This window comes from Mesorhizobium sp. M2E.F.Ca.ET.209.01.1.1 (genome assembly GCF_004010375.2).
Taxonomy (GTDB): domain Bacteria; phylum Pseudomonadota; class Alphaproteobacteria; order Rhizobiales; family Rhizobiaceae; genus Mesorhizobium.
Genome location: NZ_SADP02000014.1, coordinates 115344 through 171848 on the forward strand (window position 1 = coordinate 115344; position 56505 = coordinate 171848).

Annotated in this window: 59 protein-coding genes (2 of these 59 running past the window's edge); 38 read left to right on the top strand and 21 right to left on the bottom strand. The window is 63.9% G+C overall.

What is annotated here, in order from left to right; translation table 11 throughout:
• From EN852_RS24060 to EN852_RS24175, 24 genes are all read left to right on the top strand, one after another.
• Positions 1-134: the end of an N-acetyltransferase gene (locus EN852_RS24060; protein ID WP_040985961.1), read on the top strand. The gene continues 361 nt to the left of window position 1, outside the view; 134 of the gene's 495 nt are visible here — the last part of the coding sequence; its start codon lies beyond the left edge, outside the window; the stop codon is at positions 132-134.
• Positions 135-161: 27 nt separating this feature from the next.
• Positions 162-962, top strand: a complete 801-nt coding sequence (locus EN852_RS24065; protein ID WP_127877572.1) for a lysophospholipid acyltransferase family protein — start codon at positions 162-164, stop codon at positions 960-962.
• Between the two features lie 73 nt (positions 963-1035).
• The gene (miaB, locus tag EN852_RS24070; protein WP_127877574.1) at positions 1036-2445 is read left to right on the top strand and encodes a tRNA (N6-isopentenyl adenosine(37)-C2)-methylthiotransferase MiaB; all 1410 of its coding nucleotides are present in this window, start codon (positions 1036-1038) and stop codon (positions 2443-2445) included.
• 84 nt (positions 2446-2529) lie between these two features.
• Positions 2530-3522 (top strand): PhoH family protein, encoded by a 993-nt coding sequence (locus EN852_RS24075; protein WP_245431563.1) that lies wholly within the window; start codon positions 2530-2532, stop codon positions 3520-3522.
• 12 nt (positions 3523-3534) lie between these two features.
• Positions 3535-4032 (top strand): rRNA maturation RNase YbeY, encoded by a 498-nt coding sequence (ybeY, locus tag EN852_RS24080; RefSeq protein ID WP_127877576.1) that lies wholly within the window; start codon positions 3535-3537, stop codon positions 4030-4032.
• Positions 4033-4059: 27 nt separating this feature from the next.
• Positions 4060-5136, top strand: coding sequence for a hemolysin family protein (locus tag EN852_RS24085; RefSeq protein WP_127877578.1), 1077 nt, complete (start codon positions 4060-4062; stop codon positions 5134-5136).
• A 12-nt stretch (positions 5137-5148) separates the two neighbouring features.
• Positions 5149-5619 carry a VOC family protein gene (locus EN852_RS24090; protein WP_127877580.1) on the top strand — a complete coding sequence of 157 codons (471 nt, stop codon included), beginning with the start codon at positions 5149-5151 and terminating at the stop codon, positions 5617-5619.
• Between the two features lie 97 nt (positions 5620-5716).
• Positions 5717-7303, top strand: coding sequence for an apolipoprotein N-acyltransferase (lnt, locus tag EN852_RS24095; protein ID WP_127877582.1), 1587 nt, complete (start codon positions 5717-5719; stop codon positions 7301-7303).
• Between the two features lie 140 nt (positions 7304-7443).
• Positions 7444-7866 (top strand): helix-turn-helix transcriptional regulator, encoded by a 423-nt coding sequence (locus EN852_RS24100; RefSeq protein WP_095819313.1) that lies wholly within the window; start codon positions 7444-7446, stop codon positions 7864-7866.
• A 166-nt stretch (positions 7867-8032) separates the two neighbouring features.
• Positions 8033-9298, top strand: a complete 1266-nt coding sequence (metK, locus tag EN852_RS24105; protein ID WP_127877584.1) for a methionine adenosyltransferase — start codon at positions 8033-8035, stop codon at positions 9296-9298.
• Positions 9295-10005 carry a tRNA (guanosine(46)-N(7))-methyltransferase TrmB gene (locus EN852_RS24110; protein WP_127877586.1) on the top strand — a complete coding sequence of 237 codons (711 nt, stop codon included), beginning with the start codon at positions 9295-9297 and terminating at the stop codon, positions 10003-10005. The genes metK and EN852_RS24110 overlap by 4 nt, the downstream gene beginning before the upstream one ends.
• Positions 10006-10069: 64 nt before the next feature.
• On the top strand, positions 10070-10369 hold the full coding sequence (locus EN852_RS24115; protein WP_127877588.1) for a DUF1778 domain-containing protein: 300 nt from the start codon (positions 10070-10072) through the stop codon (positions 10367-10369).
• Positions 10370-10503: 134 nt separating this feature from the next.
• Positions 10504-10752 (top strand): CopG family ribbon-helix-helix protein, encoded by a 249-nt coding sequence (locus EN852_RS24120; RefSeq protein ID WP_189546136.1) that lies wholly within the window; start codon positions 10504-10506, stop codon positions 10750-10752.
• Entirely contained in the window at positions 10749-11036 is a 288-nt protein-coding gene (locus EN852_RS24125; RefSeq protein WP_127877590.1) for a type II toxin-antitoxin system RelE/ParE family toxin, read from the top strand. Before EN852_RS24120 ends, EN852_RS24125 begins: the two co-directional genes overlap by 4 nt.
• 155 nt (positions 11037-11191) lie before the next feature.
• A complete protein-coding gene (gene rimP / locus EN852_RS24130; protein WP_127877360.1) occupies positions 11192-11818 on the top strand; it encodes a ribosome maturation factor RimP in 627 nt (208 codons plus the stop codon).
• Positions 11819-11863: 45 nt separating this feature from the next.
• Positions 11864-13459, top strand: a complete 1596-nt coding sequence (nusA, locus tag EN852_RS24135; RefSeq protein WP_127877592.1) for a transcription termination factor NusA — start codon at positions 11864-11866, stop codon at positions 13457-13459.
• A 32-nt stretch (positions 13460-13491) separates the two neighbouring features.
• The gene (locus tag EN852_RS24140) at positions 13492-14142 is read left to right on the top strand and encodes an RNA-binding protein (protein WP_127877594.1); all 651 of its coding nucleotides are present in this window, start codon (positions 13492-13494) and stop codon (positions 14140-14142) included.
• Positions 14139-16721: a translation initiation factor IF-2 gene (infB, locus tag EN852_RS24145; protein ID WP_127877364.1), complete on the top strand. Its 2583-nt coding sequence runs from the start codon at positions 14139-14141 to the stop codon at positions 16719-16721. The genes EN852_RS24140 and infB overlap by 4 nt, the downstream gene beginning before the upstream one ends.
• A 123-nt stretch (positions 16722-16844) precedes the next feature.
• Complete coding sequence (gene rbfA / locus EN852_RS24150) at positions 16845-17261, top strand: 30S ribosome-binding factor RbfA (RefSeq protein WP_112128469.1); 417 nt, start codon at positions 16845-16847, stop codon at positions 17259-17261.
• Positions 17261-18220 (top strand): tRNA pseudouridine(55) synthase TruB, encoded by a 960-nt coding sequence (gene truB, locus EN852_RS24155; protein WP_127867554.1) that lies wholly within the window; start codon positions 17261-17263, stop codon positions 18218-18220. Before rbfA ends, truB begins: the two co-directional genes overlap by 1 nt.
• A 121-nt stretch (positions 18221-18341) precedes the next feature.
• Positions 18342-19430, top strand: a complete 1089-nt coding sequence (gene corA / locus EN852_RS24160; protein ID WP_127877596.1) for a magnesium/cobalt transporter CorA — start codon at positions 18342-18344, stop codon at positions 19428-19430.
• 149 nt (positions 19431-19579) lie between these two features.
• Complete coding sequence (gene rpsO / locus EN852_RS24165; protein WP_278158561.1) at positions 19580-19891, top strand: 30S ribosomal protein S15; 312 nt, start codon at positions 19580-19582, stop codon at positions 19889-19891.
• A 361-nt stretch (positions 19892-20252) separates the two neighbouring features.
• On the top strand, positions 20253-22403 hold the full coding sequence (gene pnp / locus EN852_RS24170; protein WP_127867552.1) for a polyribonucleotide nucleotidyltransferase: 2151 nt from the start codon (positions 20253-20255) through the stop codon (positions 22401-22403).
• A gap of 70 nt (positions 22404-22473) precedes the next feature.
• Positions 22474-23481, top strand: coding sequence for a class I SAM-dependent methyltransferase (locus EN852_RS24175; protein ID WP_127877598.1), 1008 nt, complete (start codon positions 22474-22476; stop codon positions 23479-23481).
• Positions 23482-23505: 24 nt separating this feature from the next.
• Here the strand turns inward: EN852_RS24175 and EN852_RS24180 are convergent, their stop codons facing one another.
• The 4 genes from EN852_RS24180 to fabA form a co-directional block, all read right to left on the bottom strand.
• On the bottom strand, positions 23506-25059 hold the full coding sequence (locus tag EN852_RS24180) for a bifunctional diguanylate cyclase/phosphodiesterase (protein ID WP_127877600.1): 1554 nt from the start codon (positions 25057-25059) through the stop codon (positions 23506-23508).
• 102 nt (positions 25060-25161) lie between these two features.
• Positions 25162-25971: an enoyl-ACP reductase FabI gene (fabI, locus tag EN852_RS24185; RefSeq protein ID WP_127867549.1), complete on the bottom strand. Its 810-nt coding sequence runs from the start codon at positions 25969-25971 to the stop codon at positions 25162-25164.
• 13 nt (positions 25972-25984) lie between these two features.
• On the bottom strand, positions 25985-27205 hold the full coding sequence (gene fabB / locus EN852_RS24190; protein ID WP_127877602.1) for a beta-ketoacyl-ACP synthase I: 1221 nt from the start codon (positions 27203-27205) through the stop codon (positions 25985-25987).
• Positions 27206-27320: 115 nt separating this feature from the next.
• Positions 27321-27836, bottom strand: coding sequence for a 3-hydroxyacyl-[acyl-carrier-protein] dehydratase FabA (gene fabA, locus EN852_RS24195; protein WP_040985924.1), 516 nt, complete (start codon positions 27834-27836; stop codon positions 27321-27323).
• 247 nt (positions 27837-28083) lie between these two features.
• On the opposite strand from fabA, the gene irrA reads away from it, so the two are divergent.
• Both irrA and EN852_RS24205 read left to right on the top strand, forming a co-directional pair.
• Complete coding sequence (gene irrA / locus EN852_RS24200) at positions 28084-28515, top strand: iron response transcriptional regulator IrrA (RefSeq protein WP_127867547.1); 432 nt, start codon at positions 28084-28086, stop codon at positions 28513-28515.
• A 4-nt stretch (positions 28516-28519) separates the two neighbouring features.
• Positions 28520-28906: a DUF4260 domain-containing protein gene (locus tag EN852_RS24205; RefSeq protein ID WP_127877604.1), complete on the top strand. Its 387-nt coding sequence runs from the start codon at positions 28520-28522 to the stop codon at positions 28904-28906.
• A gap of 140 nt (positions 28907-29046) precedes the next feature.
• On the opposite strand, the gene EN852_RS24210 is transcribed toward EN852_RS24205, so the two are convergent.
• The gene (locus EN852_RS24210) at positions 29047-29604 is read right to left on the bottom strand and encodes an SH3 domain-containing protein (protein ID WP_095819378.1); all 558 of its coding nucleotides are present in this window, start codon (positions 29602-29604) and stop codon (positions 29047-29049) included.
• A 269-nt stretch (positions 29605-29873) separates the two neighbouring features.
• Between EN852_RS24210 and EN852_RS24215 the strand changes: the two genes are divergently transcribed.
• Positions 29874-30875 (top strand): D-glycerate dehydrogenase, encoded by a 1002-nt coding sequence (locus EN852_RS24215; protein WP_127867545.1) that lies wholly within the window; start codon positions 29874-29876, stop codon positions 30873-30875.
• Between the two features lie 24 nt (positions 30876-30899).
• Here EN852_RS24215 and EN852_RS24220 read toward each other — a convergent pair whose 3' ends face one another.
• The 12 genes from EN852_RS24220 to EN852_RS24275 form a co-directional block, all read right to left on the bottom strand.
• Positions 30900-31478 carry a GNAT family N-acetyltransferase gene (locus tag EN852_RS24220; protein WP_127877606.1) on the bottom strand — a complete coding sequence of 193 codons (579 nt, stop codon included), beginning with the start codon at positions 31476-31478 and terminating at the stop codon, positions 30900-30902.
• Complete coding sequence (locus EN852_RS24225) at positions 31475-31909, bottom strand: DUF126 domain-containing protein (protein WP_127877608.1); 435 nt, start codon at positions 31907-31909, stop codon at positions 31475-31477. The genes EN852_RS24220 and EN852_RS24225 overlap by 4 nt, the downstream gene beginning before the upstream one ends.
• Positions 31906-33159, bottom strand: a complete 1254-nt coding sequence (locus EN852_RS24230) for an aconitase X catalytic domain-containing protein (protein ID WP_127877610.1) — start codon at positions 33157-33159, stop codon at positions 31906-31908. Before EN852_RS24230 ends, EN852_RS24225 begins: the two co-directional genes overlap by 4 nt.
• Positions 33156-33644, bottom strand: coding sequence for a GNAT family N-acetyltransferase (locus EN852_RS24235; RefSeq protein WP_127877612.1), 489 nt, complete (start codon positions 33642-33644; stop codon positions 33156-33158). The genes EN852_RS24230 and EN852_RS24235 overlap by 4 nt, the downstream gene beginning before the upstream one ends.
• Before the next feature lie 4 nt (positions 33645-33648).
• Positions 33649-34404, bottom strand: coding sequence for a molybdopterin-synthase adenylyltransferase MoeB (locus tag EN852_RS24240; protein WP_127877614.1), 756 nt, complete (start codon positions 34402-34404; stop codon positions 33649-33651).
• Between the two features lie 135 nt (positions 34405-34539).
• A complete protein-coding gene (gene recF, locus EN852_RS24245; protein ID WP_127877616.1) occupies positions 34540-35700 on the bottom strand; it encodes a DNA replication/repair protein RecF in 1161 nt (386 codons plus the stop codon).
• Between the two features lie 79 nt (positions 35701-35779).
• On the bottom strand, positions 35780-36898 hold the full coding sequence (dnaN, locus tag EN852_RS24250) for a DNA polymerase III subunit beta (protein ID WP_095819339.1): 1119 nt from the start codon (positions 36896-36898) through the stop codon (positions 35780-35782).
• Positions 36899-37098: 200 nt separating this feature from the next.
• Complete coding sequence (gene dnaA / locus EN852_RS24255; RefSeq protein WP_127867538.1) at positions 37099-38646, bottom strand: chromosomal replication initiator protein DnaA; 1548 nt, start codon at positions 38644-38646, stop codon at positions 37099-37101.
• An 843-nt stretch (positions 38647-39489) separates the two neighbouring features.
• On the bottom strand, positions 39490-39756 hold the full coding sequence (gene rpsT / locus EN852_RS24260) for a 30S ribosomal protein S20 (RefSeq protein WP_095819340.1): 267 nt from the start codon (positions 39754-39756) through the stop codon (positions 39490-39492).
• 181 nt (positions 39757-39937) lie between these two features.
• Positions 39938-40711 carry an enoyl-CoA hydratase gene (locus EN852_RS24265; protein WP_127877618.1) on the bottom strand — a complete coding sequence of 258 codons (774 nt, stop codon included), beginning with the start codon at positions 40709-40711 and terminating at the stop codon, positions 39938-39940.
• A gap of 41 nt (positions 40712-40752) precedes the next feature.
• Positions 40753-41643 (bottom strand): bifunctional DNA-formamidopyrimidine glycosylase/DNA-(apurinic or apyrimidinic site) lyase, encoded by an 891-nt coding sequence (mutM, locus tag EN852_RS24270; RefSeq protein WP_127877620.1) that lies wholly within the window; start codon positions 41641-41643, stop codon positions 40753-40755.
• Positions 41636-42874: a phosphopentomutase gene (locus tag EN852_RS24275; protein WP_127877622.1), complete on the bottom strand. Its 1239-nt coding sequence runs from the start codon at positions 42872-42874 to the stop codon at positions 41636-41638. Before EN852_RS24275 ends, mutM begins: the two co-directional genes overlap by 8 nt.
• Positions 42875-43048: 174 nt before the next feature.
• Here EN852_RS24275 and EN852_RS24280 point away from each other — a divergent pair, with 174 nt between their 5' ends.
• Complete coding sequence (locus EN852_RS24280; protein WP_127877624.1) at positions 43049-43945, top strand: PhnD/SsuA/transferrin family substrate-binding protein; 897 nt, start codon at positions 43049-43051, stop codon at positions 43943-43945.
• Positions 43946-43948: 3 nt separating this feature from the next.
• Here the strand turns inward: EN852_RS24280 and EN852_RS24285 are convergent, their stop codons facing one another.
• From EN852_RS24285 to EN852_RS24295, 3 genes are all read right to left on the bottom strand, one after another.
• Positions 43949-44575 carry a TadE/TadG family type IV pilus assembly protein gene (locus EN852_RS24285; RefSeq protein ID WP_127867533.1) on the bottom strand — a complete coding sequence of 209 codons (627 nt, stop codon included), beginning with the start codon at positions 44573-44575 and terminating at the stop codon, positions 43949-43951.
• Positions 44576-44617: 42 nt separating this feature from the next.
• A complete protein-coding gene (locus EN852_RS24290) occupies positions 44618-45181 on the bottom strand; it encodes a TadE/TadG family type IV pilus assembly protein (RefSeq protein ID WP_245519752.1) in 564 nt (187 codons plus the stop codon).
• 167 nt (positions 45182-45348) lie between these two features.
• A complete protein-coding gene (locus EN852_RS24295) occupies positions 45349-45771 on the bottom strand; it encodes a pilus assembly protein N-terminal domain-containing protein (RefSeq protein ID WP_112127940.1) in 423 nt (140 codons plus the stop codon).
• Between the two features lie 358 nt (positions 45772-46129).
• Here EN852_RS24295 and EN852_RS24300 point away from each other — a divergent pair, with 358 nt between their 5' ends.
• The 9 genes from EN852_RS24300 to EN852_RS24340 all read left to right on the top strand — a co-directional run bounded on the left by EN852_RS24300 (position 46130) and on the right by EN852_RS24340 (position 55291).
• On the top strand, positions 46130-46309 hold the full coding sequence (locus EN852_RS24300; protein WP_095819348.1) for a Flp family type IVb pilin: 180 nt from the start codon (positions 46130-46132) through the stop codon (positions 46307-46309).
• 245 nt (positions 46310-46554) lie between these two features.
• The gene (locus EN852_RS24305) at positions 46555-47073 is read left to right on the top strand and encodes a prepilin peptidase (RefSeq protein WP_127877626.1); all 519 of its coding nucleotides are present in this window, start codon (positions 46555-46557) and stop codon (positions 47071-47073) included.
• Positions 47074-47270: 197 nt separating this feature from the next.
• On the top strand, positions 47271-48083 hold the full coding sequence (cpaB, locus tag EN852_RS24310; protein ID WP_095819350.1) for a Flp pilus assembly protein CpaB: 813 nt from the start codon (positions 47271-47273) through the stop codon (positions 48081-48083).
• Entirely contained in the window at positions 48080-49606 is a 1527-nt protein-coding gene (locus EN852_RS24315) for a type II and III secretion system protein family protein (protein WP_127867530.1), read from the top strand. The genes cpaB and EN852_RS24315 overlap by 4 nt, the downstream gene beginning before the upstream one ends.
• A gap of 14 nt (positions 49607-49620) precedes the next feature.
• On the top strand, positions 49621-50352 hold the full coding sequence (locus tag EN852_RS24320) for a CpaD family pilus assembly protein (RefSeq protein ID WP_127877628.1): 732 nt from the start codon (positions 49621-49623) through the stop codon (positions 50350-50352).
• A gap of 37 nt (positions 50353-50389) precedes the next feature.
• Entirely contained in the window at positions 50390-51679 is a 1290-nt protein-coding gene (locus EN852_RS24325; RefSeq protein ID WP_127877416.1) for a CpaE family protein, read from the top strand.
• A 30-nt stretch (positions 51680-51709) separates the two neighbouring features.
• On the top strand, positions 51710-53218 hold the full coding sequence (locus tag EN852_RS24330) for a CpaF family protein (RefSeq protein ID WP_127867527.1): 1509 nt from the start codon (positions 51710-51712) through the stop codon (positions 53216-53218).
• Positions 53219-53247: 29 nt separating this feature from the next.
• Positions 53248-54261: a type II secretion system F family protein gene (locus EN852_RS24335; protein WP_127877630.1), complete on the top strand. Its 1014-nt coding sequence runs from the start codon at positions 53248-53250 to the stop codon at positions 54259-54261.
• A 13-nt stretch (positions 54262-54274) separates the two neighbouring features.
• Positions 54275-55291, top strand: coding sequence for a type II secretion system F family protein (locus tag EN852_RS24340; protein WP_127867525.1), 1017 nt, complete (start codon positions 54275-54277; stop codon positions 55289-55291).
• A gap of 87 nt (positions 55292-55378) precedes the next feature.
• Here EN852_RS24340 and EN852_RS24345 read toward each other — a convergent pair whose 3' ends face one another.
• A complete protein-coding gene (locus EN852_RS24345; protein WP_127877632.1) occupies positions 55379-56206 on the bottom strand; it encodes a tetratricopeptide repeat protein in 828 nt (275 codons plus the stop codon).
• 123 nt (positions 56207-56329) lie between these two features.
• Here EN852_RS24345 and EN852_RS24350 point away from each other — a divergent pair, with 123 nt between their 5' ends.
• Positions 56330-56505, top strand: partial view of a leucyl aminopeptidase family protein gene (locus EN852_RS24350; RefSeq protein WP_127877634.1) — the 5' portion only. The gene runs 1192 nt beyond the window's last position; only the first 176 of its 1368 coding nucleotides appear in the window; it begins with the start codon at positions 56330-56332; its stop codon lies off the right edge, out of view.

Sequence of the window (56505 nt, forward strand, 5' to 3'; positions counted from 1 at the left end):
ACGAGACCAATGCGCCCGCGATCGGGCTTTACCGCAGGCTTGGCTTCATCCAGGTCGGTCATCGCCCGAACTATTACCGCTCGACCGAGCACGGCCCGACCGGCGCGCTTGTCATGCGCCGCGATCTTCGCTAGCCAATCCGCGCGGTAGGGCGGGAGCGAATGATCAAGAAATTACGGATTTTCCTGGCGCTCTTCTATGTCGTCGTCTGTTCACTGGTGCTGGTGCCGCTGCAGATCCTGTCGATGAAGACGGGGCTCTGGCCCGAAACGTTCATCCTGAAGATCTGGCACGGCATGATCCTGCGGGCGCTGGGCATGCGGGTGCATGTGAAGGGCGCGCTGGCCAATGACCGCCCTCTGCTGGTGGCTGCCAACCACATTTCCTGGACCGACATCATGGTGCTCGGCTCCTTCGTCGATGTGAAGTTCATCGCCAGGGCCGACATGGAGGGCTGGCCGCTGATCGGCATGCTGTCCAAGCTGCAGCGCACTGTCTTTATCGAGCGCGAGCGCAAGCGCACTTCCGGCGACCAGGCGAGCGAGATCGCCAAAAGGATGGCGAACGGCGACGCCATGGTGCTGTTCGCCGAAGGTTCGACCGGCGACGGCAATCTCGTGCTGCCGTTCAAGAGCACGCTGTTCGGCGCGGCCTCGATGGCGATCTCGGAGGTCGCCGCGGAGCAGGTCTTCATCCAGCCCGTGGCGATCGCCTATACGCGCCTGCACGGCATGCCGATGGGGCGACGCCACCGGCCGATGACCGCCTGGATCGGCGATCAGGACCTGACGCCGCATCTGAAAACCCTGCTTGCCGAAGGCGCGATCGATGCCGAGGTGCATTTCGGCCAGCCGGTGCCGTTCTCCAAGGGCTCGAACCGCAAGGAAACGGCAAGGCTGATGGAAGCCAAGGTGCGCGAGATGATGCAGGCCATCCTCGCCGACCCGGCCAAAAGCCGGTGAGTCCGGGGTTGCGCGGCGCGCTTCGGGCAGAATCGTCTGTTTTTTGTCACGGAAAGGCGGTAGAAGCCGCCCAATGGAACTGAACACGATTGAAAGCCACGGTATCGGCGCTGCCGCCGAGCGCTCGGATGGCACTGACCGCACGGCGAAAAAGGTCTTCGTCAAGACCTATGGCTGCCAGATGAACGTCTACGATTCCCAGCGCATGACCGATGCGCTGGCCGCCGACGGCTATGTCGCCACCGACGCCGTCGAGGACGCCGATCTGGTGCTGCTCAACACCTGCCATATCCGCGAGAAGGCGGCGGAAAAGGTCTATTCCGAGCTTGGCCGCATCCGCGACATGAAGGCCGAGCGCGCCGAGGCCGGCCGCGAATTGCTGATCGGTGTCGCCGGCTGCGTGGCGCAGGCCGAGGGCGCCGAGATCATCCGCCGCGCTCCGGCGGTCGACCTGGTCATCGGCCCGCAGACCTATCACCGGCTGCCCGACGTGCTGGCAAGGGTCCGTGGCGGCGAGAAGATCGTCGAGACCGAATATGCCATCGAGGACAAGTTCGAGCATCTGCCACAGCCGAAGCGCGCCGAGCTTGCCAGGCGCGGCGTCACCGCTTTCCTGACGGTGCAGGAAGGCTGCGACAAGTTCTGCACCTTCTGCGTGGTGCCCTATACCCGCGGCTCGGAGGTCTCGCGCCCTGTGGCGCAGATCGTCGCCGAGGCCGAGCGACTGGCTGAGGCCGGCGTGCGCGAGGTGACCCTGCTCGGCCAGAACGTCAATGCCTGGCATGGCGTGGGCGAAAACGGCGAGGAATGGGGGCTCGGCCGCCTGCTGTTCCGCCTTGCGGAAATCCCTGGACTGGCGCGGCTGCGCTACACCACCAGCCATCCGCGCGACATGGACGACGAATTGATCGCCGCGCATCGTGACCTGCCCGCCTTGATGCCCTATCTGCATTTGCCGGTGCAGTCGGGCTCCGACCGGATTTTGAAGGCGATGAATCGCAGGCACACGGCACGCGACTATCTGGCGCTCATCGAGCGCATCCGCGCCGCCCGTCCCGACATCGCCATGTCCGGCGATTTCATCGTCGGCTTCCCCGGCGAGACGGAAGAGGATTTCGAAGCGACGCTGAGACTGGTGCGGGAGGTGGGCTACGCCTCGGCCTTCAGCTTCAAATATTCCACACGTCCCGGCACGCCGGGCGCCGAGATGGACGGCCATCTTTCCGAAACTGTGAAGGACGAACGGCTGCAGCGCCTGCAGGCGCTGATCAACGAGCAGCAGCGGAATTTCATAGCCAGCGTGGTCGGCCGAACCGTCAGCACGCTGATCGAGAAGCCAGGTCGCCGCCCCGGTCAAATTCTTGGCCGATCGCCGTGGCTGAACCCGGTGATTGTTGACGACAAGGCCGGTGGAATCGGTGACATTATCGATGTGCGAATCACGAAGACAGGCCCCAACAGCCTGTTCGCCGAACTGGCCTGACGGGCCTCGGCAGATGAGGAGAGACGGTTGAGCGCTGCCGAACTGAAGAATCCGCCCCAGAACCAGGCGTCCGGGGCTTCCGACATGGCGCACATCGTACTGACCTTCGACAACAACAAGCTTGCCAGCGCCCTTTATGGTCAGTTCGACGAGAACCTGGCGCGGCTCGAGCAGAAGCTCGGCGTGGATATCCGCTCGCGCGGCAACCAGCTTGCGATCAAAGGCTCGGCCTCAGCCGCCGAACAGGCGCGCCGCGCGTTGGATACGCTCTACGGCATCCTGCAGAAGGGTGTCGACATCGGCCAGTCGGACGTCGATGGCGCCGTGCGCATGGCGATCGCCGCCGACGACCAGCTGACGCTGCCCACCATGGAGCGCAAGGGCAAGGTTTCGGCCGCCCAGATCTCAACGCGCAAGAAGACGATCTATGCCCGTTCGCTGACGCAGGACGCCTATATGCGGGCGCTGGAGCGCTCGGAGATGGTCTTCGGCATTGGTCCTGCCGGTACCGGCAAGACCTATCTGGCGGTGGCGCATGCGGCGATGCTGCTTGAGCGCGGCATGGTCGAGCGCATCGTGCTGTCGCGCCCGGCCGTCGAGGCCGGCGAGCGGCTTGGCTTCCTGCCTGGCGACATGAAGGAGAAGGTCGACCCGTATCTGCGGCCCCTCTACGACGCGCTTTACGACATGATGCCGGCCGACAAGGTCGAGCGGGCGATCGCGGCCGAGGTCATCGAGATCGCGCCGCTCGCTTTTATGCGTGGCCGCACGCTGGCGCATGCGGCGGTGATCCTCGACGAGGCGCAGAACACCACGCAGATGCAGATGAAGATGTTCTTGACCCGTCTCGGCGAGAACTCGCGCATGATCGTCACCGGCGATCCGACCCAGATCGACCTGCCGCCCAACACCAAGTCGGGCCTGGTCGAGGCGCTGCGCATCCTCGACGGCGTGCCCGGCATCGTCACCGTCCGCTTCAACGAAGGCGACGTGGTGCGCCACCCGCTGGTCGCCGAGATCGTCAAGGCCTATGACCGCGACGGCAAGCTGGCGCGGGGCCTGGGCGCCGAAAGCTGATCAAAAGGCTATATGGCTGACAATCCAGCATCCAGCGGCGAGACGCCGGTCGATATCGATATTTTCGTCGAGGCTGGCGATTGGCCTGCGGAAGCCGAGCTGACGCGGCTCGTCGATCGCGCCGTTGCTGCCGCCTTCGCCCAGACGGGCACGAGCGGCGCCTCCGAGCTCAGCGTCGTTTTTTCCGACGATGCCCATATCCAGACGCTCAACGCCGAATGGCGCGGCAAGGACAAGCCCACCAACGTCTTGTCTTTTCCGGCTTTTCCGTTTCCGAAAGGCGGCAAGCTGCCGCCGATGCTGGGCGACATCGTGCTAGCTTCCGAGACGGTGGCGAGCGAGGCCGCACTGGGAGACAAGCCGCTTGAGAACCATATCACCCATCTCGTTATCCATGGCCTGCTGCATCTTTTGGGCCATGATCACGAGACCGACGCCGAGGCAGAGGAGATGGAAGCGATCGAGCGCGCCGCGCTTGCGAGGCTTGCCATTCCCGATCCCTACGCGTAACAAAAAAGCTCAATTGACCTGATGGCGATGAACGATACACCAGAAACTGCCGCCCGCCCGGACGCCGGCAGTGCTGCCAAGCCTTCCGAAAAGACGGAAGAGGGCTCGAGTCCGAGTATTCCCACCGGCAGCGCGGCGGCGGAGCCGGCGCATACCGGTCCTTCGCTCTTCGACCGCGTGCTCGGCCTGTTCCGGCACCGCAACGGTACCAGCCTGCGCGAGGAGATCGCCGGCGCGCTCGCCGAAACGACGACCGATGCGGAATCCTTCTCGCCCGGCGAACGCGCCATGCTCAACAACATCCTGCGCCTGCGCGAAGTGCGGGTCGAGGACGTCATGGTGCCGCGCGCCGATATCGAGGCGGTCGAGATCAACACCACGCTTGGCGACCTGCTCGGCCTTTTCGAGCAGTCCGGCCATTCGCGCATGCCGGTCTATTCCGAGACGTTGGACGATCCGCGCGGCATGGTCCACATTCGCGATGTGCTCGCCCACATCACCAAGGTCGCCCGCGTCAAGAAGGGCCGCACCAGGGCGAAGGCGCCGGTGACGACGGCGCTCGACCTTGCGCAGGTCGATCTCGCGCGCACCATCGGCGATCTCAATCTGATCCGCCAGGTGCTGTTCGTGCCGCCCTCGATGCTGGCCTCCGACCTCATGGGCCGCATGCAGACGACGCGCACGCAGATGGCCTTAGTCATCGACGAATATGGCGGCACCGACGGCCTCGCCTCGCTGGAAGATATCGTCGAGATGGTGGTCGGCGACATCGAGGACGAGCATGACGACGACGAGCCGATGATCACCCAGACCGGCGAGGGCGTCTTCGTCGTCGACGGCAAGGCCGAGATCGACGAGGTCGCCAAGATGATCGGCGAGGATTTCGCAGCCGGCGAGCATGGCGAATATGTCGACACCATCGGCGGCATGATCTTCAACACGCTCGGCCGGGTCCCGGCCAGGGGCGAAGTCGTGCAAGCCATTCCCGGCTTCGAGTTCCACGTGCTCGACGCCGACCCGCGCCGCGTCAAGCGCGTGCGCATCGTGCAGAGCCCGAAGGGCGAGCGGCAGCGCCGCCGCGCCGCCCGCACCGAACAGGCCTGACGTCGTCTCGGCATGCCGACCGACGATCCGTTCAAGCATGCGGTCCTGGGCTCAGGCGTCTTCTACCGCGATCCGCGCGCGGCTTTGTCCTTTCTGCAGGCGGCCTTTGGTTTCGAGCCGAGCATGCTGGTGAGCGATCCCGACGGTCGGCTCGTGCATGCCGAAATGCGCTTCGGCGACGGCTATATCATCGTCGATTCCGAATGGGATGAGCGTATCGCCAGTCCCGTCTCCGTCGGCGGCAAGAACACGCAAGCCGTCTATGTCCGTCTGCAGCAGGATATCGACGCTCATTGCGAGAAAGCGCGCGCGGCAGGCGCGGAGATCGTCGAGGAGCCCGCGGATCATTTCTACGGCGAGCGCCAATATCGCGCCCGCGACCCCGAAGGCCATGTCTGGACATTCACCCGAACCGTACGCGTCGTGTCGAAGGACGAGGCCGAGCAACTGACCGGTCTGCGGATCGAGGGCTGGCACAGATAGCGCTACGGTGTATCAGGCGGCGCTTATCTGGGTTTGGATCGCGCGGCCCAGCCTGTTAAACCTCTAACTCCCTGATTCGCGCGACTTGGGAAGCTGGATGCAGCGCTTTGCCGGCCGGATAATTCTGCTGTGGGGGTGGCGGCGGGTGCTGCTGGCCTTTGCCGCCGGAGCGCTGGCGGTGCTTGCCCAGGCGCCTTACGATTTCTTCGCCGTCTGCTTCGTCTCGTTCCCGGTTCTGGTCTGGCTGCTCGACGGCGCCACCGGCGATGCTTCCGATGGCTGGTTCAGGCGCCTGCGGCCGGCTTTCGCCACCGGCTGGTGGTTCGGCTTCGGCTACTTCCTCGCCGGCCTGTGGTGGATCGGCCAGGCATTGCTGGTCGAGGCCGACAGCTTCGCCTGGGCCCTGCCCTTCGCCGTTGTCGGCATTCCCTTCGCGCTGGCCTTCTTCTATGGCTTTGCCACCGTGGTGGCGCGGCTGTTCTGGAGCAGCGACATCGGCCGCATCGCCGCCCTTGCCTTCGGCTTCGGCCTTGCCGAATGGCTGCGCGATTTCCTTTTCACCGGCTTTCCCTGGAACGCTATCGGCTACGCGGCGATGCCCGTGCCGCTCCTGATGCAGAGCGTGTCGGTGACCGGCATGATCGGCATGAACGCGCTCGCGGTCTTCGTGTTCTCGCTGCCAGCGCTGGTTGCGGCGCGCCGGCATCTGAGGCTCGGCCTTGCCCTGTTCGTCATCCTCGTCGCCGGCCATGTCGGCTTCGGCTATGTCAGGCTCGCGGCCCCGGTCAAGCCGGCCCGCTCGATCGATGTTCGCATCGTCCAGCCGTCGGTCGATCTCAGCGAAAAGTGGGACGCCTCGGTGCGCGACCGCATCTTCGCGACGTTGCTGGGGATATCGGGGAAAGCGCCGGAAGAAGGCCATGCCAAGCCGCAGCTCATCCTGTGGCCGGAAACGTCGGTGCCCTTCCTGTTCACCGAGCGTCCGGACGCGCTGACGGCCATGGGCGACATGCTGGCCGACGGCCAGATGCTGATTGCCGGCGTTGTGCGCGAGGAGGGCGGATCGGCGAATGCCGACAGCCGCTATTATAATTCCGTGGTGGCGATCAACGACAAGGGCGAGATCGTCGATGCTGTCGACAAGGTGCATCTGGTTCCCTTCGGCGAGTATCTGCCCTTCGCCGATCTTTTCCAACGCTTCGGCATTGGCCAACTCGTTGCCGGACCGATGAATTTCGCCGCCGGCAACGAGCGGCATCTGATCGGCTTGCCGGGCGGCCTGCGTGCCGCGCCATTCATCTGCTACGAGGTGATTTTTCCCGATCTCGTCGCAGCCGACTCTGCGTCATCTGACGTGATCGTGAACGTCACCAACGACGCCTGGTTTGGCGACACGCCAGGCCCGTATCAGCATTTCAGGCAGGCCCAGATTCGCGCGGTGGAGAACGGATTGCCGCTGTTGCGCGCGGCCAACAACGGCATCTCCGCGGTCGTCGATTCGCGCGGGCGCATCTTCGATGCGCTTGCAGTCAACGCGCGCGGCGCCATCGACGCGCATGTACCGGTCTCTGGGCGCGCCCTGCTGCCTCCCGAACAGCGGCGAATTAACGGATTGCTGATCATGTTGCTGTTTGCGCTGGCGGCCTTCACATTGAATGTAAGGCAGCGGCTACGGGTGAATTGACAGTCGGCACATTAGAAACTCATACTGTAACGCCTAAAATTTTCTCGAAGTCGGTTGGAGGGTTCTGTTGGGGCAGGTGGCTCCGGCTTCATATGGGCGGAACAAAATAGAAAAAGCCGGAAAAATTCGGCGAGGAAAAAATGACAGAAGAGAACAAGAAGAAGCCGAATCCGATCGACATTCATGTCGGGAGTCGCATTCGGCTGCGCCGCAATATGCTTGGAATGAGCCAGGAAAAGCTGGGTGAAAATCTCGGCATCACCTTTCAGCAGATCCAGAAGTATGAAAAGGGCACGAACAGGGTTGGCGCCAGCCGTCTGCAGGCGATCGCCTCCATCCTGAGCGTTCCTGTCGCCTTCTTTTTCGAGGACGCCCCGGGCGAGGAGACCGGCGGCGGCAACCGGGGATTTGCCGAAGACTCCTCGATGGCCTTCGCCATCGAATTCTGTGGCAGTCCCGAAGGGCTTCAGCTCAACCGGGCTTTCGTCAAGATCGGCGACGTGAAGGTGCGCCGCCGGATCATCGATCTAGTGAAGGCGCTCTCCGCCGAAGACGCCGATTGATTTTTACCTATGCCGCCGGCAGCGCCCTGCCGCCGGTGGCATAGCCGGCCTCGCCTACATTCATGCCAGATCCGTCGCCCCGCTTGACGAGCGGCGCCCGGCACCGCTAACACGTGGCGCGCCAAAAATCGGCAACCTGCCGATTTTTTTTCGAGAGGGGACACCCGTGACGCGGCAGAATTATCTCTTCACCTCGGAATCCGTCTCCGAGGGTCATCCCGACAAAGTTTGTGACCGCATCTCCGACGAAATCGTCGATCTGGTCTATCGCGAAGCCAAGAAGACAGGCATGGATCCGTGGAAGGTTCGCGTCGCCTGCGAAACGCTGGCCACCACCAACCGCGTCGTCATCGCCGGCGAAGTCCGCGTCCCCGACACACTCTTGAAGAAGGACAAGGCGGGCAACGTCCTCAAGGATGCGTCCGGCCATCCCGTGGTCAATCCGACCAAGTTCAAGTCGGTTGCCCGCAAGGCGATCCGCGAGATCGGCTACGAGCAGTCCGGCTTCCACTGGAAGACCGCCAAGATCGACGTGCTGCTGCACGGCCAGTCGCCTGACATCGGCCAGGGCGTCGACAGTGCCGCCGACCGCCAGGGCGAGGAAGGTGCCGGCGACCAGGGCATCATGTTCGGTTACGCCTGCCGCGAGACGCCCGACCTGATGCCGGCGCCGATCTATTACAGCCACAAGATTCTCGAACTGCTTGCCGCCGCGCGCCATGAAGGCAATGGCGAGGCCGGCAAGCTCGGCCCGGATGCCAAGAGCCAGGTCACCGTGCGCTATGCCGACGGCAAGGCGGCGGAAGTCACGCAGATCGTGCTCTCCACCCAGCATCTCGATGCGAGCTGGGACTCTAAGAAGGTCCGCAAGGTCGTCGAGCCCTATATCCGCGAGGCGCTTGGCGAGCTGAAGATCGCCGAGGACTGCAACTGGTACATCAACCCGACCGGCAAGTTCGTCATCGGCGGGCCTGACGGCGATGCCGGCCTCACCGGCCGCAAGATCATCGTCGACACCTATGGCGGCGCGGCACCGCATGGCGGCGGTGCCTTCTCAGGCAAGGACACCACCAAGGTCGACCGTTCGGCGGCCTATGCGGCGCGCTACCTTGCCAAGAACGTGGTGGCGGCCAAGCTCGCCGACCGCTGCACCATCCAGCTCTCCTACGCCATCGGCGTCGCCCAGCCGCTGTCGGTCTATGTCGACCTGCACGGCACCGGCAAGGTTGACGAATCGAAGCTTGAAGAGGCGCTGCGCAAGGTGATGGACCTGTCGCCGTCGGGCATCCGCCGTCACCTCGACCTCAACAAGCCGATCTACGCAAAAACCTCGTCCTACGGCCATTTCGGCCGCAAGGCCGGTCGCGACGGTTCCTTCTCCTGGGAGAAGACCGATCTCGCCAAGGCGCTCAAGGACGCCGTCGCCGCCTGACGCCAGCGAACGCAAAGGACAGGCCGAGCCGGGCGACCGAAGGATTCTTCGGCCGCCGGCACGGCAAGACCATACGCCCGCAGCAGGCGATCGCCCTCGAAAGCGGCTTGCGCGAATACAGGCTCGACCTGACGGCGGAAGCGCCGGCGGATCTGAGGACCTTGTTCAAGGCCGAGGTTTCGGCGTTGCAGCTGGAGATCGGCTTTGGCGGCGGCGAGCATCTCCTGCACCGCGCCAAGGAAGCGCCGGAGACCGGCTTCATCGGCGTCGAGCCCTTCGTCAACGGCATGGCCAAGATGATGACGGCGCTTGCCAAGGCGCCGCTTAGCAATCTGAGGGTCTATGACGACGACGCCACCCGCCTGCTCGACTGGCTGCCGTCAGGCTCGCTAGACGGCATCGACCTGCTCTATCCCGATCCATGGCCGAAGAAGAAGCATTGGAAGCGCCGCTTCGTCGGCGCCGCCAATCTCGGCCGCTTCGCCCGCGTCCTGAAGCCGGGCGGCAGGTTCCGCTTCGCCTCCGACATCGACAGCTATGTCAACTGGACGCTGCTTGCCTGCCGCGCTCACGGCGCCTTCGCATGGCAGGCTGGAGAGGCTGCGGATTGGCATCGACCCTATGAGGGTTGGCCCGGCACGCGTTACGAGGCCAAGGCGATACGCGAGGGACGGCGGCCGGCTTATCTGACCTTTATCCGGAAATAGGTAGCCGGACCTTTGTGCTGCATTTAGCGCTACGGATCGCTGTATTGTCGGCAAGGAGACAGTTATGGCCGCCTCGGTCGAACGCAAGGAATATCCGATCTCGATGCGCCTGCCGGAAGCGGATGTGGCGATGATCGATCGCGCCGCCAGTTTGCGGGGCCGGTCCCGCACGGATTTCGTTCGCGATGCCGCCGTGCGCGCGGCCGAGGATGTGCTGATGGACAACCGTCTTGTCCGCATGAGCCCGGAAGGGTTCGCGGAGTTCATGGAGGTTCTGTCGGCCCCGGCCGCCCCCGTTCACGACATGGTGGAATTGGCCAAGCGGCCCGCTCCCTGGGAAGCTGGCTGCACCACGAAGCGCTGACCCGTGGCCTTATCGGCTCCCAAACCCCTTGCCGCAGTTCCACGACGTGTCCGGATTTTCCACGGGGAAGCCTGCATTGACGAACCATCTTGGTTCCACCAAGTTCATCCTGAACCAGAATGAATGGAGACAGGATGATGAGCGCTTTTACCATACGGCTTCCTGATGAGACTGTGGCCAAGCTCGACCGATTGGCCGAAAAGGTGGATCGCTCCCGCTCCTACGTGGCGGCCCAAGCGATCGAAGACTATGTCGCCAGGGAAGAATGGCAACTTGCCGAGATCGAAGCCGGCCTAGAGGAGGCCGACCGAGGAGAATTTGCGAGTGAGAAGGATCTGGCCGGCGTCATAGCGAAATACGTCAAACCGGCCTCCGGGCGATGAAGCGGATCCGCTGGACAGAGCGCGCCGTGCGCCGTCTCGACCAGATTGGCGCTTTCATCGAAAAGGACAATCCAACAGCCGCGGCACGGGTCGTTACCCGCATTGTTTCCGCCGTGGACAATCTTGCCGAACATCCGGCGATGGGCCGCGTCGGGCGGGTGAAAGGGACACGAGAGCTGGTCTTGGCTGATATCCCATACATAATTCCCTACCGTGTTGTCGGCGACGAGATCGAGATACTCAGCCTGATGCATGCAGCCCAGCGATGGCCGCGACAATTGTAGACATCGCCGCAGGCCCTGCCTGCAGGCTTGAAACACCGGCGGCAATCGTCTATATCAGCCTCAAATTCTTGGTCGGTATGACGAAGAGTGGGTCCACCCGGTCCCGCTCTTTTTTATTACCTGCCGGCCGGAAGCCAAGAAGCGACAGGGATCCGATGACTGCAGCGGCAAGCGAGGCCGACGACCGTATCATCCGCGAAAGCGGCATCGATGCGCGCATTGCGCTGATCGTGCAGCCGGTGCTCAAGGCCATCGGCTTCCGCCTTGTGCGGGTGCAGCTGACCGGCCAGAACGGGCTGACGCTGCAGATCATGGCCGAACGCGAGGATGGCACCATGACCGTCGAGGATTGCGAAGAGGTCAGCCGCGCGGTGTCGCCGGCGCTCGATGTCGATGATCCGATCGAAAAGGCGTATCATCTCGAAGTGTCCTCGCCCGGCATCGACCGGCCGCTGGTGCGCAAGTCGGATTTCACCACCTGGACCGGCCATCTGGTCAAGCTGGAGACATCCGTCCTCGTCGGCGACCGCAAGCGCTTCAAGGGCAAGATCGCCGAGGCCGACGCCGACGGCATCCTTATCGAACGCGACAAGGCTGCCTATGGCGAGGAGCCGACGGTGCGTGTGCCTTACGACGCGATCGCCGAGGCCCGGCTGGTGCTGACCGACGATCTCATCCGCGATGCCCTGTCGAAGGACAACCGGGCGCGCAAGGAAGCCAGGAAACGCCGCGGCGAAGCGGAAGACGCCGCCGAGGAAAACGAAACCGAACAGGAAAGTTGATAGCGCCGCCGGGCTGAGGTCCGAGGCGAAATCGGGAGAAAGACAATGGTTGTAAGCGCCAACAGGCTTGAACTGCTGCAGATCGCCGATGCGGTCGCGCGTGAAAAGTCGATCGACAAGTCGATCGTCATCGCCGCCATGGCCGATGCGATCCAGAAGGCGGCGCGCTCTCGCTACGGCCAGGAGACCAACATCCGCGCCGACATCAACCCGAACACCGGCGAGATGAAGCTGCAGCGGCTGATGGAAGTGGTCGAGAAGGTCGAGGACTACGCGACGCAGATCGCGCTTTCCACGGCGCGCGAGCGCAACCCCGACGCCCAGCTCGGCGACTTCATCGCCGAGCAGCTGCCGCCGATGGATTTCGGCCGTATCGCCGCCCAGTCGGCCAAGCAGGTCATCGTGCAGAAGGTGCGCGAGGCCGAACGCGATCGCCAGTATGACGAATACAAGGATCGCATCGGCGAGATCGTCAACGGCACCGTCAAGCGCGTCGAATATGGCAACGTCATCGTCGATCTCGGCCGCGGCGAGGCGATCATCCGCCGCGACGAACTGATCCCGCGCGAGAACTATAAGTATGGCGACCGCGTCCGCGCCTATGTCTATGACGTGCGCCGTGAGCAGCGCGGCCCGCAGATATTCCTGTCGCGCACCCATCCGCAGTTCATGGCCAAGCTCTTCACCATGGAAGTGCCGGAAATCTATGATGGCATCATCGAGATCAAGTCGGTGGCCCGCGACCCCGGTTCGCGCGCCAAGATCGCCGTCATTTCGCGCGATTCCTCGATCGATCCGGTCGGCGCCTGCGTCGGTATGCGCGGCAGCCGCGTCCAGGCGGTGGTCGGCGAATTGCAGGGCGAGAAGATCGACATCATTCCGTGGTCGCCTTCGGCCGCTTCCTTCATCGTCAACGCGCTGCAGCCGGCCGAAGTCGCCAAGGTGGTGCTCGACGAGGACGCCGAGCGCATCGAGGTGGTGGTGCCGGACGACCAACTCTCGCTGGCCATCGGCCGCCGCGGCCAGAACGTGCGCCTGGCCTCGCAGCTCACCGGCTGGGATATCGACATCCTGACCGAGCAGGAAGAGAGCGAGCGCCGCCAGAAGGAATTCGTCGAGCGTTCGGCGCTGTTCATGGAAGCCCTCGACGTCGACGAGATGGTCGGCCAGGTGCTTGCCTCCGAAGGCTTCACCAGCGTCGAGGAAGTCGCCTATGTCGATTCCGGCGAAATCTCCTCCATCGACGGTTTCGACGAGGACACCGCTTCGGAAATCCAGACCCGCGCCCGCGAATATCTGGAGAAGATCGAGGCCGAGCATGACGAAAAGCGCAAGGCGCTGGGCGTCAAGGACGAACTGCGCGACATCCCCGGCGTCACCACCGCCATGATGGTGACGCTTGGCGAGGACGGCGTGAAGACGATCGAGGATTTCGCCGGCTATGCCGCTGACGACCTGATCGGCTGGAAAGAGCGCAAGGACGGCGAGACCAAGGTCTATCCGGGCGTTCTCGCCTCTCACGGCGTCTCGCGCGCCGATGCCGAGCAGATGGTGCTTGCCGCCCGCAAGCAGGCCGGCTGGATCACCGAGGAAGAACTCGCCGCCGAAGAGGCGGTGGCCGGCGAAACCGTCGGTGCGTGAGGTGACCACCAATCGCAAAGCCCGTGGACGAGATGAACGATCGCACTTGCATCGTTACGCGCAGGCAGGCCGAAGCGGATGAACTGATCCGCTTCGTCGTCGGCCCGGATTCGGCCGTCGTTCCGGACATCAAGAGAAATCTGCCCGGCCGCGGTTGCTGGGTCACCGCCGATCGCCTACATATCGACAAGGCAGCGGCGAAGAACCTGTTTGCCCGCGCATTCAAGGCGCAGGTGACCGTTCCGACCGATCTCGGCGGCATGGTCGATGGGCTGCTTTCCAGATCCGCTCTGGGCATGCTTGGCCTTGCCCGCAAGGCTGGCGCCGTCGTTCTTGGCGCCGCCAAGGTCGAGGGTGCGGTGCGCGACGGGCAGGCGCTGCTCGTGCTGCATGCGGCAGAGGCGTCGGACGACGGTGTCCGCAAGATCAGTCAGGCGCGGCGGGCGACCGTCCATCTCGGCGGTCCCGCCATCCTTGCCTACAAACTTTTCTCCGAGGCCGAGTTGAGCTTGGCATTGGGGGGTACAAATGTGATACATGCTGCCGTCCTCGCGCAGGACGCGGGACTGGCGGTTGAGAAGCGCGTTGTTGCGCTCGACCGATATCGGGGCGGTACCCCGAACGATCTGGCAATGCTTGCGGCCGTTGCCGACGAAGATGATGCCGCAGAGGATATGGAATGAACGATACGAAATCGGGCGACGACAAGACGTTGAGCGTTACGCCGAAGAAGACCTTGACGCTGAAGCGGCCCGGCCTCGAGCAGAGCACCGTGCGCCAGAATTTCTCGCACGGCCGCACCAAGTCGGTCGTCGTCGAGACCAAGAAGCGCAAGTTCTCGCTGCCCGGCGACAAGCCGGAGCCGGTGGCGCCGTCCGTGTTCACGCCGAAGCCCGCCGCGGCCGCTCCTGTCGCCGCCGCGCCTGTCGTGCAGGAAGCGCCGAAGGCGCCGCCTCCGCCGCCGGAACGTTCGGGCATGGTCCTGAACGAGCTGTCGCGTGGCGAGATGGAAGCGCGCCGCAGGGCGCTGGAGGGCTCCAAGGCCCGCGAGGCGGAGGATCGCCTGCGCGCTCAGGAAGATGCCAAGCGCCGAGCCGAGGAAGAAGAACGCCGCAAGCGCGAGCGCGACGAATCCGCGCGCCGTCAGGCCGAGGAAGAAGCGCGCCTGCAGGCCGAGGCCGAGTCGCGGCGTCGTGCAGAGGAAGAGGCTCGCCGTCGTGCGCCGCAGGCAGCGGATGTCGCTACGGCCGATGACGAGGAAGAGGCCAAGCCGAGGCGCGCCGGCGCCGGTGGCGGAGCCAGTGCGCCGCCTCGCCGTCTCGCGACCCCGGAAGTGGCCCGTCCTGCCAAGCCGACCAAGGGCGAGGAAGATCGCCGCCGTGGCAAGCTGACGCTCAATTCGGCGCTGTCGGATGACGATGCGCGCGGCCGCTCGCTGTCGTCGATGCGCCGCCGCCAGGAAAAATTCAAACGCGCGCTCCACAACGAGCCGCGCGAGAAAGTCATGCGCGAAGTGATCCTGCCCGAAACCATCACCATACAGGAACTGGCGCAGCGCATGTCAGAGCGCGCCGTGGACGTGGTCAAGTTCTTCATGAAGCAGGGCCAGATCCTGAAGCCGGGCGACGTCATCGACGCCGATACGGCGGAGCTGGTGGCTTCCGAATTTGGCCACACGGTCCGCCGCGTTGCAGAGTCCGACATCGAGGAAGGCCTGTTCAACATCGCCGACCGTCCGGAGGACCTGGTGTCGCGTCCGCCGGTCGTGACCATCATGGGCCATGTCGACCACGGCAAGACCTCGTTGCTCGACGCCATCCGCAACGCCAATGTCGTCTCCGGCGAGGCCGGCGGCATCACCCAGCATATCGGCGCCTACCAGATCGAGAAGAACGGTCAGAAGATCACCTTCATCGACACGCCCGGCCACGCCGCCTTCACGGCCATGCGCGCCCGCGGCGCTCAGGTCACCGACATCGCCGTGCTGGTGGTGGCGGCGGATGACAGCGTGATGCCGCAGACGATCGAATCGATCAATCACGCCAAGGCGGCCGGCGTGCCGATCATCGTGGCGATCAACAAGATCGACAAGCGCGACGCCGATCCGCAGAAGGTACGGACCGAACTGCTGCGCCACGAGGTGTTCGTGGAATCGATGGGCGGCGAGGTGCTGGACGTCGAGGTTTCGGCGACCAAGGGCACCAATCTCGACAAGCTGCTCGAAGCGATCCTGCTGCAGGCCGAAGTTCTCGACCTCAAGGCCAATCCTGACCGCACCGCCGAAGGCGCGGTGATCGAAGCCAAGCTCGACAAGGGCCGCGGTCCGGTCGCCACCGTTCTGGTGCAGACCGGCACGCTGATGCCGGGCGACATCATTGTCGCCGGCAACGAGTGGGGCCGTGTGCGCGCGCTTGTCGACGACCGCGGCGAGCACGTGCCGGAAGCGCCGCCGGCGATGCCGGTCGAGGTGCTCGGCCTTCAGGGCACGCCGCAGGCCGGCGACCGCTTTGCCGTCGTCAACAACGAGGCCCGCGCCCGCGAGATCACCGAATACCGTCAGCGCCTGGCGCGCGACAAGGCGGTGGCCAAGCATGCCGGCCAGCGCGGCTCGCTCGAGCAGATGATGTCGCAGTTGCAGACGAGCGGGCTGAAGGAGTTTCCGCTGGTCATCAAGGGCGACGTGCAGGGCTCCATCGAGGCGATCAACGCCGCTCTCGAAAAGCTCGGCAACGACGAGGTCAGGGTGCGGATCGTCCATTCGGGCGCCGGCGGCATCACCGAGAGCGACGTCTCGCTGGCCGAGACATCGGGTGCCGCGATCATCGGCTTCAACGTCCGCGCCAACGCGCAGGCGCGCACCGCGGCAGCTGCCGCGGGCATCGAGATCCGCTACTACTCGATCATCTACAACCTCGTCGACGACGTGAAGGCGGCCCTTTCCGGCATGCTTTCGCCGGAACGCCGGGAGACCTTCATCGGCAATGCCGAGATCCTCGAGATCTTCGACATCTCCAAGATCGGCAAGATCGCCGGCTGCCGCGTCACCGAAGGCAAGGTCGAGCGTGGTGCGGGCGTGCGCCTGATCCGCGACAACGTCGTCGTCCACGAAGGCACGTTGAAGACGCTCAAGCGCTTCAAGGACGAGGTTTTGGAAGTGCCGGCCGGCCAGGAATGCGGCATGGCCTTCCAGAACTACGAGGACATGCGCGTCGGCGACGTCATCGAATGCTTCCGCGTCGAGATGGTGAGCAGGACGCTCTAATTCGGGTATACTTGCCGAAATGAAACGGGCGGCGGCCGCGAGGCTGCCGCCCAGCCCCCTTTATGCATATTGAGACATGCGGCGTGGTCCCATCCCGCGCTCCACGATTTCAGGACCGAAGAAATGTCACGTTCGACAACGTCAGGCCCATCCCAGCGCATGCTGCGCGTCGGCGAGCAGGTGCGCCATGCCCTTTCCGAAACCTTGCAGCGCGGCGAGATCATCGATCCGGTGATCGAGAACAGCGTCGTCTCGGTCTCCGAGGTGCGCATGTCGCCCGATCTCAAGATCGCCACCGCCTTCGTCTCGCCGCTTGGCGCGGGTGACGACAACGCCGTGGTCGAGGCGCTCAACAAACATGCGAAGTTCATCCGCGGCCGTGTGTCCGGCGCGCTGAGGCAGATGAAGTACATGCCGGAATTCCGTTTCCGGCTCGATACCTCCTTCGACAATTTCGCGAAGATCAATGAACTGCTGAAATCGCCCGAAGTGGCGCGTGATCTCGGCGACGGCAAGAACAACGACAAGGACGAGGAATAGTGGCGCGCCGCGGCAAGAAGAAGGGACGGCCGGTCTCCGGCTGGGTGGTGCTGGACAAGCCGGTCGGCATGGGCTCGACGGAGGCCGTCTCCAAGATCAAATGGCTGTTCCAGGCCGAGAAGGCCGGCCACGCCGGCACGCTCGATCCGCTCGCCTCCGGCATGCTGCCGATCGCGCTCGGCGAGGCGACCAAGACCGTTCCCTATGTGCAGGACGGCGCCAAGGTCTACCGCTTCACCGTTGCCTGGGGCGAGGAACGCTCGACCGACGACCTAGAAGGCCCGGTGACCAACAGCTCCGACCGGCGCCCGGCCGAGGCCGAGTTGCGGGCGCTGCTGCCGAAGTACACCGGCGTCATCATGCAGACGCCACCGCAATTCTCTGCCATCAAGATCGCCGGCGAGCGCGCCTATGATCTTGCCCGCGACGGCGAGACGGTCGAGATACCCGCGCGCGAGATCGAGATCGGCCGCCTAGACATCGTCGAGCACAGCGCCGACAAGACCGTCTTCGAGGTCGAATGCGGCAAGGGCACCTATGTGCGCTCGCTGGCCCGCGACATGGGCCGCGATCTCGGCTGCTTCGGCCATATCGCCGAACTGCGTCGCGTCGAGGTCGAGCCGTTCACGCCGGACGATTTTGTCACGGTGGCCGAACTGGAAGCGGCCCGTTTTGGCGGCAAAGCCGAAGCTGTTCCGGACGAGGCCGAGACGCCGGTCGATTTCAGCGCCATCGACGCGCTGCTGGTCGAAACGGCGGCGGCGCTCGATTGCCTGCCGCAGGTCGCGGTCAGCGACGACGCGGCGACGAAGATCCGGCTGGGCAATCCCGTCATCATTCGCGGCCGCGATGCGCCGGTGGAGGCGGAGGAGGCCTGCGCCACCGCGCGCGGCAGGCTCGTCGCCATCGGCGCCATCGAGCAGGGCATGTTCAAGCCCAAGCGGGTCTTTGCCGGATAATCCGGTGCAAGTGTCTGTTATTTATCCAATTCCGAACGGAAAACCGCTGCACGCTTGTCCTGGAATGCTCTAATCTCGACCGAGCGCGGAAGCCCGGGGAACTCATGACCCCAGGAAGAACATGGCTGATACAGGCAACAAGAGGGCGCCGCTGAGAACCCGCCGGCCGCCGGTCGGGGCGTCGCCCGGCACGCTGATCGCCGATCCGGCGGCACGGCGCAGCGAGCTTCGGCTGACATTGATCTCGCCGCAGAAATTCGAAACCATCGACAATGCCTCGATCGACGACCTCAACACCCATTGCCAGAAATGGCCTGTCGTCTGGCTGGACTGCACGGGGCTTGCCAACATTCCGCTGATCGAGGAGATCGGCCGTATCTTCAACCTCCACCCGCTGGCGCTGGAGGACGTCGTCAACACCGGCCAGCGGCCCAAGGTGGATTTCTTCGAGGACCATGCCTTCGTCGTCATGCGCATGATCGACGATGTCACCTCGCATCGCTACGAACAGATCTCGCTGTTCTTCGGCCGGAATTTCGTCGTCACTTTTCAGGAACGCGAGGGCGATCCGTTCGATCCGGTGCGCAAGCGCATCGCGGCCGCTATGCCGAACCGGCTGCGCTCGCGCGGCGCCGACTATCTTGCCTATGCGCTGATCGATGCCATCGTCGACAGCTATTTCCCGCCAATCGAGGCGGCGAGTGAGCTGGTCGACGGCATCGAGGACGAGATGCTGAACAAGCCGCACAAGCATCAGATGCGGCAGTTGCATGAACTGAGGCGCGACGCCAACGTGCTCAAGGGGGTGCTGTGGCCGATGCGCGATGCGCTGGCGACGCTGATCCGCAACGACGTGCCCTTCGTGACAGCCGAAACCAAGATCTTCTTCAACGACACGCTCGACCATTCGCTGCGGCTGATCGAGCTGGTCGAGAACCAGCGCGACATGCTCACCGGCCTGATCGAGATGCATCTCTCGCTGACCCAGGCCCACACCAACGACGTCATTTCCTATCTGACGATCGTCTCGGTGATCTTCATGCCGCTGACCTTCCTGGTCGGCGTCTGGGGCATGAATTTCGATCCGGAAAGCTCGCCCTGGAACATGCCCGAGCTGAAGGCCTATTACGGTTATCCGGCGTCGCTTTTGTTCATGGCGGTCGTTGCGGTCGGTTTGATCGCGTTCTTCAAATGGAAGAAGTGGCTGTAGCCTTTGAATTCTCCCGTTTTCGCGGCCGGAACCTGCGACAAGCCGGCTCGACAATTGGGCTGGTGTTTTTTCCGGAATTGCACTATATGCGCCGCAGCTTCGCGCCCTGACGCGTCGCTTGCACTGGCCCCTGCTGGACGACATCCCGGCTGTGGGCGTCCCGTTTCCTCCAACAGATAAGGAAAAGCACGATGTCGATTACTGCCGAGCGCAAGAAAGAACTGATGACCGAATTCGCGACTGCGAAAGGCGATACCGGATCTCCGGAAGTCCAGGTTGCCATTCTTTCCGAGCGCATCAAGAACCTGACCGAGCACTTCAAGGACCACAAGAAGGATAACCATTCCCGCCGTGGCCTGCTTGCTCTGGTTTCCCAGCGCCGCAGCCTGCTTGACTACCTCAAGCGCAAGGATGACGCGCGCTACCAGACGCTGATCGACAAGCTCGGTCTCCGTCGCTGACCAATTGACCGGCGGGCTCTCCAAGGGAGCCCGCCGGTCGCGCATTGGCGCATCGGATGGTCCGGTGCCGCAATGCTGAAAGGAAATTCGCCTGCGCGCATGCGCGTTCCGGAAACAGGGTTTTCGGCGTCAAGCGCAAGGCCGGCCGACCAGCCGGCCAATCGGGTTCCGGACTGCAGAGGGCTATCCGGAACCGCCCATGGACGGTCATGGGGCAGGATTGCAGGATGCTCGCTCGGCCTTGAGCCGGATCTATCGAGCGTCCCGTTGTCTTGCCCGTGGCTGCCCGAAGGAAGCCAGGGAAGGGAGAACCCGCGACCGTTAGGACGGTGCGGCCCTTTCCGCACATGAAGGACAAGATATGTTCAATCATCACAAAGTGGAAATCGAATGGGGCGGTCGTCCGCTCATCCTGGAGACCGGCAAGATCGCCCGCCAGGCTGACGGCGCGGTGTTGGCCACCTATGGGGAGACCGTGGTTCTGGCCACCGTCGTCTCGATGAAGGAGCCGAAGCCCGGCCTCGATTTCTTCCCGCTCACCGTCAACTACCAGGAAAAGACCTATGCCGCCGGCAAGATCCCGGGCGGCTACTTCAAGCGCGAGGGCCGTCCGAGCGAAAAGGAAACGCTGGTTTCCCGCCTGATCGACCGCCCGATCCGCCCGCTTTTCGCCGACGGCTACAAGAACGACACCCAGATCGTCGTCACCGTCGTCCAGCATGATCTCGAGAACGATCCGGACATCCTGTCGATCGTCGCCACCTCCGCCGCGCTCACGCTTTCGGGCGTGCCCTTCATGGGTCCGATCGGCGGCGCCCGCGTCGGCTACATCAACGGCGAATATGTGCTCAACCCGCATATCGACGAGATGGAGGAATCCAAGCTCGACCTCGTCGTCGCCGGCACCGCCGACGCCGTGCTGATGGTCGAGTCCGAGGCCAAGGAACTCTCCGAGGACCTGATGCTCGGCGCCGTCGTTTTCGGCCACAAGAGCTTCCAGCCGGTCATCGATGCCATCATCAAGCTGGCCGAGGTTGCCGCCAAGGAGCCGCGCGACTTCACCGCGCCGGATTATTCCGCGCTCGAAGCCGAGATGCTGAAGGTCGTCGGCGACGAGCTTCGCGAGGCCTATAAGATCACCGACAAGCAGTCGCGCTATGCCGCGGTCGACGCCGTCAAGGCCAAGGTCAAGGCCGCCTTCGCTCCGGCCGAGGGCGAGGAAGCCAAGTACACCTCCGAGCAGATCGGCAGCGTCTTCAAGGAGCTCCAGGCCAAGGTCGTGCGCTGGAACATCCTCGACACCGGCTCGCGCATCGACGGCCGTGATCTCAAGACTGTGCGCAAGATCGTCTCCGAAGTCGGCGTCCTGCCGCGCACCCACGGTTCGGCGCTGTTCACCCGCGGCGAGACCCAGGCGCTGGTGGTTGCCACTCTGGGCACCGGCGAGGACGAGCAGTTCGTCGATTCGCTGACCGGCATGTACAAGGAGAAGTTCCTTCTCCACTACAACTTCCCGCCCTACTCGGTCGGCGAGACCGGCCGGATGGGCTCGCCGGGCCGTCGCGAGATCGGCCACGGCAAGCTCGCCTGGCGCGCGATCCATCCGATGCTGCCTTCGGCGGAACAGTTCCCCTATACGCTGCGTGTCGTCTCGGAGATCACCGAATCCAACGGCTCGTCCTCGATGGCGACCGTGTGCGGCACTTCGCTGGCGCTGATGGACGCGGGCGTGCCGCTGGCGAAGCCGGTCGCCGGCATTGCCATGGGCCTGATCAAGGAAGGCGAGCGCTTCGCGGTGCTCTCCGACATCTTGGGTGACGAGGACCATCTCGGCGACATGGACTTCAAGGTCGCCGGCACCGCCAACGGCGTCACCTCGCTGCAGATGGACATCAAGATCGACGGCATCACCGAGGAGATCATGGGCATCGCGCTTGCCCAGGCCAAGGACGGCCGTCTGCACATCCTGGGTGAGATGGCGCATGCCATCTCCGGCGCCCGCGCCGAGCTCGGCGAGTTCGCCCCGCGCATCGAGGTCATGCACATCCCGACCGACAAGATCCGCGACGTCATCGGCTCCGGCGGCAAGGTGATCCGCGAGATCGTCGAGAAGACCGGCGCCAAGATCAACATCGAGGACGACGGCACGGTCAAGATCGCTTCGGCCAACGCCAAGGAGATCGAGGCGGCCAAGAAGTGGATCCACACCATCGTCGCCGAGCCGGAAGTCGGCGAGATCTACGAAGGCACCGTCGTCAAGACGGCCGACTTCGGCGCGTTCGTCAACTTCTTCGGCCCGCGCGACGGTCTCGTCCACATCTCGCAGCTCGCCAATGAGCGCGTCGCCAAGACCTCCGACGTCGTCAAGGAAGGCGACAAGGTTTGGGTCAAGCTGATGGGCTTCGACGAGCGCGGCAAGGTTCGCCTGTCGATGAAGGTCGTCGACCAGGCGACCGGCAAGGAAATCGTCCAGGAAAAGAAGAAGGCCGAAGGCGAGGAAGACGCCGCCTGATCGGTTTGGCTGGATAGTTTGAGACGGGCGCGCCGCGAGGTCGCGCCCGTTTTGTTTCGAGGGTGGATGAATGGCCGCCGAGCCGCTGAAGACGCTGCTCTATCCGTTCGAGGCCGAGGCGCTGCCTCTGCCGCGAAAGGATGCCCGCGTTCTTTTTCTCGGCGCCGAGCCGGGCTTCCCCTTGCCTGTCGGCTTCGACGCGGCGCTGCATCTCGTGCAGGGCTTCCGGCCGCATTTTCGCGCCTTGCAGGCGTCCGGTTACACGGTCACGCCGCGCGTCGAAGGTTCCGGCTTCGATATGGCGCTGGTGCTTGCGGGCCGCCATCGCGGCCAGAATGAGTTGCGCATCGCCGAAGCACTCGAGCGTGTCGCGCCAGGCGGGCTGATCGCTGTCGCGGGAGGCAAGGATGACGGCATCGACAGCCTGCGCAAGCGGATCAATGCGCTGGCGCCGCTCGAAGGCCACCTGCCGAAGCATCACGGCGTTGCCTTCTGGTTCCGGCGGGCCGGCACGGAAGCAGCCGCGACGCTGCGCGCCGGCAACCCCAACCTTGTTGTTGAAGGCGGTTTCAAAACCGCGCCTGGCATGTTCTCCTTCGATCGGGTCGATGCCGGGTCGAAACTGCTCGTTGCGAGCCTGCCTGATGATCTCAAAGGCAATGTCGCTGATTTCTGCGCGGGCTGGGGTTATCTGGCGGCGGAGATCCTGCGGCGCTCGCGGAGCCTCACCGCGCTCGATCTCTACGAAGCGGATTTCGAAGCCCTGGAGGCAGCCAGGCTGAATGTCCATGGCGACATCGAGCCCCGCTTTTTCTGGATCGATCTTCTCACCGAAGCGGTCGAGCGGCGTTACGACGCGATCGTCATGAACCCGCCGTTCCACAGCGGCCGCGCGGCGGAGCCCGGTATCGGCGCCGGCATCATCCGCGCGGCGTCGAAGGCGCTGAAGCCGGGCGGCCGCCTGTTCATGGTCGCCAACCGCCAGCTTCCTTACGAACAGGTGCTGTCCGCGGCTTTTGCCAGCCATGCCGAGATTGCCCGCGACGGCATGTTCAAGGTGTTTTCGGCACGCCGTTGAAATGCCTGCCTGTTGCGTGGCGGTTTACTGCAGGCTGACGATGCGTGCCGGCTCGCGGGCGCCGAAAGCAGGCCGCGCTTCGCCGAGCTCGACCGTGAGCGGCGCCGGCCGGCCGAACAGATAGCCCTGGACCACCTCACAGCCGGCTGCCCTGAGCAGCGTGGCCTGGTTCTCGGTCTCCACGCCTTCGGCGATGATGCCGACGCCCAGTGCCCGCGACAGGCCGACAATGGTCGAGACGATCGCGCCGGAACTGGAATCGGTGTCGATGCGGCTGACGAAGGAGCGGTCGATCTTCAGCTTGCCGAAGGAGAAGTCGATCAGGTAGCTCAAATTGGAATAGCCGGTGCCGAAATCGTCGACGGCCACCGAAATCCCCATCTCGGCAAGCTGCTTCAGGATCGCGGCGGCGCGGTCGCGATCCTGCATCATCGCCGTCTCGGTGACCTCGAGCTCCAGCCGCGACGGCTTTATGCCGGTCGATTCCATCACCTCGCGCACGATGCCGACGAAGTCCCTGGTCATGAACTGGACCGGCGAGATGTTGACGGCGACGAAGCAGTCCTGCGGCAGATGCTTGGCATCGCTGCAGGCCTTCCGCAGCACCCATTCGCCGATCGGGTTGATCATGCCGGTTTCCTCGGCGATCGGAATGAACTCCATCGGCGGGATCATGCCGCGTTCCGGGTGCTTCCAGCGGATCAGTGCCTCGTAGCCGACGACACGACCACTCGGCAGATTGAGCTGCGGCTGGTAGTGGAGGCTGAAGTCGCCGCGGTCGAAAGCGGTCTTCAGCTCCGATTCGATCCATTGCCGATAGTCGGCCACGCGGCCCATGTCGGCGTGGAAGACAGACCAGTTGCCGACGCCGCTGGCCCGCGCATTCTGAAGCGCCAGGTTCGAGCGGCGCAGGACCTGAACCGGGTCGACGCCGTCCTTCGGCATCGCCACGATGCCGACCGACAGGCTGACCGACTGCAGGTGGCTCTGCAACTGATAGGGTTCCATCATCTCGTTGATGAGCTTCTCGATGAGCCGCTCGATCGAACCATTGATGTCGCGGTCCGGCAGCAGCACGCCGAACTCGCCGGCGCCGATCCGCCCGATCACCGCATCCTTCGGCATGCTCTCCTTCAGCCTGCTGGTGAAGGCGCGGACAAGATCGTCGCCATGGCTGTAGCCGATGGCATCGTTGATCTGCTTGAAGCGGTCGATATCGATGTCGATCAGGAACACCGGCTCGCCGGTCCGGATCGTCTCCGAGGCGGCATCGGCTATCTTGCCGACCATGGCCTGGCGCGACAAAAGTCCGGTCAGCTTGTCGAAATGGGTTTCCTTGACGACATAGGCCACCGATTCATCGACGCCGGCGAAGAACGACATCGCCGCACCGCCGGCGGCAAGCGCGCACAGCGCGGCGATGGCGCCTATCATCGTCTCGGCCGGCATGCCGGCCATGCCGTCGCCGAAGCCGAACCGCAGCCCCCACAATCCGAGGATGAAACTGCCCATGCCGGAGCTGGCGATGGTGATCAGCCGGAACAGCGGTGTTCGCTTCGGGTTACTGACTGCAGACATGCAAGGTCCCTGGATTAAGGGGCCTTATAGCGGATATCTCCTTAAAATGAGTTTCCGCCGATGCAATCAATTTTACTGGAAAATACTCTTTGCCTTAGCGAACTATTCGCGGCCGTCGTTCTGCTTCAGCTCCTCCAGCGATGGCATCGAAACGATGTGATAACCGGAATCCACATAATGGATCTCGCCGGTAACACCCGACGAAAGATCGGAGAGCAGGTAAAGCGCCGAGCCGCCGACTTCGTCGAGGGTCACGGTGCGCCGCAGGGGCGAATTGCGCTGCTGATAGGAGAACATATGGCGGGCGTCGGAAACGCCCGAGCCGGCCAGCGTGCGCACCGGCCCGGCCGAGATGCCGTTCACCCTGATGCCGCGCGGCCCATAGTCATTGGCAAGATAGCGCACGCTGGCCTCGAGCCCGGCCTTGGCGACGCCCATGACATTGTAGTTCGGCATCACTCGCACCGACCCGGCATAGGTGAGCGTGATCATCGAGCCGCCATTGCCCATCAGCGGGGCGGCATTGCGGGCGACCTCGGTGAAGGAATAGCAGGAGATCACCATGGTGCGCACGAAATTGTCGCGGCTGGTGTCCGCGTAGAGGCCCTTGAGCTCGTTCTTGTCGGAAAAGCCGATGGCGTGCACGACGAAGTCCAGCCCGCCCCAGGCCTTGCCGAGGGTCTCGAAGGTCGCGGTGACCGAGGCGCTGTCCTCGACATCGCATGGCACGACGAGCGAAGCGCCGAGCTTCTCGGCAAGCGGCTTGACCCGCCGCCCGAAGGCGTCGCCCTGGTAGGTGAAGGCCAGCTCCGCCCCGTGCTCGGACAATTTCCTGGCGATGCCCCAGGCGATCGAGTGATCGTTGGCGACCCCCATGACAAGCCCGCGCTTGCCCTTCATCAAGCCTTCCATATGCGGCAGATCCTTATGCGGAATAGCGCTGGAAAATCAGCGTTGCGTTGGTGCCACCGAAACCGAAGGAATTGGACAAAACGGTGTCGATCTTGGCGTTGTCGATACGCTTGCGCACGATCGGCATGCCCTCGAATTCCGGATCGAGCTCGTCGATATGGGCGCTCTCGCCGATGAAGCCGCCCTGCATCATCAGGATGGAATAGATCGATTCCTGCACGCCGGCCGCGCCCAGCGAATGGCCGGTGAGCGACTTGGTCGAGGTGATGTAGGGCATCTTGTCGCCGAACACCTCGCGGATGGCGCCCATTTCCTTGGAATCGCCGACCGGCGTCGAGGTGCCGTGGGTGTTGATGTAGTCGACCGGGGTCGAGACGGTGGTAAGCGCCTGCCGCATGCAGCGGATGGCGCCTTCTCCGGACGGAGCGACCATGTCGTAGCCGTCGGACGTCGCGCCATAGCCGACGATCTCGGCATAGATCTTGGCGCCGCGCGCCTTGGCGTGCTCCAATTCCTCCAGCACCAGCACGCCGGCGCCGCCGGCGATGACGAAACCGTCGCGGTTGACGTCATAGGCGCGCGAAGCGGCCGATGCCTTGTCGTTGAACTTCGAGGACATGGCGCCCATGGCGTCGAACAGGTCCGACATCGTCCAGTCGAGGTCTTCGTGGCCGCCGGCGAACATCACGTCCTGCTTGCCCCACTGGATCAGCTCATAGGCATTGCCGATGCAATGCGCCGAGGTCGAGCAGGCCGATGAGATCGAATAGTTGACGCCATGGATCTTGAACCATGTGGCCAGGGTGGCCGATGCCGTCGACGACATCGCCTTCGGCACGGCGAATGGACCGATGCGCTTGGGGCTGTTGTTCTTGATCGTGGTTTCGGCCGCTTCGACGATGGTCCGGGTCGAGGGGCCGCCGGACCCCATCACGATGCCCGTACGCTCATTGGTGATATCGCTTTCGCCTAAGCCGGCATCGGCGATCGCCTGGTCCATGGCGACGTGGTTCCAGGCCGCGCCCTGGCTCAGGAAGCGCATGGCGCGGCGGTCGATCATCGGTGTGGGATCGAGCGTCGGCGCGCCCCAGACCTGGCAGCGGAAGCCGTGCTCGGCGAAGGAATTGGAAAAGCTGATGCCGGATTTGGCATCGTAAAGCGAGCTCTGCACCTCGTTGGCATTGTTGCCGATCGACGACACAATGCCGAGCCCTGTCACTACGACCCGTCTCATTCGCAACTCCTTCCGGCGTATCCGGGCGAAAAACCTAGCCGGTTTTCACCTGTGATCATACGCAAATAAACTGACGTGGCGCCCATTGGGTACGCGGACGCCGTGGCGAAAACGGTCAGGCGGCCGACTGCTTGGACAAGCCGACCTTCAGATCCGTGGCGGCATATATGGGTTCGCCATCCGCCTTAAGCCAGCCGTCGGCGATGCCGAGCACCAGCCGGCCGCGCATCACGCGCTTGAAGTCGACGCCGTACTCGACCTTCTTCACCGACGGCGTCACCATGCCCTTGAACTTCACCTCGCCGGTCGAGAGCGCCATGCCCTTGCCGGGTTCGCCCAGCCAGCCGAGATAGAAACCGGTCAACTGCCACATGGCGTCGAGGCCGAGGCAGCCCGGCATGATCGGATTGCCGATGAAGTGGCAGGCGAAGAACCACAGGTCCGGCTTGATGTCGAATTCGGCGCGGATGAAGCCCTTGTCGAAAGCGCCGCCGGTCTCGCTGATCTCGGTGATGCGGTCGAACATCAGCATAGGTGGGTAGGGCAGCTGGGCGTTGCCCGGCCCGAACAGGTCGCCGCGGGCGCAGGCGAGCAGTTCCTCGTAATCGTAGCTGGACTTTTGATCCGCCATCAAATTTCCGTCCCCGTGTTCTTCGCGGGCGGCAGGGCGCCCTTGTCGTTGGTTTCCTAACACACTCTGTTTGCGGCCGGAAACCGGCGTTTGCGCTTAACCCGTGCGCCTGCCCGGGTCAATGCGCGCTATTGATCGCATTCGGACTACAGAATATATGTCGACTGATGTCCGGTTTTGGCTTTTGACGTCTTTTTGCCACTCTGGACCTGTTGATGGGCTGGGCAACAAGCGTCGAAGCGAAGAGATGGATTCGGGCTACCGGAAGGACAATGTGGCTGTGGACAAGCGGGTTCGCGAAGCCGGCCTGAGGCCGACGCGCCAGCGCATTGCGCTGGCCGATCTGCTTTTCGCCAAGGGCGACCGCCACCTTTCGGCCGAGGAACTGCACGAAGAGGCGATCGCCGCCGGCGTGCCGGTTTCTTTGGCGACGGTCTATAACGCGCTCCATCAGTTCACTGAGGCCGGCCTTTTGCGCATCTTGGCGGTCGAAGGCTCGAAAACCTATTTCGACACCAACACCTCCGACCATCATCACTTCTACGTCGAGGGCGAGAACCGGATTTTCGACATCGAAAGCGGGCCGGTCACCGTCTCCAACCTGCCGGCACCGCCGGAGGGCATGGAGATCGCCAATGTCGACATCGTCGTGAGGCTTCGCCCGAAGCGCGGTGACTGATCCCGTGGCGACGCGGCCCGTCGACCTGATCGTCCGGTTTGAGTGGGTCACCGTCGCCGCCTTGGCCGTCGCTTGCTACGCGCTGGCCGGCTTTTCCTGGTGGCTGTTTGCGCTGCTTATCCTGGCGCCGGACCTGTCGATGCTGGGCTACCTCGCCGGGCCGCGCGTCGGCGCCGTCACCTACAACGCTTTGCATATCCTGATTGCCCCGCTGGTCCTTCTGCTCGCGGGCGCATTGCTCGCCGGCCGGCTCACGACCGCGGTGGCGCTTATCTGGATAGCGCATATCGCGATCGACCGGGCCCTCGGCTACGGCCTCAAGCTGCCCACCGGTTTTCAAGATACGCATCTCGGCCGCATCGGCCGCGACCGCAGCGGCGCGACCGGCTGAGGCGTTTCGAGATTCAGGTCAGGCTGAGCCGAGAATGGTGGGTTCCGAGAACCGGAGCGGCGCGTACTTAAAGTACGTGAGCACCGGAAGCGCAGGAAGCCGCCATTCGCAGGCCGGCCTCACCTGAATATCGACACAGCCTAGTTCTTGAACTTCTCGCCGGGATAGGCGCCCCATACCTGCGACTGGGCCATCCAGCCGGTGTGGCCGTCAAAGGTCATCTCGCACCATTGGCCGTCGCATTTCTTGATCGAGCCGATCACGCCCGGCTCGATGATGGCGATGACGCCGGCATCCTTGTCGGGTTCGTCGAGCAGGTTCACCTGCCCGCCCTTGCCACGCTGCCAGGGCGCGACGATGGCGGTGCGCCGGCCGGAAAGCAGCGACTGGTTGATCCAGCCCTCCGATCCATCTGCATCGCGCACGCGGCGCCAGGTGTCGAATTCCTGGATGACTTCCATCGGCAGCCCGGCCTTCATGTACATCCAGTTGACGGAATAATTGGCGCCGGGGCCGACGCGCGAATTGACGCGGGCCGGTTTCAGGCTGACGAAGCGCGGCAGCGGCAGGCCGCTCGGACCAAGCGTTATGGTTTGCGCCGGCGCGGCCGCGCTTTGCGCGAATGCCTGCGGCGCGCAAAGGAGGGCGCCAAGGATGGCTGCGCTGAAGGCCAGGCGAAGCGACGCGAAACCAGACACTTTCGTTCCTTTCGGCGCCGGTCCGTCGGATGAGCGCCCCTTTTTCTTTGTCTTCGGCGGCACCGCTTGTTACAGGAGTGGGCTGATGCCGCGACTGGCTACAAGTTTCGCCGGTCTTGGTTAAAGAGGTCTCAACGAGATCGGTTTCGAGAGCAGGATCCCGAAAATTGGGAACCGGTTTTCGGAACAGATCATGCTCCAAAAAAGAGTAGGATCAGGATGACGATTCAAGGAAACGTCATCCTGATCTAGGAAGCTTCGGGGATAAAATGGCAGGCAAAAAACGGCCCCTCGTCGTCATCACGCGCAAGCTGCCCGACCCTGTCGAGACCCGCATGCGCGAGCTGTTCGACGCAAGGCTGAATGTCGAGGACCGGCCGATGACCCAGCCTGAGCTGGTGGCGGCGGTCAAGGAAGCCGACGTGCTGGTTCCCACCATCACCGATCACATCGACGCGGCGCTGATCGCCCAGGCCGGCGAAAACCTGAAGCTGATCGCCAATTTCGGCAACGGCGTCGACAAGATCGACGTCGCGGCGGCGGCCAAGAAAGGCATCACCGTCACCAACACGCCGAACGTGCTCACCGAAGACACCGCCGACATGACCATGGCGCTGATGCTCGCCGTGCCGCGCCGGCTTGCCGAAGGCGCCAATGTGCTGACCGGGGAGAAGAAATGGGCCGGCTGGTCGCCGACCTGGATGCTCGGCCGGCGCATCTGGGGCAAGCGTCTCGGCATTGTCGGCATGGGCCGCATCGGCACGGCCGTCGCCAGGCGGGCCAAGGCCTTCGGCCTGTCGATCCACTACCACAACCGGCACCGCGTGCTGCCGGCGGTCGAGGAGGAGCTGGAGGCAACCTATTGGGAAAGCCTCGACCAGATGCTGGCCCGCATGGACATCATCTCGGTCAATTGTCCCTCGACGCCGGCGACGTTCCACCTTTTGTCCGGCCGCCGGCTGGCGCTGATGCAGCCTTCGGCTTACCTCGTCAACACCGCGCGCGGCGATATCATCGACGAGGAAGCGCTGATCAAGCTGATCCATGACGGCAAGATCGCCGGCGCCGGCCTCGACGTCTATGAGCACGAGCCGGCGCTGAACAGCAAGTTGTTGAAGCTTGCCGCCAAGGGCAAGGTGGTGCTTCTGCCGCATATGGGCTCGGCCACGCTCGAGGGCCGCATCGACATGGGCGAGAAGGTGATCATCAACATCCGCGCCTTCTTCGACGGCCATCGCCCGCCGGATCGGGTTTTGCCGTTGAGGACCTGAGTTACAAGTCAGTCACGGACGGCTTCAGAAGTCCCGCTTCATCATGATCCATTCGCGTGGACCGCTCCTGCCGCCATAAGCTATCCAGGGAAGTTTGTCGGCCGCGACGAAACCGAGCCTTTGATAGACGGAAATCGCTGCAAAATTGGAGTCTTCAACGGTCAGGCACAGGCCTTTCGCTCCGGCTGAGCTGGCGAGTTCGCCGGCATGAGCAAGCAGCCGCGTTGCCAAGCCCTTGCCGCGGAACTCGGGATAGGTGGCAATCGCGAGGATGGACCAGTAGCCGATCAGTCTTGTTTCCAGCGTGACCAGAGGCATCAGGGCCGGCGAGATCTCTGCCGCGTAGCCCTCGTTATTTGCAAGCAGCTCTCCGACCAATCCGCCGCCTATCGTCCCATCGACCTCGACCAGCCAGGACTTGGAGAAATGATAGGGCGCGTTCGCATCGGCGGATGCAGCCCGACGGGCCGCCTCCAGCACTGCATGGTCTTGACCGCTGTACCTGATCCAGCTGTCGAGATCGATACCGTGCCCGGCGATGTCGACGATCGCTGCGACGTGCAACGCGTCGTTCCTTGCCGCCGGGCGAATGAGAATGCTCATGGCGGCCCATCCAAAATACCAAGACGCCGCAAGATCGAGCCGTCGGCGCCGACGGCGACTTGGCCGCCTCGAAAACTGTCGAATTGATCGCGTTCAAGCCGCACCGCGATCGGCGTATGCCAGCTCATCTCCCGGGCGACGATCAGGCCGAGCAGCAGGATGGCGTCCGGCTCGTGCAGGACGAGTGCGGCCGGCGCGCGTCCGTTGTGGACGAGCTCCATCAGCACCGCCGAGGCCGATGACGAGCCGATCGTGCCCGGCAGGAACAGCACTTTGCCGGCAATGACTTCGCCATGCTGCGGGTGGCGGACATCGGCGATGCGGCCCGTCTTCGGGTCGACGCCGCCCCAAAAACTGATCGGCGCCGTCAGCACCAGCGCTTCGCCTTCGCCCGCCGTGCCCGGCACAAGGATTTCGGCGGCGGCGCTCATGCGGTGACATCCGTGAAGACCGGCCTGCCGAGGACCGCGCTTTCGACGCAGTCGGCGAGCGAGGCGTAGAGCACCGCATAGCCGGTGTTGCCCGGCGCGTAATGCGCGAACTTGCCCGAATTGGTCATCAGCACGCCGTTGCCGATGTCGGGCATGATCGGCGTCACCACCACGCATGTGTCGGCGACGATGACCACGCCGCTGGCCTCGAGCCTTTTGCGTCGGCCGTCCTTTTCCAGCAAGGCAAGCGCGTGACGGCCGGTGCAGGCATAGATCGGCACGGCTAGCCGCCGTCCCGCGATCAGCCGCTCCAGGCCGTCGAATTCGGCGTGCGACAGATGCGGGCTGCCGATCGCCACCGCATCGATCGTCCTGGCCGCCGCCGCGGTGGACAAGCCGGCGCGCGCCTTCGCCGCCATGTCGGGCGTCACGCGGATCACCGCCTCCGGTTCCGGCCCGGCCAGGATGGTTGCGACGTCGGGAGCTTCGGGCGTGACGCCGGCAATGTGGAACAGGCCGACCGCGCCGGACGATGCGGCCGCAGCGCCGAAGGCTTTCAGCGCGTCCTCACCGGGATGACCGGCCACGCCGGTGACGACACCGATCGCGTTGCCGACCTCGCGGCCGTAGAGGCTGCCCAGGACAGGCCAGGCGATCTCCGAGGCAAGGAAGGAAGGCGACAGGCCCGAGACATCGAAAATGAGCCTCGCCCGGCGATTCTCGGGCCGGTGCAGCCCGTAATCCGGGGCGCGTCCGGTGATGGCGCAGGCAATGTCGAGAAAATCGCCATAGCGGTTGGTGCGCGCGCCCAGCACAGAATTGCAGAAGACAACCGCGTTGGACTCGCCCCAGGCCACGTCGCTGCCGAGTGCGGGCCTGTGTCCGGCCTGATAGGGCGCGCAAGTCCAGCTCTGCTCGCAGCCGAGCTTGCGATAGGCCTCCATCATCCGCCGCGCCATGCCGCGCTGCGGCTCCTCGAGACGAATGCGCGAGCAGCCCATCAGGTCGAGCGCTCCGACATTGAGCGTCGAGCGCACCGCGACCTTCGCGCCGCCTTCGACCAGCCTCTCGGCGAACAGCGTCCCGGAGTCGCCATGATAGAGCGCGCCGTCGATATGGGTGGAAGCGATCGGGATCAGCCGCGGCGCGCCGAGCAGCCGTGCGCTTTCGGCGACGATGCGCATCGCCATGCCCGCGCCGTCCTGGCCGGCGGCGATCGCCTGTTCTTGCGGGCTGAGTGCGAGACTCAAGACAGCACCTTGCGCATGGTGATGGAGGTCGGCCTGTCATAGCCCTGATGCGCCGTGCGCCCGGTCTCGCGAAAGCCGAGCCGGGCGAAGGCCGCGTGGTTTGCGGTCAGCTCGATGCGGGTCTGGAGCTCGATCGCATCCTTGTCCCGTTCGCGGGCAAGATCCTCCACCGCTTGCATCAGCCTGGCTCCGACGCCTTGACCCTGGAATTCTGGCTCGACCGCGAGCTTGCCGACATAGAAATCCCGCGCCCGCTCCAGCGCGAAAACGCAGCCGACGATGCGGTCGTTCTCGACGGCCAGAAACCCTGTCTCCTTTTTCGCTTTCTCGGCAAGGCTGTCGGCGCTCAGAAGATGCGCCGAGGAGGGCGGATCGATAACGCCGTCCATATAGGCAAAGGCGCGGCGGATCAGCGCGAGCAAGTCGCCCCATCGGTCGAAATCCGCCTGAAGCCCGACTATGGAGATGCCGACGGTCTGGTCCATGCGCTCAGACGGCCTTGTAGCGGATGGTGTCGAAGCGGGCCGTGAGCCCGTCATAGAGCAGCAGCCTGCCGATCAGCGGCTCGCCTATGCCGGTGATCAGCTTGATCGCCTCCATCGCCTCCAGCGCGCCGATGACGCCCGTCAGCGCCCCGACGATGCCGGCAACGGCGCAGGAGGGCACCAGTCCTTCGGGCGGGGCTTCCGGGAACAGGTCGCGATAGCTCGGATTGCGCTTGCCGTCGGCGCCTGTCTCGAACGGCTTCAGTACCGTCACCGAGCCGTCGAAACGGCCGACGGCGGCGGTGACGAGGGGCTTCTTCTCGCTGGCGCAGGCATCGGCGACCGCGTAGCGCGTCTCGAAATTGTCGGAGCCGTCGACAACGACATCGTAGCGCGCAACGAGGGCAGGGGCGTTCTCTTCCGTCAGCCTCAGGCGGTGCGCTTCCACCGTGACGTTAGGGTTGATGCGCATGATCGCTGCTGCTGCGCTGTCGGTCTTGGCCAGGCCGATCATGTCGCTGCTATGGATCACCTGCCGCTGCAGGTTGGACAGGGAAACCGTGTCGTCATCGACGATGCCGAGCGTGCCGACACCGGCTGCGGCGAGATATTCGAGCACCGGCGCGCCGAGCCCGCCGGCGCCGATCACCAGCACCCGCGCCCGTTTCAGCCTCTGCTGCCCCGGCCCGCCGATCTCAGGCAGCACAATGTGGCGGGCATAGCGTTCGAGTTCTTCGTCGGTCAGGGCGGCATCGGTCATGGCTGGACTTTATCGCTAGCGCAGAGCCCTGTCAGTAAGCGCAAGGCAAAGCCTTGTGGTCCACAATGACGAGGCAAGGGTTTGGCGTGACGCAAGGCAAGGCCTTGTGGCGCAATGCCGAAATAGCTTCACCAGCTAGCCGGTCGGCCCGACGCTGCCATGATCGACCGTGAGGAATTGCGCCCGGCCGGCAAGGCTCGAAAACAAGGCCGCATCCGTGCCCGTCATGAAGGCCTGACAGTTCAGTTCTTCTAGGATGGAGAACAATGCCGCGCGCCGGCCTGCGTCGAGATGCGCGGCGATCTCGTCCAGGAGAAGGATCGGCGTCAGCCCCGACATCTCGCCGGTCAGCCTGGCATGCGACAGCACGATGCCGACCAGCAGCGCCTTCTGCTCGCCGGTCGAGCAAAGTTCCGCCGGCATCGACTTGGGCCGGTGCCGCACCACCAGGTCGGAGCGGTGCGGGCCGTCCAGCGTGCGGCCGGCGGCGCGGTCGCGTTCACGGCCATTGGCAAGCGCCGCGCGATAGCGTTCCTCGACATCGACGGCGGCTGCATCGCCGAGCGCGCTTTCCAGGTCCCCGGCGAGGCTGATATCGGCCTGCGGAAACGGCCCGCTGCCGGGCAATCTGTCGATCATGGCCGCAAGCAGCCGCACCAGCTCGGCTCGCGCCGCGGCGATGGCCACGCCGGTTTCGGCCATCTGCGTCTCGATCGCGTCGAACCAGGCGCCGTCCCGCGAGCCTTCGGTAAGCAAGCGGTTACGGCCGCGCATGGCCTTCTCATAGTCGAGCGCGCGCTGGCCATGGCCTGGATCGATCGCCAGCACCAACCGGTCGAGGAAGCGGCGGCGGTCCGCCGCCGGCCCGGGAAACAGCCCGTCCATGGCCGGCGTCAGCCAGACGACCCTGAGCCATTCCAGCATGTCCTCGGCCGATCGCGCCGGCGCGCCGTTGATCCGCACCTTCCTGCCGCCTTCGCCGGCGGCGTCGCCGCCGGAAATGCCGGTTCCGATCTCGACCTGTCCTTCCGGTCCCTCGATGCGCGCATGCAGGGCGAAGCCGCCATCGCCGCCTTCGCGCGCCACATCCGCATAGGGCGCGCGGCGCAGGCCCCGGCCCGGCGTCAGGAACGAGATCGCTTCCAGGAGATTGGTCTTGCCGGCGCCATTGTCCCCCGACAGCACCACCGCGCCGGGCGCAAGTTCAAGCGAAAGCGCCGCATAGTTGCGGAAATTAGTAAGCGTTAACTTACTTATATAGCTTTGCTGCTGAAGCTGTTTCGCATCCGCGGTCACGGCGACACATCAGGTCCGCTAGAGCAATTCCAGGAAAGTGCACGGCGGGTTTCCGTCCGGAATTGCGCCGACAAGAGACCTAGACCCGCATCGGCATCAGCACGTAGAGCGCGGTTTCGTCGGCCATGTCGTGGATCAGCGTCGGCGAGCCGGCATCCGCCAGCATGAACTTGGCTTCCGAACCGGTGAGTTGGGCCGCGACGTCGAGCAGGTACTTGGCGTTGAAGCCGATCTCGATCGGGTCCGACGAATAGTCAGCCGCCAGTTCCTCGGTGGCGCTGCCCGAATCCGGATTGTTGACCGCGAGCGTGAGCTGGCCGTCATTGATCGACAGTTTTACGGCCCGGCCGCGTTCGGAGGAAATGGTCGAAACGCGGTCCACCGCGGCGGCGAAGCTCTGGCGATCGATGATCAGCTTTTTGTCGTTGCCGGTCGGGATCACGCGCTGATAATCGGGGAAGGTGCCGTCGATCAGCTTCGACGTCAAAACGACGCTGCCGATGGTGAAGCGGATCTTGGTGTCCGACAGTTCCGTCGTCACCGCGACATCGGGGTCGTCGACCAGCTTCTGCAGCTCGCTCACTGTCTTGCGCGGAATGATGATGCCCGGCATGCCTTCCGAACCGGCCGGCGCGTCGATCTCGGCGCGCGCCAGGCGGTGTCCGTCGGTGGCGACCGAGCGCAGCTTCAGCTTGCCGCCGACCTCAACGGCGTGCAGGTAGATGCCGTTCAGGTAGTAGCGCGTTTCCTCCGTCGAGATGGCGAACTGGGTCTTGTCGATCAGCCCCTTCAGCGCCGCCGATTCCAGCCGGAAGATATGCGAGAACGAGCCGGCAGAAAGCTCCGGGAAGTCGGATTGCGGCAGGCACTGCAGGCGGAAGCTCGAACGTCCCGAGGTGACGGTCATCGCGTTGCCGTCCTCGTCCGTCTTCAGCATCACCTCTGCGCCATCGGAAAGCTTGCGCACGATGTCGTAGAGCAGATGCGCCGGCACCGTCGTCGCGCCGCCACGCTCGACCTTGGCGGGTGTCGCCTCCGTCACCTCGAGGTCGAGGTCGGTCGCCTTCATCTCGAGGCTCGCGCCCTCGGCGCTGAGCAGCACGTTGGAGAGGATCGGGATGGTGTTGCGCCGCTCGACCACGCGGTGGACGTGGTTGAGGGACTTCAGGAGATTTGACCGTTCCAGGATAACACGCATGACGAACAGGCTCGCTTCAATGAATGAACGGGTCACCGTCAGGCGGCATCCCGCGAAAGCCCTGAAAGGCTTTCAGAATCTCTGTAAGCTGACAGTAAAAAGCCTGCGAACGCAAGCCCGCGGCACCGGTTCCGGCCGGTTGCGCGGGCTTTCTGGGGATAAAGCCGGCGATGTGGGTCGCCGGCCATTTTCGCATTGCCTCAGGCCTGGTCGTTGATCAGCCTTCTGAGCAGTTCGAGCTCCTGCGCCAGCGTGTTGTCGCCGCCCGAGAGATCCTCGATCTTGCGCACGGCATGCAGCACGGTCGTGTGGTCGCGGCCGCCGAAACGCCGCCCGATCTCCGGCAGCGAGCGCGGCGTCATAACTTTCGACAGATACATCGCCACCTGTCGCGGCTTGACGATGGTGCGCGTGCGCCGGTTGGACAGAAGCTCCGTCTTCGACACGTTGTAGTGGCGCGCCACGATGCGCTGGATGTCCTCGATGCGCACCCGCTTCGGCTCGCCCGAGCGGTAGATGTGGCCGAGAATCTCGTCGATGCGGTCGATCGTGATCTGCGGCTCGAAGGACTGGCGAAACAGAAGCTGGTTGAAGGCGCCTTCGAGCTCGCGCCCGCTGCCGGTGACCGTACGGGCGACATGCTCCAGGATCTCGTCCGAGATGTCGAGCGAGGTGTCATCGGTCTTGGCGGTGGCGCGGCGCAGCTTCAGCATGCCGAGCCGCATGGCGAAATCCGGCGCCGACATTTCCAGCGCCACGCCGCCATTGAGGCGCGAACGCACGCGCGGTTCCAGCGATTCCAGTTCCGACGGCGGCCGGTCGGCCGCCACCACCACCTGCTTGGCGCTGTCGAGCAGCATGTTGATGAGGTGGCAGAACTCGTGCTGGATCGATTTGCCTTGCAGGAACTGCATGTCGTCGATGATCAGCAGATCGATGTCGCGCAGCTGCTCTTTCAGCGTCAGCGCGTTGTTGTCGCGGATCGCCGTGGCGAAGCGCCACATGAAATACTCCGCCGTCAGATAGACGACGCGCGACTTCGGATTGTGCCGCAGCGATTCCGCCGCGATCGCCTGCAAGAGGTGCGTCTTGCCGAGCCCGACGGTGGCATGCAGGAAAAGCGGGTTGAAACGCACCGCGCTCGACTGCGATTCCGCCACGGCTCTCGCCGCCGCGAAGGCCACCCGGTTGGACGGTCCCTCGATGAAGGAGGCGAATGTGTAGCGCGGGTCGAGCGGCGATCCCAGCACATTGTGGCGGAACTCCGGTTCCACGGACGCGCCCTGACGGGGCGCCGGCGCCCGTTGTTCCACGCGTCCGGCGCTCGCGGTGCCGTTGGCGAGCGCGGTGTGCGTCTGCCTGGTCATCTTGCGGGCCGGCACGATTTCCGGCTCGACATGGTTGCGCCCCTGGCGCGTCGCGGTGCGCACGACGATCTCGATCTTGAGGACGTCGGGATCCTCGTGCCGCCACAGCTCCGCGATAAGCTCGAGATAGTGGCCGTTGATCCATGACCGCAGGAAGGCGGTTGGCACCGAGATGCGGATAATGCCGCGGGAGGCCTCGGCGACCTTCATGCGACCAAACCAGCTCGAATAGACCTCGGCCCCGAGACGCGCCTTCAGCTGGGCCTTGACCCGCTCGAACTTCTGTTCCGCGTCGTTGGATGCCGCCACGTCGTCCCCTCCGACAAAAGTTGCTGAAAATGGGAGCTCGCCCGCTATCTCCCTCTCGATGCCGCCCTGCATGATCAAAGTTCCTTGTCTTCTCGTACCCTTTTCCCGCCGGGGATGCGCCTCCTGCATCCTTGGTCCGACGACCTCATTCGCTGCGCTGCCGCTGCCGCCGCCGGCAAACGGTCATCGCAACTCGCGCAAGGGACCAGCCGCCGGCTCCGCGCGCCGGCTTTCGACAAAGACAAGGCAATACGCCACCCTCCGGCGAAAACGCCGGCGAGACATCGACTGCCAATGTACAATTACGCCAGTCCCCTACCGCCACCGAAGAGACAAACCAAGCCACGCGCGGAATTGCTCCACGTCATGAATTCTGCCATTTTGTGCTGGCCGATTCAGGCTGGGTCAGGGGCTTAGTGCCCATCCCTTCGATGGATGGACATTACCGAAATCGCTGTGGATAGGGCAAGGCCACGTCTAACGGTTTTTTAACGAATCTGGTTACCGGAAGGGGCTTGAATTCGGATGCCGCCACGGCACGTTTTGACAAAGCCATTGTGATTCAAACCCTTTTCCGGCGAATATGAAAAAGGCCGCCCGAAACGAAATATTCTGAAATAATTCTCTTGACAGCTACTTCTCCCCCGCCGTCCGACCGCGCGTTGAACAAGCTGTGGATGACCGTCTGTAAGTCTTTGAAAAAAATGCCGAATTTCTGACAGGGGAATTTGGGCAGCTGCCGCAGCGGGGGCGCGCAGATATAAGCGGCGCTGTATATGCCGGCAAAACATTACCGGCATTTGAATCGCCTCACAAGTGCAGCTTCCGGGCGAACTTTTTAAGTACTTGCCGGCAAACGAAAAAACCCGGCCTGTACGGCCGGGTTCAATATCGACGGAGTGAAAGAGGAGTCGGTCAGGCCGACAGCGTCTTGACCCGCTGGGCCAGCCGCGAAACCTTGCGGGAAGCCGTGTTCTTGTGAACGACGCCCTTGGTGGCGGCGCGCATCAATTCCGGCTCCGCTGCCTTGAACGCTTCGACCGCGGCGGCCTTGTCGCCGGCGGCCAGCGCCTCTTCGACCTTGCGGACATAGCTGCGTACGCGCGAGCGACGGTTCTTGTTGACCGCAGCGCGGCGGGCGATCTTGCGCGTAGCCTTTTTGGCCGAGGAAGTGTTGGCCATGATGCCTCTCTTCTGATCTGGTGAGCGCCAGCGATGTCGCAGGGCGCAAAAAACAAACGGGCAGCCACGGGCCGCCTCGGTTGGTGCGGCTTATAGTTCAGCTTTTTCGGCGCGTCAACGCCGCTTTGCCGTGTTTTTCGGGCTTCATAACGTGTCGCTCAGAATCGCGCCGTGCCATGGCTCAGCGATTGGTGAAATTGGGTTTCCGCTTCTCGACGAACGCAGCCATGCCTTCCTTCTGGTCGTCGAGCGCAAACAGCGAATGGAACAGACGGCGCTCGAAGCGCAGCCCCTCGGCCAGCGTCGTTTCGTAGGCGCGGTTGACGGCTTCCTTGGTCATCATGACCGACGGCAGCGAGAACTCGGCGATCTTCGCCGCCGTCTTCAACGCTTCGTCGAGCAGTTCGGCGACCGGGACCACCCGCGACACCAGTCCGCAGCGCTCGGCCTCGGCCGCATCCATCATGCGCCCGGTCAGGCACATGTCCATCGCCTTCGACTTGCCGACGAAGCGCGTCAGCCGCTGCGAGCCCCCCATGCCCGGCATGACGCCGAGCGTGATTTCGGGCTGGCCGAACTTGGCGTTGTCGCCGGCGATGATGAAGTCGCACATCATGGCCAATTCGCAGCCGCCGCCGAGCGCATAGCCCGCGACCGCCGCGACGATGGGCTTGCGCGTGCGCGTGAATTCCTCCCAGCCGACGAAGAAATCCTGCGTGTAGGCGTCGGCGAAGGAGATCGCCTGCATTTCCTTGATGTCGGCGCCGGCAGCGAACGCCTTTTCCGAGCCGGTGAGCACCATCGCGCCGATCACCGCATCGGCGTTGAACGCGCCCGCCGCCGCCACCACCTCCGCAAGGACCTGCGAATTCAGCGCATTGAGCGCCTTGGGCCGGTTCAGCGTGATCAGCCCGACCTTGCCGCGTGTTTCCACGAGAATGGTTTCATAGGTCATGGCGTACGTCTCCTCGCTTCTCTTGGAGAGACCGGTCTAGCTCACCGCTGACAGGTCCGGCAATAGAAGGTCGAGCGGCCGCTCTGCACGATGCGCTCGATATGGCCGCGGCAGCCCGGTTTCGGACATGGCTCTCCCTCGCGATCATAGACCGCGAAGGAATGCTGGAAATAGCCGAGGGATCCATCGGCCTGCACATAGTCGCGCAGCGAGGAGCCGCCGGCGGCGATCGCGTCGGCGATGACCGCGCGGATCGCCTCCGCGAGGCGCCCGCTTTGCTCTTTCGCCTTCTTGGCCGACCCGGCAATGGTACCAGCTTCGCGCAACGGCGACAGGCCGGCGCGCCACAGGGCCTCCGCCACATATATATTGCCAAGTCCGGCGATCAGCCGCTGATCGAGCAGCGCCGCCTTGAGCGGCGATCTACGATCCTTGAGCAGTGAGGCGAGCAGGGGACCGTCGAGCGCGTTGCCGGTCGGCTCGACGCCCAGTCCGGCCAGCATCGGATGCGTGTCCGGCGCGCCTTCGGCAAACAGCATGAAGCCGAAGCGGCGCGGGTCGTTGAAGATGACGCTGGATCGCACGCCCTTTTGCGAGACGACGTCGAACACGACATGGTCGTGCGCCGCACTTTTCGAGCGCTCGTGATGGAACGAGCCGGGGATGTCGCCGCCCCCGGCGGTTTCGACCCGGAATGACCCCGACATGCCGAGGTGGCAGATCAGCACCGGACCATCCTCGATATGCATCGTCAGATATTTGGCGCGCCGGCCAAGCGCCGTCACGGTCTTGCCGGTAAGCCGCTGCGAAAAGCGTTCGGGAAAAGGAAAGCGAAGGTCCGGCCTGCGCGCTTCGACCCTGACCAGCCGCGCCCCCTCCAGGACCGGCTGCAGTCCGCGCCGGACTGTCTCGACTTCGGGCAGCTCAGGCATGGCCGCCTATCGTTGCGAGGAAGGATGTTCCATGGCGGCCGGCTGCCAGGCCAAGGTGATCCGCAACGGTTTCGCCGATATCGGCGAAGGTCGGCCTGAGCCCGATGTCGCCGCCTTTCAGCCCCGGCCCGATGCCGATCACCGGAACGCGCTCACGCGTATGGTCGGTGCCGCGCCAGGTAGGGTCGTTGCCGTGATCGGCTGTGAGGATGAGAAGGTCGCCCGGCCTCAGGCGCGACAGCGCCTCGGGCAGCCGGCGGTCGAAGGCTTCGAGCGCGGCCGCATAGCCGGCGACATCGCGCCGATGGCCGAACTCGGTGTCGAAATCGACGAAATTGGCGAAGACCAAGTCGCCTTCGCCAGCATCGTCCATGGCGCTGAGCGCCTTGTCGAACATCGCCATGTTGCCGCCGGCCTTGCGCACGTCCGAAATGCCGCGATGGGCGAAGATATCGCCGATCTTGCCGACCGCGATGACCTTGCTGCCGCGCTCCGTCAGCCGGTCGAGCAGGGTCTCCTCCGGCGGAGGCACCGCATAGTCGCGGCGGTTGTGGGTGCGCTGGAACGTGGCAGGCGTCTCGCCCACGAAAGGCCGCGCGATCACGCGCCCGATCTTGAGCGGATCGACGAGCCGGCGCACCGTGAGGCAAAGCTCATAAAGCCTCTCCAGGCCGAAATGCGTTTCATGCGCGGCGATCTGCAACACGGAATCCACCGAGGTGTAACAGATCGGCCTGCCGGTGCGGATATGCTCCTCGCCGAAGCGCTCGATGATCTCGGTTCCCGGCGCATGGCAATTGCCGAGGATGCCCGGCACCTTGCCCTCGCGGATGATCGCCTCGGTCAGCTCGGCCGGGAAGGCCGGCATGGTATCAGGAAAGTAACCCCAGTCGAAGCGCACGGGCAGGCCTGCGATCTCCCAATGGCCCGACGGCGTGTCCTTGCCGCTCGACACCTCCTGGGCGGCGCCGTGGAAGACCGAGGCGACCGGCGGCGCATCGATGCCGGTTCTGAGCCCCGTCGCGGTTTGCGCCGCCCGGCCAAGCCCGAGCGACATCATGTTGGGCACGGCGAGCGGTCCTTTGCGCAGACCCTCCCGATCGGCGCGGCCTTCGGCGCAGGCCTTGAAGATGTGCCCGAACGTGTCGGCGCCGGCATCGCCATAGCGTTCGGCGTCGGCCGCGCCGCCGATGCCGAAAGAATCGAGAACGAACAGGAACGCGCGCGCCATGGGTGTCTTTGTTGTCAGTCCTGGTCGCCAGACATAAGGTTCCCTGGCGGCGTTGGCAAATCGGAAACCAAACCGCAACCGCTTCGCGCCATAGTTGCGACGAGGCGTGGATATGGCGGGAGCAAAGCAAGCATGGCGAGGCGCGGCAAAACCGCGGCAAGGCAGGCCGCGAAAATGTGCGCAGCCGCTCTCCTGGCGTCCGGCGCCGCCGCATGGCCGGCACACGCCGACTGGCGTGACGACATCGGCACGTTCCGCATCGGCATCGTTGCCGAGCCGGGCGGTGGCTACACCGTCCCCGGGCTCGCGCGTCTGAAGGAAGCCTACGCCAATGCGCTCGGCATGAAGGTCGAGTTCGTCGTTGCGCGTGACTATGCGGCGCTGATCGAGGCGCAAGCGAGCGGGCGCGTGCAATACGCGGTCTATTCGGCGCTCGCCTATGCCACGGCCTCGGAGCGCTGCGGCTGTGTCGAACCACTGGTGGCGCCGGTCGACGCCGACGGCGCCGTCGGCATCCGTTCCGTCCTGGTGACGCGCGACGGCAGGCTGCAGGATCTTGCCGCCATGGCTTCGCATCGGATCGCGATTGCGCCGGCCGATAATGTCGGCGGCGCGCTGCTGCCGCTGGCTGCCCTTTCCGCCGCAGGGGTCAAGATCGCCCAGGATTCGCCGTTCCTGGCACGCGCCGCGTCGGCCACGGCGGCCGAGACGATGTTGAGCGGCGGCGATGCGGATGGCCTGTTCGGATGGGAGCCGGCCGATGCCGACGGTCAATCCATCCATTCCGGCGGCACGCTCGAGCGGCTGGAGGCTGCCGGCATCCCCGGGGCATCGCTTAGGGTGTTATGGACCTCCGACCTGTTGCGCTACGGGCCGCACGCAGTCCGCAGCGATCTCGATTCCGAGGCGAAACGCCGGCTGACGGTCTTCCTGACCAATCTCAAATCGCAGACGCCTGATGTGTACGACCTGCTGGAGAGGGCGCATTCCGGTGGCTTCGTGCCGGCGATGTCCAAGGATTACGCCATGGCGACGGCCATCTTGCGGCAGGCATCCGATGGCCGGGAGTGACGATCAGCAGTCGCTGCAAGGAATGGTCGGACTCCGGCGAGGCCTGAGATAATAGGTCTCGCTCATGTTTATGTGGCTGAAGGTCGACAACAATCCGGCCGATCTCTGCTGGGCGTTGTTCGCGTCCCACGAGATCACCGGCGTATAGCCAAGGTCGCTCTCGACGCGGATCAGGAAGGTGTTGCGGATTTTCAAGTTCGTCGGCACCGTGGTGATCGTGTTCGGGGTCGCGTCGGCGCTGTAGGTGTTGCCCACCAGCTTGCGCGACCATGCCACCAGCACCCTCGGTGTTGCCTCGTCCGTGATCTGGATCGCGGTGATGATGATCGACGGCTGCGAGCGGTTGTAAGGCAGAAGCGTTGTGCTGCCGATCTGCATGATCGCTTCGAGGTTCGCCTTCACGACCGTCTGCTGCTGCGTGACGAGGTCGGCCACCATGCTGCCGATGCGGCTGACCTTCTTGCTGGTCTCGATAGCTTGCGATGCCTCCATCGTGATGAAATACATGATGAGCAGCACCGGCGCGATGAACGCAAACTCGATCGCGGCGACGCCGCGCCGATCGTGGCCGAACCGCCTCGCTCGCGCCACGATGGCCGAAATCCCCCAATGTGCCCCCGCACGGTACATCCTATCCCTCCAAGCCGCCCAAGCCCCAGCCGCCCGCCGGCCTTAGTTGTCGTCGAATGGTTCGTTCTGCCAGGTCACGGACGCAAAATGCAGCGTGGTGCCGTCGCTGAAATTCTGCATCTGCTTGGCCAGCAGATCCGTCATCACCGGCCATTTGTAGAACACCCGCAGCATGTTGATGGATTCTGCCAGGCCGGGCGTAACCGTGAAGGTCATGTCGCTTCCCGACTGCGTCAGCACGATGTCGTTGCCGACGATCTTGAAGCCTGCCGTGGCGGCCTGCGCAAAGCTCGAATATTCGCGCAGATCGACCTTCAGCCCCGGGCAGTTCTGGGCGACCATGATCTGCAGGCGGCTGCAGATCGCTTGCTTGATGGAAGCTTCGGTGACGTTCGACCTCTGCAACTGCCCGGTTCGCAGCTGGCGGGCGACGTCATCCGTGGCGTTGGCCATCACCTCCTGGCCGGCAAACGAGATGCAGCTCTCGAGGATGGCGAAGACGAGAAGCGCGAACGGGATGGCCAGCATCGCAAATTCCATTGCGGTGCTGCCGCGTCTGTCGCTGAAGAAGCCGGGGCGGGATTTGGCGCGCGCCGTGCTGTCCATGCCGTTGCCGGATGTGGCATCCTTGCTCATTTGCGTTCCTGCCGATCCCCTTGCGGTACCGGCGGCAAGGTAGCGAAAACCCGTTGAGGTCCGGTTTGGATGATCGTTAAATTCGCCGGGCAGGCTTTAAGCTGTCCTTAACGCCTGCTCCGACGCTCCCTTCGGGCTTAGTGCGCGGCGCTCATTTCGGTCTCGGAAGCCTTCTCGGCGTCGGTCTTGTAGGCGCTCTCGCAATAGGGCGTGCAAGACATGGTCTGGACTTCGGCACGCCTGTAGATGCGCACCGAGGAAGCGGCCTGCCGCACGACGGTCACCTGTTCATCGATGATCGGGCTGCCGTCCGAGTCGAGTACCACCAGATTGGTGACGCCAAACCCTTTGCCTGTAAGAACGATGGTCGAGGCGTCCTGCACCGAGGCGTCGGCGATGGCCGGGTTGCCGATGACGACGGTGTCGGCCGCGCGGGACAATTTGACGATCTTTGCCTGGTTCATGGTCACTTCTACACCCGCGCCAGCCCTGGCCGGCATCACCAAGGCAGCAGCCGCCAGCAGCGCGGCGACTGGAAACAGTGATCTCGACAAGGTCATTGAAGCGCTCCCGGCAGGCGGATTCTTCAACGGAACATGAACGAGATTGGTGAAGCAACGGTTAAACCGTGCCGGGTCGCGATGGGGGATCGGTTTGCCGATGCCTCACATATCCATTGTGCCCGCTGTTTTAGCAAGATTGCGGGAGCCGCTGGTTTCCGCTGTTTTGCGGGGGGCGCACGTTGGCCGATGACGTTTAGGCTGCGGTTAACCACGCAGCGCGTTCACCCCCGGAAAGGAATCGGTAAGGCTGTTTATTAAGCCGATCGAAACGGCTTCTCCCTAGATTCGCAGCATCCGATCAACCGCAAAGAGAAGTTGACGGAAGTGCTGTAACACGTGGAGTAGGAGCTCTCGAATGTCTAATCTCATTGCACGTTTCGTGAAGGACGAATCCGGCGCGACCGCCATCGAATACGGTCTGATCGCCGCCCTCATCGCGCTCGCCATCATGGTCGGCGCTTCGCAGCTCGGCGGCGCGCTGAACGCCAAGTTCACCGCCATCGCAGGCGCGGTCAACACCGGCACCGCTCCGTGATAAACGGAAATATTCTTGTCTAGTAGAGGGGCCGCCGTTTGGCGGCCCTTCTTCATGATGGCAACCAATGCTGTCGTCCGGATGCGGGCAGCGATCTTGCCGCGATGAAGATGCATCCAGCAAGCGCTTGAAGCGCATCGCCTGGACCCGCTTCATTACGGCGCGCATCAAGGAGTGTCCCGTCTCATCGATTGTTAACGGGATGTGCTTAAGTTCCAAACCGAGCTTCCACGGGTGCCGCTTCAATGCTTGAAGCCGTTATCTTCGTCGTCTTCCCATTCTGCATGCTGTTTGCTGCGATCTCCGACACGTTGTCGATGACGATCGCCAACCGCGTTCCCGTGCTGTTGGTGGCGACATTCGCGCTTGTCGCGCCGCTCACCGGCATGGACTGGGCGACCTATGGCTGGCACTTCGCTGCCGGCGCCCTCGTGCTTGCCACGACATTCGGCCTTTTTGCGCTGGGCGGCATGGGCGGCGGCGACGCCAAGCTTCTGGCCGCGACCGCTCTATGGATGGGCCTCAACATCAACTTGATCGGCTATCTGGTGACGTCGACTTTCATCGGGGGCCTGCTGACCGTCGCAATTCTGGCTTACCGGAAATCGCCGCTGGCCGCGTATACCGGCCACAGCCGATTCCTGCGCTACTTTGCCGACGAGAAAGTGGGCATTCCCTATGGCATCGCGCTTGGCGCCGGTGGACTGATCACGTTCCCGGATTCGCCGCTGATGGTCTGGGCGCTGCAGAGGCTCACGGCCTAGGTTTTGGTGACATCGATGTCGGCGACCGAAGGCGGCCAGGCCGCCTTTTTTGTTAATAGCGGGCCGTTCGATCTAATTTGAGTAAACCTTAAATTAATCACGATCGTAAGCATTGCATTAACCTTGTTTTGACGATTGCAGCTGCAAAGTCCGGCCAGGCGTGGGTGGTTTGCCACGAGGCGAAGGGTTTTGGACGAATGCCAGCATCCCGATTGATTATTCTGGGCGTGGCTGCGGTCGCGGCGGGTGGCGCGGGCTATGTCGCCAAGAACATGGTCGTGGCGCCGCCAGCGCAGGTCGTTGTCAATGCACCCGCGCAGCCGGCGGTCGCATTGCAGGACGTTCTGGTGCTTTCCGGCGACGTGGCGATGGGCAGTCAGCTCGGCAACAACATCAGCTGGGAAGAATGGCCGGCCGACGGCGTCAATGCCAATTTCATCACGCGCGCCGCCGAACCTGACGCGGTCGAAAAGCTCAAGGGCTCGGTCGCGCGCGTCGCCATGTATACGGGCGAGCCGCTGCGCCGCTCCAAACTGGTCGGCGAGGGGCAGAGCTTCATGTCCTCGATCCTGCCTTCGGGGATGCGCGCTGTCGCCACCGCGATATCGGCCGACACCTCCGCCGGCGGCTTCATCCTGCCCAACGACTTCGTCGACGTCATCATGACCCGCCGTGCCGACACCGGCAACGGCGGCAGCGGCTTCAACACCTCGACCATCCTCAAGAACATCCGCGTGCTGGCCATCGACCAGACCATCCAGGAGGACGAGGAAGGCAAGAAGACCAGGGTCGGCCAGACCGCGACGCTGGAACTGACGCCGCAGCAGGCCGAGATCATCACCGTGGCGCAGCAGATGGCGGACCGCCTGACGCTCGCGCTGCGTCCGATCACCGACATCCATGAAAAGAGTACGGACGAAGCCGACTATCTGGTCAACGGCAATGGCCGGCACGGAACAGTGCGTCTGATCAAGTCGGGCGAAGTTTCCGAGGTTGGAGCAAGGAAATGAGGCTAAACGGTAAACTGCTGCCCTTCCTGGCGGCCGCGGCGATCGGCCTGCTCCTGATTGGCACCAACGCTTCGGGACTAGTCGAAGCCAAAGCCGCGAGCGCCGGCGTATCGGCTTCCGTCGCCACGCAGCGCGTCAAGCTTGGCCTCAACAAATCCGTGGTCATCGATCTGCCGAACGATGCCTATGACATCCTCGTCGCCAATCCGGCGGTTGCCGACGCGGTGACGCGCACGGCGCGGCGCATCTACCTGTTCGGCAAGGCGGTCGGCGAAACCAACATCTTTGTCTTCGGCCCCAATGGCGAGCAGATTGTCAGCCTCGACCTGGCCGTCGAGCGCGATGTCGCCGGGCTGGAAGACTATCTGAAGCGCTTCATCCCGTCTTCGCAGATCAAGGTCGAGCTGCTCAACGACAACGTCGTGCTGACGGGCACGGTCGACACGCCTCTCGATGCCAAGCGCGCCGTCGACCTGGCAACCATCTTCGTGTCCGGCGGTGAAGCGACGACCGGTCAATATTCGCAGACCGCCGCCGGCGGCTCGGTCAATGGCGGCGTCGACATCAACAACCCCGACCAGGAACGCCGGGTCTCTAAAATCGTCAACCTGTTGCAGATCATCGGCGACGATCAGGTAACGCTCAAGGTGACGGTCGCAGAAGTCAGCCGCTCGGTGATGAAACAGCTCGGCGTCAATATGCTCGCCAGCGGCGGCAGCAACGGCATTTCCTGGGCGGCGCTCAGCGACCCTTACACGGGTCTTGGCAAACCGCTGTCGAACGCGGGCCTCTCTACCAGCTCGTCAGGGCTGCAGTCCTATATCAACGCAATGGAACAGTCGGGGGTCATGAAGACCCTGGCTGAGCCGACTTTGACCGCCGTGTCCGGGGAAAAGGCGACATTCAAGGTCGGCGGCGAGTACAATATTGTGAAGAGCGTTTCCGCCAACGTGTCCACCGACAACCAGACCGGTCTGAAGAACTATTCGGTCGACAAGATCGAGTATGGTATCGGGCTAGAGTTCCAGCCGGTTGTTCTGTCGCCCGGTCGCATAAGCCTGAAGGTTAGGACGTCGGTTTCCGAACCGACGACCGAAGGATCCGTATCGGCATCCACGGACAATCAGAGCATCGGCATGAACGCCTTGTCGCTGCGCAAGCGCCTGGCCGATACGACGGTGGAACTGCCTTCCGGCGGTTCGATGATGATCGCGGGCCTCGTGCGCGACGATCTCAGGCAGGCTGTCACCGGATTGCCCGGCCTGACCAAGATCCCCGTGCTCGGAACGCTCTTCCGCAGCCGCGACTTCGTCCGCAACGAAAGCGAGCTCGTTATCATCATCACGCCTTACCTGGCGCGGCCGGTGGCGCGCAACGACCTGGCCAAGCCGGATGACAACTTCAATGCGGCGAGCGACGGCGCCGGAATGTTCCTCGGCCGCGTCAACCGCGTCTACGGCACCATGCAGACCGACAGGCCGCCGGGCCGCTATCACGGCGTTGTCGGCTTCATCTACAAATGAGTGGGAATGCGGATATGTCCAAGTCAGCATCGAAGGTCATGACGGTCCGGACAGCATCCGGCATCGCAAGGATACGCCGGCAGGTGGTCCCGGCACTGGCGGTCGCGCTTGCGGGGTCGCTCGCCGGATGCGCCAATCGCGACAGCGTTACAGTCGGATCGATACCCGACGACTACCGCACGACGCATCCCATCGTCATCGCCGAGAAGAACCAGAAGATCGACCTGCCGGTCGGCGCCGGCGATCGCGGCATGACGGGCGCGCAACGCGACACGCTGCTCGGTTTTCTCGACGGTTACGACAAGAGCGCCGCGCCGGCGCTGACGATCGCGATGCCGGCCGGCTCCGCCAACGAAGTTGCCGCCCGCGCGGCCGGTCGCGATTTCGCCAGGCTTGCCATGGCCGCGGGCGTCAAGCGCAACCGCATCGTCATGACATCCTATCAGTCGGCCGTGCCGGAGGCGTCCGCGCCGGTGCGCGTCGCCTTCGTCGCGGTGCGGGCCCAGACCGACAAATGCGGGCGTTGGCCCGACGACCTTACCGAGACGTCGGAGAACAAACACTATGCCGACTTCGGCTGCTCCTACCAGAACAATCTCGCGGCCCAGGTCGCCAATCCCAACGATCTGATCGGGCCGCGCAAGCAATCCGAAATCGACGCCGAAAATCGCGGCGCGGTGATCGATGTGTACCGGGCCAGGGGCATCTCCGACGAGTTCCTGGGCAATTCTGAAGTGACGTACTGAGCCGCCGGACGACGAAGAGAGCAGTCACGGAAAGAGCATGACGATGAGCAATCTTGCCTACGACACGCCCGCGGAAACCGGCGATCTTTCGCAGCAGGACATCGCCGCCATGCAGGCGCTGCGCCCCGTGCCGCGCATTTCGATCCAGGCGTTCTGCGAGACGGAGGGCGTCGCCAGCCCCGTGGAGCGCGCCGGCGAGGACCGCCGGATGGCCAAGGCCCATCTCAAGGTCCATATGGGCGGCGTCCCGACCGCGATCGAGTTCTACCAGTCCGCGCCGACGCCGAACCTGATCCTGCTGGAATCGCGCAGCGAGCCGAAGCAACTGCTCGAACAACTCGGCCAGCTCGCGGAATATTGCGATCCGTCGTCCAAGGTCGTGGTCATCGGCCACTACAACGATGTCGGGCTCTACCGCGAGCTCATCCGTTCCGGAATCTCCGAATATGTCATCGCGCCGGTCTCGATGACCGACATCGTCAGCGTCGTGTCGTCGATCTTCGTCGATCCGGAATCGGAGCCGATCGGCCGCTCGATTGCTTTCATCGGCGCCAAGGGTGGAGTCGGCTCATCGACCATTGCTCACAATACCGCCTGGGCGATGTCGTCGCTGTTCAAGTCCGAAGTTGTCATCGCCGACCTCGACCTCGCCTTCGGCACCGCCAACATCAACTTCGACCAGGATCCGGCTCAAGGCATCGCCGAGGCCGTGTTCTCGCCGGAGCGGGTCGATGAGGTCTATCTCGATCGCCTGCTCGCGCAATGCGCCGAGCATCTGTCGCTGCTTGCGGCCCCCTCCACCTTGGAGCGCGTCTATGATTTCGACGCCGAGGCGTTCTCGCAGGTCATCGAGATGGCGCAGCGCAGCGCGCCCCTCCTAGTTCTCGATATACCTCACATCTGGAGCGGGTGGACGAAGAGCACGCTGATCAAGGCCGACGAGATCGTCATCACGGCCACGCCGGAACTCGCAAATCTTCGCAACACCAAGAACATGGTGGACATGCTGAAGCGGCTGCGTCCGAACGATCCGCCGCCGAAGTTGGTGATCAACCAGGCAGGTGTGCCGAAGCGGCCGGAGATAGCGCCTTCCGATTTCGCCGAGCCGCTCGGCATCACGCCCATGGCGGTGATCAATTTCGAACCGGTGCTGTTCGGCAATGCCGCCAACAACGGCCGCATGCTCTCCGAGATGGACGCCAAGAACCCGGTCGTCGCCACCATCAATGAGATAGCGCATGTGCTGACCGGACGTAGCGAAATCAAGACAAGGAAGAAGGCGGGCCTGGGTTCGATCCTCGGCAAGCTCTCGCGCAACAAGAAGTGACGCTGTTTGAGCGGCATCGGGTAGTCGATCATGTTTGGTAAGAGAGGCAAAGACGACGGCAACCGGGTGACGCCCGAATTCCGTCCGCCGGCATCGGCGCCCGCCGCTCCCGCTTCGACGGGAACGATGACGGCCGAGCGGCCGGCCGCGCCGGCGTCCAGCGCGCCGCCCGCGCCGTCCGCGCCGCCGGCCCGCCGTCCCGTCGAGGCTCCGCCGATGGCGCCCGAGCCGCCGAGAAGGGTCCAGCGCGAGCGCAGCGAGACCTATTACGACACCAAGAGCCAGGTTTTCTCCGCGCTCATCGACACGATCGACCTGTCGCAGCTCGCCAAGCTCGATCCCGAGAGCGCGCGCGAGGAAATCCGCGACATCGTCAACGACATCATCGCGATCAAGAACTTCGCGATGTCGATCTCCGAGCAGGAGGAGCTGCTCGAGGATATCTGCAACGACGTTCTGGGCTATGGGCCGCTGGAGCCGTTGCTTGCCCGCGACGACATCGCCGACATCATGGTCAACGGCTCCAAGAACGTCTACATCGAAGTCAATGGCAGGGTCGAACAGACCGGCGTCCGTTTCCGTGACAACCAGCAGCTGCTCAACATCTGCCAGCGCATTGTCAGCCAGGTCGGCCGTCGCGTCGATGAATCGAGCCCGATCTGCGACGCGCGCCTGCCCGACGGCTCGCGCGTCAACGTTATCGCGCCGCCGCTCTCCATCGACGGCACCGCGCTCACAATCCGCAAATTCAAGAAGGACAAGCTGACGCTGGACCAGCTGGTCAAGTTCGGCGCCATCTCGCCGCAAGGCGCGGAAATCCTCAAGATCATAGGCCGGGTCCGCTGCAATGTCGTCATCTCGGGCGGCACCGGCTCCGGCAAGACGACGCTGCTCAACTGCCTGACCAACTATATCGACCGCGAGGAGCGGGTCATCACCTGCGAGGACTCGGCCGAACTGCAGCTGCAGCAGCCGCATGTGGTCCGTCTCGAAACCCGGCCGCCCAATCTCGAGGGCGAGGGCGAGGTGACCATGCGCGATCTCGTCAAGAACTGCCTGCGCATGCGGCCCGAGCGCATCATCGTCGGCGAAGTGCGCGGACCGGAAGTGTTCGACCTTCTGCAGGCGATGAACACCGGTCACGACGGGTCGATGGGAACGATCCACTCGAACAGCCCGCGCGAATGCCTCAACCGTATCGAATCGATGATCGCCATGGGCGGCTATTCGCTGCCGCAGCGCACCGTGCGCGAGATCGTCGTCGGCTCGATCGACGTGATCATCCAGGCCGCACGCCTGCGCGACGGTTCACGCCGCATCACCCACATCACCGAGGTGGTCGGCATGGAAGGCGACGTTATCATCACCCAGGATCTCGTCCTCTATAACATCAAGGGTGAGGACTCGAGCGGGCGGCTGGTCGGCGAGCACGTGTCGACGGGCATCGGCCGCCCGCATTTCTGGGATCGCGCCCGCTATTATGGCGAGGAGCAGCGCCTCGCCAATGCGCTCGAGGCGATGGAGAAACGCGCTGACTGATTTGTCTGGAGGTGTAGGGGCACCGGTCGATGTTCGGAATTGACACCACCGTCTTGGCGTTCATCGTGCTTGCCGGCTTCAGCGCCGGCGCGGTGGCCTATGCTTTCCTGTTCACGCGCCTCGACAATGAGAAGCAGGCCGGCAAACGCCTTCAGACGATCAAGACGGCCGAAACCGACCGGTCGGTGGTAAAAGCCACGCGCGATCGCGCCGCGGAGGCGGTCAAGCGGCGCAAAAGTCTCCAGGACTCGCTCAAGCAGCTCGACGAGAAGGCGAAGACCAACGATCGCAATGTCAAGAAACCGCCGTTGAAGGTCCAAATCCGCCAGGCCGGCATGCAGGTCCCGATCGAGCGCTTCTACATGTACTCCGCCGTCTGCGGCATCATCCTGACGGCCCTTCTCTTTTTCATCGGCGCGCCCCTGTGGGCGCTGCCCGGCGCCCTGCTGGTGGGTGGGCTCGGCCTGCCGCGCTGGTTCGTTTCGTTCCGCCGCACACGTCGCGTCAAGGCCTTCCTGGAAGAGTTTCCGAACGCGCTCGACATCATCGTGCGCGCGGTCAAGTCCGGTCTGCCGCTCAATGACGCGATCCGCCTGATCGCCAATGAATCGCCCGAACCGGTCCGGTCGGAGTTCCGCCGCATCGTCGATTCCCAGCAGATGGGCATGTCGGTCCCCGACGCCGCCATGCGCATGTCCGAGACGATGCCCTGCAGCGAGGCCGGCTTCTTCGGCATCGTCATCCAGATCCAGTCGCAGGCCGGCGGCAACCTGTCCGAGGCGCTGGGCAACCTTTCGCGCGTGCTGCGCGACCGCAAGAAGATGAAGGCCAAGGTCCAGGCGCTGTCGATGGAAGCCAAGGCATCCGCCGTCATCATCGGCGCCCTGCCTTTCGTCGTCGCCTTCCTCGTCTATCTGTCGAGCCCGACCTATATCATGCCGCTGTTCACCACCAGTGTCGGCAACCTGATCCTCGGCTGCTCGGGCGTCTGGATGTCGATCGGCATCCTGGTGATGCGCAAGATGATGAACTTCGAGGTGTAGGGGCGCGAATCCGGTGACAGAACAGGTCGTCAAAACACTCACCGACCCTTCCTTCCTGATCGCGATGCTGGTCGGCATCGCCGTGTTCGCGACCGTGTTCACCCTTATGCCGGCGTTCGGCGGGACGTCGCTCAAATCGCGCATGAAGTCCGTGGCGCTCGAACGCGACAGATTGCGCGCCGAGCAGCGCGCGCGGCTGGCCAGCGAGGCCGACCGCCGCCGCAAGGGCCTGCGTGAGGAACAGTCCGTCGGCATGCGCAACATCGTCGACCGCCTGGATCTGAAGCGCGCGCTTGCCGACGAAAGCACGATCCAGAAGCTCAAGGTCGCGGGCTTCCGCGGCCAGAACCCGCTGACGCGCTTCCTGTTCTTCCGCCTCGTCCTGCCATTCGTGGGTTTTGCGCTGGCGGCCGTCTACCTGTTCGTGCTCGGCGGCCTGCCCCAGCAGCCGGCTTTCATCAAGCTGTTCGTCTGTGTCGTCGTCGCCTATGGCGGCTTCTACGCGCCGATCCTCTACGTCAACAACCGTGCGACCAAGCGCAAGCAGTCGATCCAGCTGGCGTGGCCGGACGCGCTCGACCTGATGCTGATCTGCGTGGAATCCGGCATGTCTGTGGAAGCGGCCCTGCGCAGGGTCGCCGATGAAATCGGCGCGCAGTCGGTCGCGCTTGCCGAGGAATTCGTGCTCACCAATGCCGAGCTGTCCTATCTGCAGGATCGCAAGATCGCCTATGAAAACCTGGCAAGCCGTACCGGCCTTGAATCGGTCAAGTCGGTGTCGCAGGCCCTGGTCCAGGCCGAACGCTACGGCACGCCGGTGGCGCACGCGCTGCGCGTGCTGGCCTCTGAAAGCCGCGACATGCGCATGAACGCGGCCGAGAAGAAGGCCGCAGCACTTCCGCCGAAGCTCACCGTGCCCATGATCCTGTTCTTCCTGCCGGTGCTATTCGCCATCATCCTGGGCCCGGCCGGCATCCAGGTCAGCCAGCGCGGCATCTTCGGCGACCAGCACAGCTCCTCGAGCCAGTAGGCTATCGGTTGGCCTCATTCAAAAGCCGCGCGGGGGTTCGCGCGGCTTTTGATTTTCTGCAGCGGTCGACGCCTCGGCGGTCCCCGGTCAGTTCGTGGCGACTTTCGCCTTGTTCTTGTCCTGATCCTTCAACTGGCTCCAGGCATTCTGCTGGGCAAGCATCTGACGCAGATAGGCGACGTTGGCCTGCGCCTGCTCGGGCGACAACTCCTGCGAGGCGATCTTCTCGGCCTCGTCGAAGCGGCCCTGCAGGCCCACCACCAGCGCCAGGTTCTGCCGGACCCGGCTGTCGGCGCCGGGCTGCTGCGCGGCCGAGCGCATATAGGTCTCCGCCGTGCGCAGGTCGCCTTCAAGCACATAGGACATGCCGAGATTGGACAGCACCGAAGGTTCGTTCGGTTTGAGTTCCAGCGCCTTGCGGTAGTCCTGACGCGCCTCGTGCTTCTGGCCCATCTGGTCGAGGATCGCGGCTTCCGCCGACACCAGCTTCCAGTCCGGATATTCGGGCGTCTGCGCGCGGCGCACGGCATCGAGCGCCGGCTCGAACTGGCCGTTGGCGGCGAGCGCCTTGCCATAGGCGGCAAGTACCTCGCGATCCTTGGGATAGGCGATCGCCAGCTTGCGCATCACGGCGAGCGACTGATCGGCATCGCCGTCCATCTGCAGCGCCGCCGCGAAATTCATCGCCATGCGCTTGTCATTGGGATTGCGGGCGTAGGATTCGCCGAGTCTGGACGTGGCCGTGTGCAGTTCGCCGGCCGACATCGTTTCCAGCGGCGTTCTGTCGGAGCGCGAAATGGAGCCGGTGGTCATTTGGCTGGTGCTGCCGCAACCTGCCACGCTGGCTGCCAGTGCCGCCATGAAGGCCGTGCTGATCAGACGCCTGGCTCTATGGTTCAACGCTTTGATCGGCATCGGCGCCCGGTCTCCATTCCTGTGCGGCCATAGGCTGGCCGTCTTCCCTCCCGCAGAAATATTCTGTTAACCCTAACGGACCGTTAAGAAGCCGACTCATCCTGTTCGGCCGGAGATCATCGCATGCCTGTCGAACTCGTCGAACAAAAGCCGCAAGCCGCCTTGCCTGTCTATCTGGTGGCAAAGGACGCCCTTGAAGCCGCGGCTTTGCCGCCGCCCGCCATCGCCTGGGCAAGGGCCAACGCTTTTTCCGGCGAGGCGGGACGCACGCTGGTCCTGCCGGGCGAGGACGGCGGCCT

Excerpts from the sequence above, each read along its gene's own strand:
- EN852_RS24065 (WP_127877572.1), top strand. The coding sequence starts at position 162 with ATGATCAAGAAATTACGGATTTTCCTGGCGCTCTTCTATGTCGTCGTC.
- miaB (WP_127877574.1), top strand. The coding sequence starts at position 1,036 with ATGGAACTGAACACGATTGAAAGCCACGGTATCGGCGCTGCCGCCGAG.
- EN852_RS24075 (WP_245431563.1), top strand. The coding sequence starts at position 2,530 with ATGGCGCACATCGTACTGACCTTCGACAACAACAAGCTTGCCAGCGCC.
- ybeY (WP_127877576.1), top strand. The coding sequence starts at position 3,535 with ATGGCTGACAATCCAGCATCCAGCGGCGAGACGCCGGTCGATATCGAT.
- EN852_RS24085 (WP_127877578.1), top strand. The coding sequence starts at position 4,060 with ATGAACGATACACCAGAAACTGCCGCCCGCCCGGACGCCGGCAGTGCT.
- EN852_RS24090 (WP_127877580.1), top strand. The coding sequence starts at position 5,149 with ATGCCGACCGACGATCCGTTCAAGCATGCGGTCCTGGGCTCAGGCGTC.
- lnt (WP_127877582.1), top strand. The coding sequence starts at position 5,717 with ATGCAGCGCTTTGCCGGCCGGATAATTCTGCTGTGGGGGTGGCGGCGG.
- EN852_RS24100 (WP_095819313.1), top strand. The coding sequence starts at position 7,444 with ATGACAGAAGAGAACAAGAAGAAGCCGAATCCGATCGACATTCATGTC.
- EN852_RS24115 (WP_127877588.1), top strand. The coding sequence starts at position 10,070 with ATGGCCGCCTCGGTCGAACGCAAGGAATATCCGATCTCGATGCGCCTG.
- EN852_RS24120 (WP_189546136.1), top strand. The coding sequence starts at position 10,504 with ATGATGAGCGCTTTTACCATACGGCTTCCTGATGAGACTGTGGCCAAG.
- EN852_RS24125 (WP_127877590.1), top strand. The coding sequence starts at position 10,749 with ATGAAGCGGATCCGCTGGACAGAGCGCGCCGTGCGCCGTCTCGACCAG.
- rimP (WP_127877360.1), top strand. The coding sequence starts at position 11,192 with ATGACTGCAGCGGCAAGCGAGGCCGACGACCGTATCATCCGCGAAAGC.
- nusA (WP_127877592.1), top strand. The coding sequence starts at position 11,864 with ATGGTTGTAAGCGCCAACAGGCTTGAACTGCTGCAGATCGCCGATGCG.
- EN852_RS24140 (WP_127877594.1), top strand. The coding sequence starts at position 13,492 with ATGAACGATCGCACTTGCATCGTTACGCGCAGGCAGGCCGAAGCGGAT.
- infB (WP_127877364.1), top strand. The coding sequence starts at position 14,139 with ATGAACGATACGAAATCGGGCGACGACAAGACGTTGAGCGTTACGCCG.
- rbfA (WP_112128469.1), top strand. The coding sequence starts at position 16,845 with ATGTCACGTTCGACAACGTCAGGCCCATCCCAGCGCATGCTGCGCGTC.
- corA (WP_127877596.1), top strand. The coding sequence starts at position 18,342 with ATGGCTGATACAGGCAACAAGAGGGCGCCGCTGAGAACCCGCCGGCCG.
- pnp (WP_127867552.1), top strand. The coding sequence starts at position 20,253 with ATGTTCAATCATCACAAAGTGGAAATCGAATGGGGCGGTCGTCCGCTC.
- EN852_RS24175 (WP_127877598.1), top strand. The coding sequence starts at position 22,474 with ATGGCCGCCGAGCCGCTGAAGACGCTGCTCTATCCGTTCGAGGCCGAG.
- EN852_RS24180 (WP_127877600.1), bottom strand. The coding sequence starts at position 25,059 with ATGTCTGCAGTCAGTAACCCGAAGCGAACACCGCTGTTCCGGCTGATC.
- fabI (WP_127867549.1), bottom strand. The coding sequence starts at position 25,971 with ATGGAAGGCTTGATGAAGGGCAAGCGCGGGCTTGTCATGGGGGTCGCC.
- fabB (WP_127877602.1), bottom strand. The coding sequence starts at position 27,205 with ATGAGACGGGTCGTAGTGACAGGGCTCGGCATTGTGTCGTCGATCGGC.
- fabA (WP_040985924.1), bottom strand. The coding sequence starts at position 27,836 with ATGGCGGATCAAAAGTCCAGCTACGATTACGAGGAACTGCTCGCCTGC.
- irrA (WP_127867547.1), top strand. The coding sequence starts at position 28,084 with ATGGATTCGGGCTACCGGAAGGACAATGTGGCTGTGGACAAGCGGGTT.
- EN852_RS24215 (WP_127867545.1), top strand. The coding sequence starts at position 29,874 with ATGGCAGGCAAAAAACGGCCCCTCGTCGTCATCACGCGCAAGCTGCCC.
- EN852_RS24220 (WP_127877606.1), bottom strand. The coding sequence starts at position 31,478 with ATGAGCATTCTCATTCGCCCGGCGGCAAGGAACGACGCGTTGCACGTC.
- EN852_RS24225 (WP_127877608.1), bottom strand. The coding sequence starts at position 31,909 with ATGAGCGCCGCCGCCGAAATCCTTGTGCCGGGCACGGCGGGCGAAGGC.
- EN852_RS24235 (WP_127877612.1), bottom strand. The coding sequence starts at position 33,644 with ATGGACCAGACCGTCGGCATCTCCATAGTCGGGCTTCAGGCGGATTTC.
- EN852_RS24240 (WP_127877614.1), bottom strand. The coding sequence starts at position 34,404 with ATGACCGATGCCGCCCTGACCGACGAAGAACTCGAACGCTATGCCCGC.
- dnaN (WP_095819339.1), bottom strand. The coding sequence starts at position 36,898 with ATGCGTGTTATCCTGGAACGGTCAAATCTCCTGAAGTCCCTCAACCAC.
- dnaA (WP_127867538.1), bottom strand. The coding sequence starts at position 38,646 with ATGCAGGGCGGCATCGAGAGGGAGATAGCGGGCGAGCTCCCATTTTCA.
- rpsT (WP_095819340.1), bottom strand. The coding sequence starts at position 39,756 with ATGGCCAACACTTCCTCGGCCAAAAAGGCTACGCGCAAGATCGCCCGC.
- EN852_RS24265 (WP_127877618.1), bottom strand. The coding sequence starts at position 40,711 with ATGACCTATGAAACCATTCTCGTGGAAACACGCGGCAAGGTCGGGCTG.
- mutM (WP_127877620.1), bottom strand. The coding sequence starts at position 41,643 with ATGCCTGAGCTGCCCGAAGTCGAGACAGTCCGGCGCGGACTGCAGCCG.
- EN852_RS24275 (WP_127877622.1), bottom strand. The coding sequence starts at position 42,874 with ATGGCGCGCGCGTTCCTGTTCGTTCTCGATTCTTTCGGCATCGGCGGC.
- EN852_RS24280 (WP_127877624.1), top strand. The coding sequence starts at position 43,049 with ATGTGCGCAGCCGCTCTCCTGGCGTCCGGCGCCGCCGCATGGCCGGCA.
- EN852_RS24285 (WP_127867533.1), bottom strand. The coding sequence starts at position 44,575 with ATGTACCGTGCGGGGGCACATTGGGGGATTTCGGCCATCGTGGCGCGA.
- EN852_RS24290 (WP_245519752.1), bottom strand. The coding sequence starts at position 45,181 with ATGGACAGCACGGCGCGCGCCAAATCCCGCCCCGGCTTCTTCAGCGAC.
- EN852_RS24295 (WP_112127940.1), bottom strand. The coding sequence starts at position 45,771 with ATGACCTTGTCGAGATCACTGTTTCCAGTCGCCGCGCTGCTGGCGGCT.
- EN852_RS24300 (WP_095819348.1), top strand. The coding sequence starts at position 46,130 with ATGTCTAATCTCATTGCACGTTTCGTGAAGGACGAATCCGGCGCGACC.
- EN852_RS24305 (WP_127877626.1), top strand. The coding sequence starts at position 46,555 with ATGCTTGAAGCCGTTATCTTCGTCGTCTTCCCATTCTGCATGCTGTTT.
- cpaB (WP_095819350.1), top strand. The coding sequence starts at position 47,271 with ATGCCAGCATCCCGATTGATTATTCTGGGCGTGGCTGCGGTCGCGGCG.
- EN852_RS24315 (WP_127867530.1), top strand. The coding sequence starts at position 48,080 with ATGAGGCTAAACGGTAAACTGCTGCCCTTCCTGGCGGCCGCGGCGATC.
- EN852_RS24320 (WP_127877628.1), top strand. The coding sequence starts at position 49,621 with ATGTCCAAGTCAGCATCGAAGGTCATGACGGTCCGGACAGCATCCGGC.
- EN852_RS24325 (WP_127877416.1), top strand. The coding sequence starts at position 50,390 with ATGACGATGAGCAATCTTGCCTACGACACGCCCGCGGAAACCGGCGAT.
- EN852_RS24330 (WP_127867527.1), top strand. The coding sequence starts at position 51,710 with ATGTTTGGTAAGAGAGGCAAAGACGACGGCAACCGGGTGACGCCCGAA.
- EN852_RS24335 (WP_127877630.1), top strand. The coding sequence starts at position 53,248 with ATGTTCGGAATTGACACCACCGTCTTGGCGTTCATCGTGCTTGCCGGC.
- EN852_RS24345 (WP_127877632.1), bottom strand. The coding sequence starts at position 56,206 with ATGCCGATCAAAGCGTTGAACCATAGAGCCAGGCGTCTGATCAGCACG.